61 protein-coding genes, 10 tRNA genes, 1 rRNA gene, 1 pseudogene and 2 riboswitches (1 of these 75 cut by a window edge) are annotated in these 55,882 nt (G+C 38.3%); of the genes and pseudogenes, 21 read left to right on the top strand and 52 right to left on the bottom strand.

Annotation, left to right across the window (positions count from 1 at the left end):
- The 4 genes from CVD27_RS15370 to CVD27_RS15350 form a co-directional block, all read right to left on the bottom strand.
- Nucleotides 1-899, bottom strand: the 5' portion of a protein-coding gene (locus CVD27_RS15370) for a cation:proton antiporter (RefSeq protein WP_101648778.1). Its footprint begins 673 nt before the window's first position; 899 of the gene's 1,572 nt are visible here — the first part of the coding sequence; the start codon lies at nt 897-899; its stop codon lies beyond the left edge, outside the window.
- 42 nt (nt 900-941) lie between these two features.
- Nucleotides 942-2,564 carry an ABC1 kinase family protein gene (locus CVD27_RS15365; RefSeq protein ID WP_101648777.1) on the bottom strand — a complete coding sequence of 541 codons (1,623 nt, stop codon included), beginning with the start codon at nt 2,562-2,564 and terminating at the stop codon, nt 942-944.
- Between the two features lie 204 nt (nt 2,565-2,768).
- The gene (locus CVD27_RS15355; protein WP_101648775.1) at nt 2,769-3,359 is read right to left on the bottom strand and encodes a DUF421 domain-containing protein; all 591 of its coding nucleotides are present in this window, start codon (nt 3,357-3,359) and stop codon (nt 2,769-2,771) included.
- Between the two features lie 114 nt (nt 3,360-3,473).
- The gene (locus CVD27_RS15350; RefSeq protein WP_101648774.1) at nt 3,474-4,277 is read right to left on the bottom strand and encodes a prohibitin family protein; all 804 of its coding nucleotides are present in this window, start codon (nt 4,275-4,277) and stop codon (nt 3,474-3,476) included.
- Nucleotides 4,278-4,505: 228 nt separating this feature from the next.
- Between CVD27_RS15350 and CVD27_RS15345 the strand changes: the two genes are divergently transcribed.
- A complete protein-coding gene (locus tag CVD27_RS15345; RefSeq protein WP_101648773.1) occupies nt 4,506-5,012 on the top strand; it encodes a hypothetical protein in 507 nt (168 codons plus the stop codon).
- A gap of 162 nt (nt 5,013-5,174) precedes the next feature.
- Here CVD27_RS15345 and CVD27_RS15340 read toward each other — a convergent pair whose 3' ends face one another.
- The 4 genes from CVD27_RS15340 to CVD27_RS15325 all read right to left on the bottom strand — a co-directional run bounded on the left by CVD27_RS15340 (nt 5,175) and on the right by CVD27_RS15325 (nt 8,470).
- Nucleotides 5,175-5,336, bottom strand: coding sequence for a DUF4083 family protein (locus CVD27_RS15340; RefSeq protein WP_257984375.1), 162 nt, complete (start codon nt 5,334-5,336; stop codon nt 5,175-5,177).
- A 198-nt stretch (nt 5,337-5,534) separates the two neighbouring features.
- Nucleotides 5,535-5,837, bottom strand: coding sequence for a Dabb family protein (locus CVD27_RS15335; protein ID WP_101648772.1), 303 nt, complete (start codon nt 5,835-5,837; stop codon nt 5,535-5,537).
- Between the two features lie 138 nt (nt 5,838-5,975).
- Nucleotides 5,976-7,331 (bottom strand): TrkH family potassium uptake protein, encoded by a 1,356-nt coding sequence (locus CVD27_RS15330; protein WP_101648771.1) that lies wholly within the window; start codon nt 7,329-7,331, stop codon nt 5,976-5,978.
- Nucleotides 7,332-7,690: 359 nt separating this feature from the next.
- Nucleotides 7,691-8,470: an REP-associated tyrosine transposase gene (locus tag CVD27_RS15325; protein ID WP_101648770.1), complete on the bottom strand. Its 780-nt coding sequence runs from the start codon at nt 8,468-8,470 to the stop codon at nt 7,691-7,693.
- A 302-nt stretch (nt 8,471-8,772) separates the two neighbouring features.
- Between CVD27_RS15325 and CVD27_RS15320 the strand changes: the two genes are divergently transcribed.
- Nucleotides 8,773-9,333 (top strand): LOG family protein, encoded by a 561-nt coding sequence (locus tag CVD27_RS15320; protein ID WP_101648769.1) that lies wholly within the window; start codon nt 8,773-8,775, stop codon nt 9,331-9,333.
- A 69-nt stretch (nt 9,334-9,402) separates the two neighbouring features.
- Here CVD27_RS15320 and iolE read toward each other — a convergent pair whose 3' ends face one another.
- From iolE to CVD27_RS15305, 3 genes are all read right to left on the bottom strand, one after another.
- A complete protein-coding gene (gene iolE, locus CVD27_RS15315) occupies nt 9,403-10,293 on the bottom strand; it encodes a myo-inosose-2 dehydratase (protein ID WP_101648768.1) in 891 nt (296 codons plus the stop codon).
- Between the two features lie 268 nt (nt 10,294-10,561).
- The gene (iolG, locus tag CVD27_RS15310) at nt 10,562-11,587 is read right to left on the bottom strand and encodes an inositol 2-dehydrogenase (RefSeq protein ID WP_101648767.1); all 1,026 of its coding nucleotides are present in this window, start codon (nt 11,585-11,587) and stop codon (nt 10,562-10,564) included.
- An 87-nt stretch (nt 11,588-11,674) separates the two neighbouring features.
- Nucleotides 11,675-12,685 (bottom strand): LacI family DNA-binding transcriptional regulator, encoded by a 1,011-nt coding sequence (locus CVD27_RS15305; RefSeq protein ID WP_101648766.1) that lies wholly within the window; start codon nt 12,683-12,685, stop codon nt 11,675-11,677.
- A gap of 324 nt (nt 12,686-13,009) precedes the next feature.
- Here CVD27_RS15305 and CVD27_RS15300 point away from each other — a divergent pair, with 324 nt between their 5' ends.
- Nucleotides 13,010-15,214, top strand: a complete 2,205-nt coding sequence (locus CVD27_RS15300) for a YhgE/Pip domain-containing protein (protein WP_257984377.1) — start codon at nt 13,010-13,012, stop codon at nt 15,212-15,214.
- A gap of 62 nt (nt 15,215-15,276) precedes the next feature.
- On the opposite strand, the gene CVD27_RS15295 is transcribed toward CVD27_RS15300, so the two are convergent.
- The 3 genes from CVD27_RS15295 to CVD27_RS15285 form a co-directional block, all read right to left on the bottom strand.
- Nucleotides 15,277-15,477, bottom strand: coding sequence for a hypothetical protein (locus CVD27_RS15295; protein ID WP_101648764.1), 201 nt, complete (start codon nt 15,475-15,477; stop codon nt 15,277-15,279).
- A 207-nt stretch (nt 15,478-15,684) separates the two neighbouring features.
- Entirely contained in the window at nt 15,685-16,209 is a 525-nt protein-coding gene (locus CVD27_RS15290; protein WP_101648763.1) for a type 1 glutamine amidotransferase domain-containing protein, read from the bottom strand.
- A 120-nt stretch (nt 16,210-16,329) separates the two neighbouring features.
- Nucleotides 16,330-16,941 (bottom strand): TetR/AcrR family transcriptional regulator, encoded by a 612-nt coding sequence (locus tag CVD27_RS15285; protein ID WP_101648762.1) that lies wholly within the window; start codon nt 16,939-16,941, stop codon nt 16,330-16,332.
- 272 nt (nt 16,942-17,213) lie between these two features.
- Here CVD27_RS15285 and CVD27_RS15280 point away from each other — a divergent pair, with 272 nt between their 5' ends.
- Entirely contained in the window at nt 17,214-18,659 is a 1,446-nt protein-coding gene (locus CVD27_RS15280; RefSeq protein ID WP_180960308.1) for a DHA2 family efflux MFS transporter permease subunit, read from the top strand.
- Nucleotides 18,660-18,975: 316 nt separating this feature from the next.
- Nucleotides 18,976-20,706 carry an S-4TM family putative pore-forming effector gene (locus CVD27_RS15275; protein ID WP_180960305.1) on the top strand — a complete coding sequence of 577 codons (1,731 nt, stop codon included), beginning with the start codon at nt 18,976-18,978 and terminating at the stop codon, nt 20,704-20,706.
- A gap of 138 nt (nt 20,707-20,844) precedes the next feature.
- Here CVD27_RS15275 and CVD27_RS15270 read toward each other — a convergent pair whose 3' ends face one another.
- The 4 genes from CVD27_RS15270 to CVD27_RS28195 all read right to left on the bottom strand — a co-directional run bounded on the left by CVD27_RS15270 (nt 20,845) and on the right by CVD27_RS28195 (nt 23,694).
- Nucleotides 20,845-21,405 carry an AAA family ATPase gene (locus CVD27_RS15270; protein WP_101648759.1) on the bottom strand — a complete coding sequence of 187 codons (561 nt, stop codon included), beginning with the start codon at nt 21,403-21,405 and terminating at the stop codon, nt 20,845-20,847.
- 226 nt (nt 21,406-21,631) lie between these two features.
- Nucleotides 21,632-23,044, bottom strand: coding sequence for a fibronectin type III domain-containing protein (locus CVD27_RS15265; RefSeq protein WP_101648758.1), 1,413 nt, complete (start codon nt 23,042-23,044; stop codon nt 21,632-21,634).
- Nucleotides 23,045-23,220: 176 nt separating this feature from the next.
- Nucleotides 23,221-23,364, bottom strand: a complete 144-nt coding sequence (locus CVD27_RS28200; protein WP_180960304.1) for a hypothetical protein — start codon at nt 23,362-23,364, stop codon at nt 23,221-23,223.
- A gap of 174 nt (nt 23,365-23,538) precedes the next feature.
- Nucleotides 23,539-23,694 carry a hypothetical protein gene (locus tag CVD27_RS28195; protein WP_180960303.1) on the bottom strand — a complete coding sequence of 52 codons (156 nt, stop codon included), beginning with the start codon at nt 23,692-23,694 and terminating at the stop codon, nt 23,539-23,541.
- Nucleotides 23,695-24,379: 685 nt separating this feature from the next.
- Nucleotides 24,380-24,463, top strand: a riboswitch (cyclic di-GMP riboswitch).
- Nucleotides 24,464-24,502: 39 nt separating this feature from the next.
- Here CVD27_RS28195 and CVD27_RS28190 point away from each other — a divergent pair.
- A complete protein-coding gene (locus tag CVD27_RS28190; protein WP_180960302.1) occupies nt 24,503-24,646 on the top strand; it encodes a hypothetical protein in 144 nt (47 codons plus the stop codon).
- 160 nt (nt 24,647-24,806) lie between these two features.
- On the opposite strand, the gene manA is transcribed toward CVD27_RS28190, so the two are convergent.
- The 3 genes from manA to CVD27_RS28775 form a co-directional block, all read right to left on the bottom strand.
- The gene (manA, locus tag CVD27_RS15260; protein WP_101648757.1) at nt 24,807-25,751 is read right to left on the bottom strand and encodes a mannose-6-phosphate isomerase, class I; all 945 of its coding nucleotides are present in this window, start codon (nt 25,749-25,751) and stop codon (nt 24,807-24,809) included.
- A 20-nt stretch (nt 25,752-25,771) separates the two neighbouring features.
- Entirely contained in the window at nt 25,772-26,299 is a 528-nt protein-coding gene (locus CVD27_RS15255; protein ID WP_101648756.1) for an NUDIX hydrolase, read from the bottom strand.
- A 210-nt stretch (nt 26,300-26,509) separates the two neighbouring features.
- On the bottom strand, nt 26,510-26,635 hold the full coding sequence (locus tag CVD27_RS28775) for a hypothetical protein (protein ID WP_257984374.1): 126 nt from the start codon (nt 26,633-26,635) through the stop codon (nt 26,510-26,512).
- A 47-nt stretch (nt 26,636-26,682) separates the two neighbouring features.
- Nucleotides 26,683-26,769: riboswitch (cyclic di-GMP riboswitch) on the bottom strand.
- A 410-nt stretch (nt 26,770-27,179) separates the two neighbouring features.
- Here CVD27_RS28775 and CVD27_RS15250 point away from each other — a divergent pair.
- Entirely contained in the window at nt 27,180-27,599 is a 420-nt protein-coding gene (locus CVD27_RS15250; protein WP_180960301.1) for a VanZ family protein, read from the top strand.
- A gap of 19 nt (nt 27,600-27,618) precedes the next feature.
- Here CVD27_RS15250 and CVD27_RS15245 read toward each other — a convergent pair whose 3' ends face one another.
- Nucleotides 27,619-30,645 (bottom strand): efflux RND transporter permease subunit, encoded by a 3,027-nt coding sequence (locus tag CVD27_RS15245; protein WP_101648754.1) that lies wholly within the window; start codon nt 30,643-30,645, stop codon nt 27,619-27,621.
- Nucleotides 30,646-31,333: 688 nt separating this feature from the next.
- Here CVD27_RS15245 and CVD27_RS15240 point away from each other — a divergent pair.
- On the top strand, nt 31,334-31,510 hold the full coding sequence (locus tag CVD27_RS15240) for a YkvS family protein (RefSeq protein WP_257984373.1): 177 nt from the start codon (nt 31,334-31,336) through the stop codon (nt 31,508-31,510).
- 133 nt (nt 31,511-31,643) lie between these two features.
- Here the strand turns inward: CVD27_RS15240 and CVD27_RS15235 are convergent, their stop codons facing one another.
- Nucleotides 31,644-31,829: a hypothetical protein gene (locus CVD27_RS15235; protein ID WP_101648753.1), complete on the bottom strand. Its 186-nt coding sequence runs from the start codon at nt 31,827-31,829 to the stop codon at nt 31,644-31,646.
- Between the two features lie 262 nt (nt 31,830-32,091).
- Here CVD27_RS15235 and CVD27_RS15230 point away from each other — a divergent pair, with 262 nt between their 5' ends.
- Nucleotides 32,092-32,574 carry a hypothetical protein gene (locus tag CVD27_RS15230; RefSeq protein ID WP_101648752.1) on the top strand — a complete coding sequence of 161 codons (483 nt, stop codon included), beginning with the start codon at nt 32,092-32,094 and terminating at the stop codon, nt 32,572-32,574.
- Nucleotides 32,575-32,644: 70 nt separating this feature from the next.
- On the opposite strand, the gene CVD27_RS15225 is transcribed toward CVD27_RS15230, so the two are convergent.
- The gene (locus CVD27_RS15225; protein WP_101648751.1) at nt 32,645-33,124 is read right to left on the bottom strand and encodes a YhcN/YlaJ family sporulation lipoprotein; all 480 of its coding nucleotides are present in this window, start codon (nt 33,122-33,124) and stop codon (nt 32,645-32,647) included.
- Nucleotides 33,125-33,268: 144 nt separating this feature from the next.
- Nucleotides 33,269-34,186, bottom strand: a complete 918-nt coding sequence (locus CVD27_RS15220; RefSeq protein WP_101648750.1) for an AraC family transcriptional regulator — start codon at nt 34,184-34,186, stop codon at nt 33,269-33,271.
- 205 nt (nt 34,187-34,391) lie between these two features.
- On the opposite strand from CVD27_RS15220, the gene CVD27_RS15215 reads away from it, so the two are divergent.
- Complete coding sequence (locus CVD27_RS15215; RefSeq protein WP_101648749.1) at nt 34,392-35,243, top strand: aldo/keto reductase; 852 nt, start codon at nt 34,392-34,394, stop codon at nt 35,241-35,243.
- 106 nt (nt 35,244-35,349) lie between these two features.
- Here CVD27_RS15215 and CVD27_RS28185 read toward each other — a convergent pair whose 3' ends face one another.
- Nucleotides 35,350-35,487 (bottom strand): hypothetical protein, encoded by a 138-nt coding sequence (locus CVD27_RS28185; protein ID WP_180960300.1) that lies wholly within the window; start codon nt 35,485-35,487, stop codon nt 35,350-35,352.
- A gap of 307 nt (nt 35,488-35,794) precedes the next feature.
- On the opposite strand from CVD27_RS28185, the gene CVD27_RS15210 reads away from it, so the two are divergent.
- Nucleotides 35,795-37,399 carry a spore germination protein gene (locus CVD27_RS15210; protein WP_101648748.1) on the top strand — a complete coding sequence of 535 codons (1,605 nt, stop codon included), beginning with the start codon at nt 35,795-35,797 and terminating at the stop codon, nt 37,397-37,399.
- A 35-nt stretch (nt 37,400-37,434) separates the two neighbouring features.
- Nucleotides 37,435-38,562, top strand: coding sequence for a Ger(x)C family spore germination protein (locus tag CVD27_RS15205; RefSeq protein WP_180960299.1), 1,128 nt, complete (start codon nt 37,435-37,437; stop codon nt 38,560-38,562).
- Between the two features lie 96 nt (nt 38,563-38,658).
- Here the strand turns inward: CVD27_RS15205 and CVD27_RS15200 are convergent, their stop codons facing one another.
- Complete coding sequence (locus CVD27_RS15200) at nt 38,659-39,792, bottom strand: GerAB/ArcD/ProY family transporter (protein WP_101648746.1); 1,134 nt, start codon at nt 39,790-39,792, stop codon at nt 38,659-38,661.
- 217 nt (nt 39,793-40,009) lie between these two features.
- Here CVD27_RS15200 and CVD27_RS15195 point away from each other — a divergent pair, with 217 nt between their 5' ends.
- Complete coding sequence (locus tag CVD27_RS15195) at nt 40,010-40,210, top strand: hypothetical protein (protein WP_101648745.1); 201 nt, start codon at nt 40,010-40,012, stop codon at nt 40,208-40,210.
- A 57-nt stretch (nt 40,211-40,267) separates the two neighbouring features.
- Here the strand turns inward: CVD27_RS15195 and CVD27_RS15190 are convergent, their stop codons facing one another.
- Together CVD27_RS15190 and CVD27_RS28180 are read right to left on the bottom strand one after the other, a co-directional pair.
- Nucleotides 40,268-40,450 carry a Fur-regulated basic protein FbpA gene (locus CVD27_RS15190; protein ID WP_101648744.1) on the bottom strand — a complete coding sequence of 61 codons (183 nt, stop codon included), beginning with the start codon at nt 40,448-40,450 and terminating at the stop codon, nt 40,268-40,270.
- Nucleotides 40,451-40,687: 237 nt separating this feature from the next.
- On the bottom strand, nt 40,688-40,858 hold the full coding sequence (locus tag CVD27_RS28180; protein ID WP_180960298.1) for a hypothetical protein: 171 nt from the start codon (nt 40,856-40,858) through the stop codon (nt 40,688-40,690).
- Nucleotides 40,859-41,143: 285 nt separating this feature from the next.
- Here CVD27_RS28180 and CVD27_RS15185 point away from each other — a divergent pair, with 285 nt between their 5' ends.
- Complete coding sequence (locus tag CVD27_RS15185; protein WP_101648743.1) at nt 41,144-41,563, top strand: hypothetical protein; 420 nt, start codon at nt 41,144-41,146, stop codon at nt 41,561-41,563.
- Nucleotides 41,564-41,664: 101 nt separating this feature from the next.
- On the opposite strand, the gene CVD27_RS15180 is transcribed toward CVD27_RS15185, so the two are convergent.
- On the bottom strand, nt 41,665-42,063 hold the full coding sequence (locus tag CVD27_RS15180) for a DoxX family protein (RefSeq protein WP_101648742.1): 399 nt from the start codon (nt 42,061-42,063) through the stop codon (nt 41,665-41,667).
- A 60-nt stretch (nt 42,064-42,123) separates the two neighbouring features.
- On the bottom strand, nt 42,124-42,507 hold the full coding sequence (locus tag CVD27_RS15175; RefSeq protein ID WP_257984372.1) for a MarR family winged helix-turn-helix transcriptional regulator: 384 nt from the start codon (nt 42,505-42,507) through the stop codon (nt 42,124-42,126).
- Between the two features lie 256 nt (nt 42,508-42,763).
- Here CVD27_RS15175 and CVD27_RS15170 point away from each other — a divergent pair, with 256 nt between their 5' ends.
- Nucleotides 42,764-43,099 (top strand): YciI family protein, encoded by a 336-nt coding sequence (locus tag CVD27_RS15170; RefSeq protein ID WP_101648741.1) that lies wholly within the window; start codon nt 42,764-42,766, stop codon nt 43,097-43,099.
- Nucleotides 43,100-43,195: 96 nt separating this feature from the next.
- Here CVD27_RS15170 and CVD27_RS15165 read toward each other — a convergent pair whose 3' ends face one another.
- From CVD27_RS15165 to CVD27_RS15155, 4 genes are all read right to left on the bottom strand, one after another.
- Nucleotides 43,196-43,666 carry a hypothetical protein gene (locus tag CVD27_RS15165; protein WP_101648740.1) on the bottom strand — a complete coding sequence of 157 codons (471 nt, stop codon included), beginning with the start codon at nt 43,664-43,666 and terminating at the stop codon, nt 43,196-43,198.
- A gap of 189 nt (nt 43,667-43,855) precedes the next feature.
- Complete coding sequence (locus tag CVD27_RS15160) at nt 43,856-44,059, bottom strand: hypothetical protein (protein ID WP_101648739.1); 204 nt, start codon at nt 44,057-44,059, stop codon at nt 43,856-43,858.
- Nucleotides 44,060-44,098: 39 nt separating this feature from the next.
- Complete coding sequence (locus CVD27_RS28175) at nt 44,099-44,260, bottom strand: hypothetical protein (protein ID WP_180960297.1); 162 nt, start codon at nt 44,258-44,260, stop codon at nt 44,099-44,101.
- Nucleotides 44,251-46,440, bottom strand: a complete 2,190-nt coding sequence (locus CVD27_RS15155; protein ID WP_101648738.1) for an MMPL family transporter — start codon at nt 46,438-46,440, stop codon at nt 44,251-44,253. The genes CVD27_RS28175 and CVD27_RS15155 overlap by 10 nt, the downstream gene beginning before the upstream one ends.
- Before the next feature lie 230 nt (nt 46,441-46,670).
- On the opposite strand from CVD27_RS15155, the gene CVD27_RS15150 reads away from it, so the two are divergent.
- Nucleotides 46,671-47,549: a processed acidic surface protein gene (locus tag CVD27_RS15150; protein WP_180960296.1), complete on the top strand. Its 879-nt coding sequence runs from the start codon at nt 46,671-46,673 to the stop codon at nt 47,547-47,549.
- 112 nt (nt 47,550-47,661) lie between these two features.
- Here the strand turns inward: CVD27_RS15150 and CVD27_RS28170 are convergent, their stop codons facing one another.
- The gene (locus CVD27_RS28170; RefSeq protein ID WP_180960295.1) at nt 47,662-48,051 is read right to left on the bottom strand and encodes a DUF5661 family protein; all 390 of its coding nucleotides are present in this window, start codon (nt 48,049-48,051) and stop codon (nt 47,662-47,664) included.
- 104 nt (nt 48,052-48,155) lie between these two features.
- Nucleotides 48,156-48,407 (bottom strand): hypothetical protein, encoded by a 252-nt coding sequence (locus CVD27_RS15140; protein ID WP_101648736.1) that lies wholly within the window; start codon nt 48,405-48,407, stop codon nt 48,156-48,158.
- A 540-nt stretch (nt 48,408-48,947) separates the two neighbouring features.
- Between CVD27_RS15140 and CVD27_RS28770 the strand changes: the two are divergent.
- The 4 genes and pseudogenes from CVD27_RS28770 to trmL all read left to right on the top strand — a co-directional run.
- Nucleotides 48,948-49,169 (top strand): annotated as a pseudogene (locus tag CVD27_RS28770) (aldo/keto reductase); the annotation flags it as partial.
- Nucleotides 49,149-49,529 carry an aldo/keto reductase gene (locus CVD27_RS28765; RefSeq protein WP_257984376.1) on the top strand — a complete coding sequence of 127 codons (381 nt, stop codon included), beginning with the start codon at nt 49,149-49,151 and terminating at the stop codon, nt 49,527-49,529. The pseudogene CVD27_RS28770 and the gene CVD27_RS28765, both read left to right, overlap by 21 nt.
- A gap of 64 nt (nt 49,530-49,593) precedes the next feature.
- Nucleotides 49,594-50,364 (top strand): hypothetical protein, encoded by a 771-nt coding sequence (locus CVD27_RS15130; RefSeq protein ID WP_101648735.1) that lies wholly within the window; start codon nt 49,594-49,596, stop codon nt 50,362-50,364.
- 88 nt (nt 50,365-50,452) lie between these two features.
- Complete coding sequence (gene trmL / locus CVD27_RS15125) at nt 50,453-50,923, top strand: tRNA (uridine(34)/cytosine(34)/5-carboxymethylaminomethyluridine(34)-2'-O)-methyltransferase TrmL (protein WP_101648734.1); 471 nt, start codon at nt 50,453-50,455, stop codon at nt 50,921-50,923.
- Between the two features lie 63 nt (nt 50,924-50,986).
- Here trmL and CVD27_RS28760 read toward each other — a convergent pair whose 3' ends face one another.
- From CVD27_RS28760 to CVD27_RS15110, 4 genes are all read right to left on the bottom strand, one after another.
- Complete coding sequence (locus CVD27_RS28760) at nt 50,987-51,112, bottom strand: hypothetical protein (RefSeq protein WP_257984371.1); 126 nt, start codon at nt 51,110-51,112, stop codon at nt 50,987-50,989.
- Nucleotides 51,109-51,567, bottom strand: coding sequence for a hypothetical protein (locus CVD27_RS15120; RefSeq protein WP_101648781.1), 459 nt, complete (start codon nt 51,565-51,567; stop codon nt 51,109-51,111). Before CVD27_RS15120 ends, CVD27_RS28760 begins: the two co-directional genes overlap by 4 nt.
- A gap of 5 nt (nt 51,568-51,572) precedes the next feature.
- Entirely contained in the window at nt 51,573-52,361 is a 789-nt protein-coding gene (locus CVD27_RS15115; protein ID WP_101648733.1) for a hypothetical protein, read from the bottom strand.
- Between the two features lie 116 nt (nt 52,362-52,477).
- The gene (locus CVD27_RS15110) at nt 52,478-53,044 is read right to left on the bottom strand and encodes a CBO0543 family protein (RefSeq protein ID WP_142384103.1); all 567 of its coding nucleotides are present in this window, start codon (nt 53,042-53,044) and stop codon (nt 52,478-52,480) included.
- Between the two features lie 155 nt (nt 53,045-53,199).
- Between CVD27_RS15110 and CVD27_RS15105 the strand changes: the two genes are divergently transcribed.
- Entirely contained in the window at nt 53,200-54,156 is a 957-nt protein-coding gene (locus CVD27_RS15105; protein WP_101648731.1) for a patatin-like phospholipase family protein, read from the top strand.
- 139 nt (nt 54,157-54,295) lie between these two features.
- On the opposite strand, the gene CVD27_RS15100 is transcribed toward CVD27_RS15105, so the two are convergent.
- The 11 genes from CVD27_RS15100 to rrf all read right to left on the bottom strand — a co-directional run bounded on the left by CVD27_RS15100 (nt 54,296) and on the right by rrf (nt 55,849).
- Nucleotides 54,296-54,371, bottom strand: a tRNA-His gene (locus CVD27_RS15100).
- Between the two features lie 16 nt (nt 54,372-54,387).
- A tRNA-Trp gene (locus CVD27_RS15095) sits at nt 54,388-54,461 on the bottom strand.
- A 5-nt stretch (nt 54,462-54,466) separates the two neighbouring features.
- A tRNA-Tyr gene (locus CVD27_RS15090) sits at nt 54,467-54,551 on the bottom strand.
- A gap of 11 nt (nt 54,552-54,562) precedes the next feature.
- Nucleotides 54,563-54,635: transfer RNA gene (locus tag CVD27_RS15085), tRNA-Phe, on the bottom strand.
- Between the two features lie 193 nt (nt 54,636-54,828).
- Nucleotides 54,829-54,902, bottom strand: a tRNA-Asp gene (locus tag CVD27_RS15080).
- Between the two features lie 2 nt (nt 54,903-54,904).
- A tRNA-Met gene (locus CVD27_RS15075) sits at nt 54,905-54,978 on the bottom strand.
- Between the two features lie 167 nt (nt 54,979-55,145).
- Nucleotides 55,146-55,222 (bottom strand) — tRNA-Arg (locus CVD27_RS15070).
- Between the two features lie 37 nt (nt 55,223-55,259).
- Nucleotides 55,260-55,335, bottom strand: a tRNA-Lys gene (locus tag CVD27_RS15065).
- Nucleotides 55,336-55,499: 164 nt separating this feature from the next.
- A tRNA-Val gene (locus CVD27_RS15060) sits at nt 55,500-55,575 on the bottom strand.
- 39 nt (nt 55,576-55,614) lie between these two features.
- Nucleotides 55,615-55,689: transfer RNA gene (locus CVD27_RS15055), tRNA-Glu, on the bottom strand.
- A 43-nt stretch (nt 55,690-55,732) separates the two neighbouring features.
- A 5S ribosomal RNA gene (gene rrf, locus CVD27_RS15050) occupies nt 55,733-55,849 on the bottom strand.
- Nucleotides 55,850-55,882: the final 33 nt, after the last annotated feature.

The raw sequence follows: 55,882 nt of genomic DNA, 5'->3' as shown, positions 1-55,882 counted from the left end.
ACCATTAAAAAAACAACGGAATTCGCCAGCAACGCAGTTACATCCCAGAAGTTATTGATGTTAAGCTTGGTTGTTGGGCTCATTCCAATTTTTGCCCCATAATTTCCAAAAATCAGGCCAGCTACAACCACAGCAATGACACCGGAAGCATGGACAGATTCAGCTAATAAAAAGGAACCATAAAAAAGAATAATACTAAAGATGATTTCCATAGGATAATCGTCAAATTGTTTGGTTAATTGTGAAAAACCAAAGCCAAGTGCTCCCCCTACGATAAGACCCAGTGAGATGACTTTGATAAATTCCCATAATCCATAACCTGCCCCTGCTGCTCCAAGGTCGAGATAGGTAAGTAAATAAAAGGCGGAAATTTTAAAAAGAACAACGGAGAGTCCGTCATTAAACAAGCTTTCACCTTCAATGACCGTTGCCAGTCTTTTGTTTACTCCGACGCTTTTAAAAATAGATAAAACACTTACAGGATCCGTGGCACTCATTAATGCAGCAAAAACAAAAGCCTTCGGGATGGAAAAATCCAACAGCCCTATCATTAAAAAGCCAATGATAAGAAATGATAACAGGGTTCCGCCAAATGCCAGAGCCAGAACGGGCCCTTTATTCTCTTTTAAATGGGAGAAGGGAAGTTTTAAGGATGCTTCTCCTAATAAGGCAGGCAAAAACAGGGTAATAATAACAAAGTTAAAAACTTCCCCTTCTGTAATAAAATCTTTTAAATGCTCTAATACCGGTATGTTTACAAGTCCAATAATCGTTCCAACAATCACTAAGGCAATGGGATAAGGCCGATTGAATTTTTTTGCAAGAGCAGTTACACCTGCTGCAATCATAACTAAAATTAGGGCAAGCTCAAACATATGATGTAAATCTAATTCAGTCACTTTATACAAACCCTCCTCAACTTATCAGGAAAATCCCTCTACTTATTCTCTGCGTTTTTCATGCATGTATTTCATCCATTTCTTAAGTTTCTGACTATAAATAAGATACCCTATCACAGAAGCAGCCATTACACCTGTGGACAAATATAAAATGAGGCTTTGCGATGTAACGTTTCCTGCTCCCATTCCGATCAAACCAAGAAGGGATAATTGAAAACAATTTTTCTTATTATTCTCATAGATTGTAAACTGTAATTGTCTTCTTTGCTCCTTCTCCTTAAATTGCTCTAATTTTTTCGGTGCATCTAAGAATTCCGCAACAGAATAAAAAAACTTAAAGATGGGCTGCGATTGAATCCACTGCCAAACAAATGACCATTTACTGTTTCCTTGTTTATTGATCCACTCCATGAAAACAGGTTTACCCAGGTCTATAAGCTCTGCCTCTGGTGCTAGCTGACGGATGATTCCTTCAACGGTTACAAAAGAGCGCCCTAGAAAAATAAACCTTGTTGGAACCTGAATCGGGAGGGCTTTAATCATATCGTTTAATTCCATTTTAAAAGCCAGGAGATTCATTTCTTTTAATTGAGCGGGGTTAAAGGAAATAAATTCTGCTAATAGCTTTTCAATGATTCTAGAGTCAGCCTCCGGAAGCAAAAATCCTAACTGATAAAGGCAATCCACGGCTTTGGAATAGTTTTTAGTTAGAAAGCTTTCAATTAAAGCTTGAAAGTTGGCAGCGTCTTTTTTGGTTATTTCCCCTGCCATTCCAAAGTCGAGTAAGATGATTTTTCCTTCTTTTGATACAAGAATGTTTCCTGGATGCGGGTCTGCATGGAAGGTACCAGGTTCCAGCCATTGCGGAAGGAAAACCTCTATAAGCCTTTGAGCGATCTCTTGACGACGAACGGTTAAGGGATTCAATTCTTCTAAATTGGTTAGACGTATTCCTTCTATCCATTCCATCACAAGGACACTGGAGGTGCTAAGCTCAGGAAAAACGGAAGGAATTTGCACAATATCCTTATCCTTGTATCGATTTTTAAAGTACATGATGGTCTCAAGCTCTTTCGAATAGTCAAGTTCTTGTTCAACCACTTGTCTTAGTTCCTTAAACAGAAGGCTAAGGTTGATAAAGCCTTTTGGAATCGGAACAAAGTGATCAGCAAACCAAATAATGATACCTAAGATTCGAAAATCTGTTTGTACAACGGAATCAATATGAGGTCGCTTCACTTTAATCGCCACTTCTGTTCCGTTTTTAAGAACGCCTTTATATACTTCACCAATAGAAGCTGAAGCCACTGCCATTTGTTCAATGGTAAGAAAGTGTTTTTCTAGTGAATCTCCCCATTCCTTTTCAAGTATTTTCTCAATTTCGCTCCAATTGGATGGAGGAACCTTATCTGTTAGGTCCTCGATTTGCCGAATAAAAGCAGGAGGCAACAAATCAGCGCGAGTACTTAGGATCTGTCCAATTTTGATGAGCAGGCCTTCTAATTCAAACAAGGTTTTTCGAAATCGTGTTCCTATTTCCTCCCAAAGCTTTTCCCACTCGGCTTTAGGTTTTTTACGGAACTTATACCAATAAATTTGAAGGAAAATAATAAAGGCCATCGATAACACTCTATACATTCGAGTCAGCTTATTTCTTCTTTTCATACCCATCCCCCACATCCCTTTTAAACTCAACAGCCCTTAAAGGAAAACAAAAAACCTGCCACCAACAGGCATAATCTTCCCTTGGTGACAGGCTCCTCCGAAAACACATATATTTATTTTTTAATATGGTAACACATTCCAAAAGCAGGAGCAAGGGGAGCATCGGGAGCATGGGGACGGTTCTCATGCTTCCAAGGAGGCATTTTAATGCAGCTGATTCGGGACATCTTTAGAATGTGAATTTGTCGTTACTTCTTTAAAAATGTTATTGTCGTTAACAGAGTGAGGCATATTATTGATTTGTGGGAAATTTTCTTTTATCATCTTTTCTAAATCCCCCATTGTAACTGGCCTTGCATGAGGCATTAAACTATAGCCAAATTCACCATTAGATTCGATTGTCCCAACTTGAACATCTTCTATCCGATTTATACCTTTCATACGTAAACGTTTTTCCAAATCATCTACTGTAACCCGAAGTCTTCTAAGATTATCTACTAGTAGTTTTCCATCGGAAATCACGGGAATCGCCTGTCCTTTTAAAGCTTTTTCTGCCCGATTCCAGTGCAAAGTTATCCACTCAGTTACTACAAGAAAACCAACAAAGGTTGCAGCCACCAAAATAGTTTTACCAATCCCCTTCCCACTGACCTGTCCGCCGAGAATCGTCCCTAATGAAATAATAATGGCCAATTGTGGGACACTCATTTGTGAAATGGATTTACGACCACCTAATCTAAGAATAATGGTCCCAACAGATGCAAATAAAAGAGATTGCCAAAAAACTGACCACATATCTCAATCCCTCCATCACTTTGATAATCTTATTTTCCATTAAATACAGAAAAAAATACTAAAACAAAGGGACGGTTCTCATGCTTCCGAAGCATGAGAACCGTCCCTTTGCGTCTATTTCTTCCCTGCCCCGCTCAAATCAATAAATGGGGTCGCTCCACCGGTTACTGTTGGAAGGTGTCCATCCCATTTTTCTAAGGCTTTTTCTTGTACCTCGATTTGTTTTAATTGGATCAACTCGGTTGTTACTTCCTGCTTTTTCAATCTTAATGATTCTGCTTCGGCACGGGCTTGGGTGACTTGCTGTTCCGCTTCAATCTTGATTCTTTCTAAATCCCTTTGGGCTTTTAACGCATTTTGTTCCGCCGTTTGCTTCAATTCTATCGCCTTATTAAATTCATCACTAAAGGCGAATTCTTTTATATTGATATCCTCAAGGATCATATAATACTTGGTTAATTTCTTAGCGAGCATCTCTTTCACTTGAGCAGAAACTTCTGGGCGTTTGGAGATTAATTCTTCTGCTGTATATTGAGCGGTAACGGCCTTTAATGACTCCGCTATCGCAGGATCGACGATACGGGTACGGTAATCCGGACCAATTTGTTGATATAACTTATTTACGGCACCCGGGTCTACCGAATAGTTAACAGCAACCTTTGCTGTGACCATCTGCAGGTCTTTTGAAGCAGCTGTTTGAGAACTTTCCTCTTTTTGAACACGGACCTCCACCTGTTCCACACTTTGAATGAACGGAATTCTAAAATGAAACCCCTCCGTTAAAATCGTTGGCTTAACTGCCCCTAATTGTAAAAGCACTCCCCTATGGCCAGATTGCACCGTAGTAGACGAAAAAATAAACAGCACAACCACCACAATCGCAATCACACCGCTCACAATTAATTTACCGTTTCTCATGATGCTTCCCCCCTCTCTTTAAATATATGAGCAAGGGGACGGTTCTCATGCTTCCAAAGAAGCATGAGAACCGTCCCCTTGCATCATTGAGTTTGATCACTCTTTAAAGGGGGTAACTACTATCTAAAGCTAAAAATATTTTACTAGTATCTCCTATATCGACAACGTTTTTAATATAAACCAATTATATTTTAACTGTATACAGGATATAAAGAGGGGGAATTACGCATGAAGGTACGAAGATTAATTAAACTATTTTTTCCGGTATTAATGATTTTTACTTTGTTATTATTGCCCTCATCGATTTCAAAAGCTTTTGCAACTACTAAAATTCCCAAAAAGCCCACAACGGAAAAAGCACCCACCTATATTACTTCCTTTAAAATGGATCATGGTAAATGGGTAGGGAAATTTGATTATATACAATGGTATTTCGGCAAGGCTGCTGATAGAGAATTTTTAAAGGACTGTAATTGTAGGAAGGAAATGGACCACGCACCGGATGGATACTGGATTCGGAACGTGAATCCGAAGATACGGACCTTTACCATTTCGAACAATGCCCAATATGTTCTACAGACACGAAATGCCTACGAAATAAAATGGAACGAAAAAGTAACTAGAAGCCAGTTTATCACCTTTTTGAAACAGCAAGACAAGCGCCATCAAATTCCTTTTCATATTGAAGTAAAAAATGGTGTGGTTACTAAAATTACACAACAGTATATACCTTAATATTGCGAATGGTATTATGCATGTTAAAAAGCAAGCCTATCCGTTAGATCGGATAGGCTTTAAATGTGCTGTCTGTAAACATATGAACTCCACCACATAGGGTACAATTAGAGAATCTGCATAAAAACCCGACTTACAAAGCCGAGCTTATAATCTATTTTTTTAAAGGTTGTTTCCAGATATTCTATCTAATTTTTCTTCAATTCTATCTAATTGTTCCTTTCGCTTCTTTGAAGAACGCACAAAAAATATAATTGCAACAATAAAAACAATAGGTACTAAAATAGCAAATAACTGAAAAATAATGTCACCAATGTTCAGCACTTTTTTACCCCTTTTTAGAATATTATACCATTTAATTTTATTTCAGGAAAAACCCTCATCACATATCAAAACATTGTCGATGTCAGTAACATGAGAAAGGGAGCAGGGGGACTGTTACAAACAAATACTAGTGTTTCGTTCTGTAAGAAGAAGCCAAAAAAGCGAATCCTTTTGTGCAAGGGATTTCGCTTTTTTATTTTAAACTATTGGGTAATCCACCACGACTACATTCTCAATGACATTATCTAAAGATTTTACAAAGTCTTGGTGAGCAGGATGTGGACCGTATTGATCAAGAGACTCTTTATTGTCAAAAGTCACCCGTAATCCTAATCCATATCCTTGTTTTCGTTCTTCCTCTGCTGTAACGTTAATGCCCGCAGAAAGTTCTACTATCCCAGGAATTACCCCTTTAAAACTTAGAAGTTTCTCTAAAAGTTCCTGCTCTTTTTCTGGAGTAATATTTTCCTTAAATTTAAAAAACACCATATGCTCGTACATAATTCCCATCCTCTCTATACCATTCTGTCTCTAAGAATTCGACATAGACTTATATTCTCCTTCATGAGCACGGGTGAGCACGGGTGAGCACGGGGACGGTTCCCATGCTTCCGAAGCATGAGAACCGTCCCCGTGATTCTATCCAATAATCACTCGTTCTTTTGGATATTGATAATCAGTTTTGATAGGTTTCCCTCCTAGTATTAATAAAAAGGCAAAGATCCCGATTCTCCCAATGAACATCAAGGTCATAATAATGATTTTCCCCATGACACCCAATTTATCCGTGATTCCCATCGAAAATCCAACAGTACCAAAAGCAGAAGATACTTCAAAGATGACTTCCATTAATGATAAAGTCGGTTCTAGGATCATAAGAAGAATCGTACAAACACCACAGAGCATCATCGCTGTAGCTATGACGATATAGGATTTGACGACGTCCTCCATGACAAGCTCTCTCTTAAAAATTTTAATGTTCTTATTTCCATTTGCAAAATAATAGATACTCAATAACACAATCGCAAACGAAGTCGTTCTTATTCCTCCCCCCGCACTACTTGGAGAGGTTCCGATAAACATAAGAATGCTTAAAATCAGAAGAGTCGGCATGGAATACTCATTCACATCCATGGTATTAAGCCCGCCATTCCTTGAAGACACCGAATAAAAAAGAGAATAGAAAAAAGATTCGTGCCAGTTTTTATCGGCAAAAAAATGATTATAGTCACATAAATAGATCAGAATCGTCCCTATAACAATCAAAGAAAAAAAGGTTAGCGTCGTGATTTTCGTAAACAGGGAAAATCGATAGGGTATCTTCCCCCTGTGTTTAAAGAACTGGATGACTTCCATAAGTACGGGGAAACCAATTGCACCAATAATTAACAACCCCATCGTCATGATCAACACAAAATAATCGTGGGCAAAGGGAATGAGTGATTCTCCCGTAATATCAAATCCAGCATTCGTTGCCGCACTAACAGATGCAAAGAAACCTTGTAAATAAGCCTCTTGCCAAGTAGGAAAGTATTTTAAAAAGTATGTCCCAAAAATAATCGCTCCTACCAGTTCAATGATCATAAATAAGAGAAGAATATTTCTGACGAGTTTAATGATTCCAGAAAAGGTCGGAAGGTTCTGGTCAGTCATAATAAGCATTCTTTCTCTGATCCCTATCCGTCTCCCAATTAAAAGCCAAATCGTGGTTCCAAGAAACATAATTCCGATGCCGCCAAATTGCAAAATGAGAGCAAAAATAAAAGTCCCAGGAACACTAAGCACCTCATTAATGGCAATGGTCGATAAACCTGTTACACTAACCGCACTCACAGCTGTAAATAAGGCATCAATAAACGATAATTCAGCATTCGGCTGTTGGGAGATGGGCAGCATTAATAATATAGTTGAAACAACTACAGCCATCAGGTAATAAATGACGATCATTTGGGCAGGTTTTAATGCGGTTCTTTTTTTCAGTTTTAAAATGTTCATGATTCCCCATTTCTATATATTTTCAGCAATATATATCTATTCTTTATTAATATTCCCAGAAATTTTGTTAAACTAACTGTTTAAAAATCCCCTTTTATTAGTTAAAACGATCATTTTCGACTATACTCGATTTATACTATACTACACAACAATAAAATGGATAAAATTGGTCTACCCACCAGCATTGAATATATAAACATAAATTTGTATAATTATACTGGGTTAGATGACAAATGTGGACATCATCGTATATAGCGTAGGCGGGGCTAATACAAAATCAAGGGAAAATCAAGGGGACGGTTCTCATGCTTCCATAAGCATGAGAACCGTCCCCCTTTTGCCTCTCGTCTTCCCTCCAATTACGCTTTAGAAACCAGACTAGCCGACACACCCAAGATTCTCGCTGCCTGCCGGTGTGACAAGCCTCTGATTTTTTTCACTTCCCGGAAGATTTCCATTCTTTGCTGCTTAGGTAGGCTTTTTACATGAACGATCTCAATCGCGCCTAAATGTTCCCTAATCTCAAGTCTTGCCTCTTCATCTGTTAACCTTCTTTTATAAAATGCCGGTTCTTCCAAACATTCATCGTTGTTATCACTCTCATTAAATTCGATAAATCGGGCATTGGCAATTGTTTGATTCCCTGAGAACAGCCCCAGTATGTAATCACAATCATGAAGCTCTTTGGAATAGGTTGGTCTCCCGTAGTACCCTCGGCAGCTGCTCCAGTGCCATTCATCCACTCGGTTTACCATTCCAGCTTTAACCGGATTTTGATGAATATACCTAACGACGGTTAATAAATACTGAATATCTTCCACCTTTTCACTTCTAAAGCGGTCCTGAAAAAGATGGCCATTTGTTTGGTACTTCCAGTTATAGTAGGATACAAAACTCACACCAATACGTTTCATGGTTGTAGAAAGTGCTTCACTTCCTTCTTTCACAAGGAGGTGAACATGATTTCCCATCAAACACCATGCATAGATACGTAAATCCGCTTTCACTTTATACTTCTCTAAGATACTCAAAAATTTAATACGGTCTTGTTCTTCATGGAAGATTTCCTGCCGATTCGCACCTCTCCACATGACATGGTAAATACCAGTGCGACTTTTTACGCGAGCAATTCTAGACATCCCTATCACCACTCTATATTTTTTGTAAATTTGAAAAAAGAACGAATTTCTAAAAGGAAAATGGGAGATTAATTCAGAAGTAGTAGTCTGTGGATGAGATTTTAATATAAAATGCGGGTAAAAAAAGTGAAGGAAGTTAGAAAAGAAGGATGAAGACTTTCTCAAAACGTAGATTTGGTCAAGAATAGGATACTTATATCATATAATATTCTATCAGACCTTGCATCATTAATTTAACATGGGTAAAAAAGAAGCAGGAGAACCGTCCCCATGCTTCCCCATGCTTCAAAAGGAGGCAGTTCATGAAACGATTAGCGGTTTATTGCGGTTCGAGTTTTGGTGCTTCTGATGTTTACAGATTAGGAGCGGTTGAATTAGGAAAAGAGTTGGCGAAACGGAATATTACACTCGTTTATGGCGGCTCTAGTAATGGTTTGATGGGTGTGGTGGCAGATACGGTATTGCAGGAAGGCGGGCAGGTCATTGGGGTAATTCCTAAAGTGCTGGTCAACCGCGAGATTTCTCATACAGGGCTAACCCAATTGTTTACCGTAGACACCATGCATGAGCGAAAAGCAAAAATGGCGGAATTATCCGATGGATTTATCGTCTTACCCGGAGGGACCGGAACATTAGAAGAGTATTTTGAAGTTTTCACCTGGGGCCAGATTGGATTACACAAAAAACCATGCGGACTCCTAAACATCCAGAACTACTATGACCCATTAATCGGCTTATTTGACCACATGTTTCAACAAAAATTCCTCCAAGAAAAATTCCGTTCAATGATCCTGATGGAAGAAAGACCAGATGCATTAATCGACCGATTCAACAACTACGTACCTCCCACAATAAAAGATTGAAAGGTGAAGCAAAGGGACGGTTCTCATGCTTCCGAAGCATGAGAACCGTCCCCTCGCTCCATACATTATTTATAACCCGCTTTGCTGACGGATATAGCTTCGCGCTTTTAAAGCATACTCCAACGGATTAGCAATAGCAGGGTCCTGCTCGGCCTCAACCACAAACCAGCCTTTATAGCCAGACGCTTCCAAAGCATCAAAAACTGGCTTAAAGTCAATCACTCCATCACCAGGAACGGTAAATACTCCTTGCTTAACTGCTTGAAGAAAGCTCATCTTCTCTTCACGGACCTTGTTGGCTATCTCCGAACGGACATCCTTTAAATGGACGTGAGCAATACGACTCATGTGTTTATTCAGTACCTGCAAATGATCTTCTCCGGAAAAAACAAGATGACCTGTATCATATAAAAGTGATACCTTGTCTGGATCAGTTTCTTCCATAAGCCTGTTAATCTCTTCAGCCGTTTGAATGCCTGTACCCATATGATGATGATAGACAATCTTCATCCCCTTTTCGGCTGCCAGGTCACCCAGAAGATGCAGTCCCTCAATTAAACGCCCCCACTCTTCATCCGTAAAGACAGGTTTCTGATCAAACAACGGGGTCTCCATCTGACCTTGAATGCTGTTGCCTTGTTCAGAGACGACGATGACCTTTGCGCCCATTTCATGTAAAAAGTCTCGGTGTTCCATAAAGGCTTTTGTGGTCTCCTCACATGGCTTCGATGTTAAAAAAGAACTAAACCAGGCACTGGCTATTTCAAGCCCCCTTAATCCTAAGGCCTTTTTTAATACCTCTGTATTTCGAGGGTATTTATTTCCTACCTCACTGCCAGAAAACCCTGCAAGCGCCATTTCACTCACACATTGCTCGAACGTGATTTCCCCGCCAAGCTCTGGCATATCATCATTGGTCCAACCGATTGGCGCTATCGCCAGCTTTACACCCTGAAACATGTTCGCTACCCTCCATTTTCGTTAGCACGTGCTTTTTCAAGATTCACTTGTTTATTTTTCTTCTTCTAAGCTTCCATCACTCCCACGGTCCATCAGGAATCATAGCCTTTGGAGGATAAGTCATAATCCCGCGGGTTCTTGAAAAATTCCCGCTAGATTCCTTGATATTCCCGTAGATTTTTTTATATTTCCGACAACTTTTAAAATAATTCCGCATAAATCCTATATCATTCCGCCCACTCATCCATTCGGCCGATGGATTCCTAGATTAATAGATAACTGCCGATGGGGTAGCAGATGGAAGTTGTACAGGGGCACCTGTTTCCAGCGATAGTTTAGCCGCTTTGGCAATCCGCTCTGCCTGCAATCCATCAAACCCGCTGCAGATGACCTCTTTATTTTTTAAAATGGCGGTTATAAATTCATTCACCTCATCAATATACGCTTGTGTATAACGCTCGAGGAAAAAGAATAATGGTTTTTCTTTTGAAACATGCTGAGCCGTGGAAATCTCGACTGTATTGGCACGATTGTTATCAGCTTGGGCCGCACCGATATTGCCAAACACCTCGAGGCGCTGGTCGTATCCATAAGCGGCCCGACGGCTGTTATCAATCACACCGAGTGCACCGTTGGCGAATTTTAAGGAAATGATAGCAGTATCAATATCGCCTGCCTCGCCAATGGCCGGGTCGACAAGCACTGCTCCATTAGCGAAGACTTCGACGACTTCACTTCCCATGATATAGCGCGCCATATCAAAATCGTGAATCGCCATGTCCATAAAGAGCCCGCCGGATGTTTTTATGTAATCAATTCCTGGTGGCTGTGGATCACGTGACGTAATTCGTAAGATATGTGGTGTGCCAATTTCTCCATTTTGTACGAGTTCACGAATTTTACGGAAATTTGGATCAAAGCGGCGGTTAAAGCCTACCTGCAGCTTGACCCCCGCCTTTTTAACAGCCGCCAGTGCTTCTTCTGTTTCTTCTACCGAAAAGCTCACAGGTTTTTCGCAAAAAATGTGTTTTCCCGCTGCAGCTGCTTCTTTAATAAGAGTGGCATGTGTAGTGGTTGGTGAACAGATAAACACAGCATTGATTTCAGGATCGGTTAATAAATCTTGGTAATTGGTAGTCAATACTTCGATTTGTTTTTCCTTTGCCCATTCTTCCAGATGGTCAACCGCCACATCCGATACACTTTTTACTCTTACTTGAGACATTCCTCTTAAATTATCCACATGGATTTTTCCAATCCTTCCCGCTCCAATTACGCCAACAGTTAATGTCATCTTAAACATCCTCCCTTAATCTAGATTAGTCATTTTTAGTTAAGCGCTTAACCAAATCCTTTAAATGAAAGCTGACAACAGAAACGGTCAGCTTTCTTGATTTATATCACTCACAGACTCCCGCTCCACCAGCGTGGGAGCAAGCATGATCCGATTTGCCGGCATACCAGGATTCTCAATTGACTCCAATAATTGTTCCATGGTATAGCTTGCTAGTTTAGCAATGGGCTGAGCAATCGTGGTTAAGCCTGGGTCTGATATTTCCGCATGAATCGTGTTATCAAAGCCGATAATGGAAATATCACGAGGAACCGATATTTTCGCCTTTCGTGCCTCATTAATAAAAACAGCAGCAATTAAATCCGTGGAAGCAAAGACCGCTGTTGGCCTTTTTTCCATTTTAAAAATTTGTCTCGCAGCCATTTTAGCTTCATCTATTTTGGATTTTGCTTCGATCACTTGGACGTTAGTAGGGTTTACGCCTTCATCGGCGAGAGCCTTTTTAAAGCCCTCCACACGCAGCCGTCCGCTCGCCCGCTGCGGCTCGGTTATGATGACAAAATCACGGTGACCTTTTTGACAAAGATATCTGCCTGCCAGATAACCTCCCCTAATATCATCTGTGGTGACAACGTTGGAATCCAGCGCCAGATGGTCGATGGAAAACAAAACGCAAGGGACGTTTTGGCTATTAAGGTTTTTTAATTTCTTTACATCCTTTGGCTCAGTTGCGATGATGAATCCATCGACTTGCTTTTTTATCAACAGATCCAGATAATCGTGCTCACGCTCGAGTTGATAATCGGTGCTGCACAAAATAATCGAATAACCCAATTCCCGTGCATTATTTTCGAGTGCCCGGGCTACTTCTGCAAAGAAGGGGTTCGCAATATCCGGAACCAGCACGCCAATCGTGAAGGTCTTTTTTCCCGTTAATGCGGCAGCTACACTGCTTGGCTGATATTCCAGCTCCTTCATGACCTGTAAGACTTTGTTTTTTGTTTGTTCACTGATACGACCAGTGTTATTTAGAACTTTAGATACCGTAGCAATCGACACATTGGCCTCTTTTGCTACATCATAAATCGTTGGTTTCATGGTCTTCTCCTCTTCGTTCCTTACCCATGAACAAGATATCAGGTTGTCACGCTCCAAAAAGAAGGAAAGCGCTTACCCTATATTTATTATATTTTAACTATACCTGAATTACAATTACATTTTTTAGAATCATGGTAGAATCATGGGGACGGTTCTCCTGCTTTCAAAAATCTGTCCCTTTACTTATCTTTAAAATAATTCCTAGAAATGTAAAAAAGTATTTAACATTCTATTAAATATTTTAGTAATATAAACCTATGACATATGGGTCCTACAAACAATAGATTTAGTACCCAGAAACAATGGGGGTTAATAGATTTGAATATGATAAGCGGCGAATGGAGACATATTTTCAGCCATCGCAAAACAGGATTTACATTACTAGCCATTCTTTTTGTACCATTGATCTATAGCAGCATATTTCTATCCGCTTTTCGAAATCCATATTCTAAAACCGGGGATCTTCCTATTGCCGTAGTGAATGAGGATGTAGGATCGTCATTTGCCGGACAGAATTTACAGCTAGGAAAAGATTTGGTAGATGATTTAAAACAGAACCACTCGTTTAAATGGACATTTACCAATAGCAGGGATGCATTCAAAGGATTGAAAAATGAAAAGTATTACATGATAGTGGAAATTCCAAAAGATTTCTCTCAAAATGGTTCCACATTGTTAGACCATCATCCAAGTAAGATGGGGTTAAAATATTACACAAACCCAGGCAAAAACTATATGGCATCAAAAATAGTAGTCTCTGGAATGAGTAAAATTAATGAGAAAATATCCAATACAATCACCAAACAATACGCCACGACATTGTACAATCGTTTAAATCAAGCAGGCAATCGTTTACAAGAAGCAACAGACGGAGCCAGCCAAATTGACAAGGCTGCGAATGAAATCACAAATAAATCGACTACTCTACATACCTATTTACAGAGCTTAGCTTCTGGTACCGCCTTATTTAATGACGGAACACAAAAGATATACAATGGAACTCAACAATTTCAAACGGAAATTGGTCAGCTCTCTAACGGTGTACAAAAACTAAATGGTGGTATGGATCAATTACAAAATGGCCTGGGTGTCCTAAACCAGACGGGTGAAAAGTTAGCCCATAGTTCTAAACAATTAGAACAAGGAACGGAGGAACTTAAAACAAGTTTGCAGCAATCGTATCAAAGTACACTGGCCTTTCAAGAAAAATTGGCCCCGCTATGGACCGCGTTGGAAAATTTAAAGAAAAAACAACCTGAATTAGTCAACCAACTGAACGCCTTACAACAAATTCTTGATGGTCAAATCGAATTAGTAAACGAACAAAAGGAGCTTATTCTTAAAAGCAAAAGCCTCACAGATCAAGAGAAACAACAGATGCTTGCGAATTTGGATCAGCTGTCTCCTGCCACTTCCGATGTAACGGTCGGCTTTACAGATATCCAGTCCATCATATCAACCGTCTTACAAGGCTCACAGAATGTTCAGAGTCAACTAGACCAGTTTGCAGAGGGACAACAATCGATGTATGAAGGTGCTGAAACATTGGCAAAAGGGCAACATACCTTCAGTTCAAGCTTGGAGACATTTACTCAAAGGCTGGCCAAAGCACATAACGGGGCTAACAAGTTATCGGATGGAGCAAGCACTGCTTCCAACAGTCTTTTAAAAATTGACCGAGCAAGCAATCAATATGCGAAAGGGATTGAAAAACTTCAATCTAGTGCTAATCAACTAAGTAACAGCTCTCAAAAACTTGCAGATGGTTCCACCGCCTTCCATGAGGGGGCTTCCCATTTATCTGAGGGAACAGGTCAATTGCTCTCTTCCTTACAATCCAGTTCTTTGGATTCGGGTGTACTGAAGTTGAATGATAAGAATTTTGACATGTTTTCGAATCCGACTAAGTTGGAATCCCACACAATCAGTGAAGTAAGTGACTATGGAGCTGGGTTAATCCCTTATATCTTGGCGATAGGATTGATGGCGAGTGCATTGTTTTTCTCAACCACCTATCAACTGAAGGAAACAACGATTGAACCATCATCTGCAGCTTCTTGGTTTCTAAGTAAACACAGTGTAGTAATTATGGTTGGAATGGTTCAATCCATCTTAGCTGTAACAATCCTAGTGCAAGGAATGGGGCTAGAAGTTAAGAATGTATGGGGCTTATATCTATTTACCATTTTGGCTAGTCTTACATTCCTATCCTTAGGTCAAATGCTCTGTACCCTTTTGGGGAAAATCGGGCAGATTATTGGATTTATTTTACTGCTATTGCAAATTGTCGGCAGTTCAGGAACATTCCCAATCGCCTTAGTGCCACCATTTTATCAACATTTAAACCCATACCTCCCAATGACGTATGCTATAAAAGGGTTTAGAGATCTAATCTCGATTGGAAATGGAATCCATGATATATGGATTCAGGTCCTAATGCTGGCCGTATTTGGATTAGTCTTTAATGCTGCAACTTTATTATATTTTGTTCTTCAATTGAAACAAAAGAAAAGTGTAACCACTGCTTAAGAATCAAAGGGACGGTTCTCATGCTTACGGAAGCATGAGAACCGTCCCTCTGTTTACTCTGTTTATCCTATATCTTCGAATATTTTTTCAAATACCTCGAACGCTTCTGTGTCGATTCCAGCCATCCAGTGAATATATTTAATTTCTTTTCCCGTTAAATCTCTGTTAACCCTCTTTGAAACTAAACGAACTAATCGTTTATATCGTTCCTCTTCTTCCGTGACAAACGTAATGGCTTCTAAATATTCTTTTCTAGTCATCATTTTGCATTCTCCTCCCTAGCCGCAATTTTGTCCAAAAGTCGATTAAAATAAACCCATGATGCCTGATAAATTAGGAAACTAGTAATGAATCTCAAATATTTGCTTCAAAAAAAGATGAAAAGGACATTGAATTTGCGCTAAGAGGAGTACAAATTAATAGGTAAAATTACTAGAGGAGCCTAACACAAGTTAAGCTCCTTCCAATAACTACTTCTGTTCCAATACTTTAATAAATTCCCGCAGATAGTCAGGCAGATCGGGGGGACGACGGCTTGAAACCAGGTGTCCATCGGTCACGACGGGCTCGTCATACCAAACAGCTCCTGCATTTTCCATATCATCGCGGATACCAGGCGTACTCGTAACCTTTTTCCCCTTTAGGATTTTAGCAGAAATCAACACCCAGCCGGCATGACAAATCTGGCCAATGGGCTTTTCGCTTGCGTCCATTTCCTGAATAAGAGAAAGAACTTCCGGAAAGCGCCGGATTTTATCCGGAGCCCATCCTCCTGGAACTAGAATGGCATCATAATCCACCGCATTCACATCGCTATAAGCACAATCAGATTCCGCCGGCACCCCATACTTGCCTACATATTTTTCATGTGCCCTCTCCCCTGCAAGATGGACCACAGCCCCCTCTTCCCGAAGCCTTAGAATCGGATACCAAAGTTCTAGATCTTCAAATTCATGATGAACTAAGCTAATAACTTTCTTTCCTTGCAATCGCATGTAATCAGATTCCTTTCAACTTATATTTCAAACCTAACCAAACTCTTGCACTAATAATATCAGGTTTCTATGCTTTTTCACATAACCAAGGGTATTCAAAGGTAATCAAAGGGACGGTTCTCATGCTTCGGAAGCATGAGAACCGTCCCCGTGATTCCCATTTATTTGAAAGAGCGTGTACATCTGTTTGGCTAGGTATTGGGGTGTGTATGGCATGTCTTTACGTAACCATGCGACGATGGTGCCGATTAGGGCTGAGGAGCTGTACCAGATGACGATTTCGTTTTGAATGCCCTTCTTAACAAGCTTGGGGTTATTTTCTATACTCTCTGTGATCCTTTTTGTAAGGATCGTTAACAAACGCTCCGTAAAGACTGGAGTTCGTCTCGTACCAAGTACAACTTTATAGAATTTGGCATTCTCAGCAATATATTCAAGCAGGGCGACAAGATTCAACCAAGCTATATCCTCACCGGAATCTTGGGTTGTTTTGGTCCTCGTGATGATCCCCTCAATATCCTCGGCCATTTCCTGTGCCATTTTCTCCATCATGTCTTGTATATCATCATAATGCAAATAAAATGTGACACGGTTAATGGTTGCACGTTCCGCAATCCGATTCACCGTGATTTTATTCATGTCCATCTCCTGCAGTAAATCGATTAAGGCATCCTTGATTAATTGGCGTGTCCGAAGGATCCGCGGATCTACACGTGATTTTGAATGGTCCATCCCTGCTACTCACCCTTCTATTTAATAAATTTACACTTTTTTTATTTCTGTCTATCATCTTCAACATTTAAGACAAAACACGTAAAAAATGATAACTAAATTACACTTTTAAAAAAATTGACGATTGCCAATATCCGTTTTCTAATGTAATTTATACATTGTTAATTATTAAACACTTTGTAAAAAAAGTCTATAATCAACTAAGAAAGGATAGGGTAAATTTGAATAATCATCATAAAGATGTCACAAATTCGATAAAAAAAGGACCTGTTATGTTCATTATGATTTTAGGTGCCTTTATTGCCACCTTAAACCAAACACTCATGAGCGTCGCTACTCCTGAGCTAATGGTTGAATTCAAAATCACAGCTGCAACCGCACAGTGGTTAACAACAGGCTACATGCTCGTAAACGGGGTCCTGATTCCGATCACTGCCTACTTAATGCAGCGATTTACCACACGTGAGCTCTTTCAAGCTTCCATGTTTATTTTTCTAGCAGGGACGATCGTTTCTGCGATGGCCACGGGCTTTCCTTTATTATTAACCGGACGCATGATTCAAGCCGCTGGTGCAGGAATTATTATGCCGCTGCTAACCCATGTCATTCTGACCATCTTTCCTCCTAATAAAAGAGGGGCGGCCATGGGGATGGTCGGACTTGCGATCATTTTCGCTCCAGCCATTGGGCCTACCATTGCCGGCTATATTATTGAAAACTACAAATGGGAAACGATGTTTTACGGGATGATTCCCTTTGCCGTCATTGTTATTATTCTAGGTTTTATTTATCTCCGAAATGTTAACGACCGAATCAAGTCAAAACTCGATATTCTTAGTGTGATCCTCTCTACCATTGGTTTCGGCACCTTACTTTATGGTTTCAGTCGGGCTGGAAGCCTTGGATGGTCAGATATGGAAGTAATAAGCACGATTACAGTGGGTGTCTTGGCTCTTGCACTCTTCTCATGGAGGGCGCTGAAGTCGCAAAATCCACTCCTTGACCTACGGGCATTCAAGTATAATATGTTCTCTCTAACGACCATTATCAATATCGCGGTGACCATGGTCATGTATGCAGATATGATGCTGCTTCCGCTTTACCTTCAGAATATCCGTGGGTATACAGCTATAGAGTCCGGTCTTCTCCTTCTACCGGGTGCGCTAATCATGGGATTCCTTATGCCAGTTACCGGCAAACTGTTCGATCGCTTTGGCGCGAAATGGCTGGCTGTAATCGGAATGATTATTACGATTGCCACAACGTTGGGCTTTACCAACCTGACGGACTCGACAAGTTATATGTATTTGGTTCTTATGTCAACAGGACGCCGGATTGGAATGGCCTTGATGATGATGCCACTACAGACAGCGGGTTTAAATCAACTGCCACAAAGTTTAAATGCACATGGAACCGCCATAAGCAATACCATCCGGCAAGTGGCTGGTGCCGTAGGAACTTCGCTTCTCGTCACCGTTATGTCGGACCGGACGAAATCACATGTAACCGATATGATTCCTTCCGCCGCTGCTAAGGGTTGGACCCAGGCACAGATGGTAAAAGAAGCTACCATACAAGGAATCAATGACGCTTACCTAGTCATTATTGGGATTGGCATCATTGGATTACTGCTTTCCCTGTTTATCAAGAAGGTAACACAAGCATCCGAAAAAGATTCCAAAGCAGTTAAGGTACAACAGAGAACAGCGGAAACGTAAGCATGGGTAAGCATGGGGACGGTTCTCGTGCTTCCGAGCGCGAGAACCGTCCCTTTGCTTTTCTATTTACTTACTTCTACTTCAGTAACGGAATTATAAGTAGTTGCTTAATCAGGATATCTCTCAGTTAACTAAATTTCGCTTCTTTTTACTAACTCATTCACAGGCTAATACTATGTAATAAATAAATATATAGCATTATAATATGTATTATTTTAACATTAAAATGAGTAAAAAGACTATAATCATAGGGACGGTTCTCATGCTTTAGAAGCATGAGAACCGTCCCCATGAATTCGACTAGAGAGGAATTATGATGGACATTTTAAAGCAAACGAGAAATTACGATAATATTAAACTACTCAGGGCCAGGGACTATAGTTATCATCAAGCAAGAAAATTTAATTGGTTTAATATTTACCTAGCGGTTGTTCCTATTATTTATTCTATTATTTCAAACATAACCGGCTTTAACTTAACCCAGTTAATCCACTTGGATAAATACATCAGTGAAAAAATGAGCAGTGTTATCCTTTCAGGGCTTGTGTATCTTTTAACCTTAATCATATCGGAAAAAATTAAACGATTAAAAGAGGTTTCAAATTATCTCCGTGAACAATATGATTGTAACGTTTTTAATCTGCCACCCAACAAATATATGTCAAATTTGCCGGGACCAGAGGAAATTGAAAGGTATGCCAAAAAACAAAGGGATTCAGAATTATATCCTGTATGGTATGGGGAAAAATTCACATCCGATCACTTAATTAATACCGTTGTTTGCCAAGCCGATAACATATCCTATGCTGCTTTTTTATACAAAAAGTTAAATCGTCTTTTATTGATTTTTAGTTGTGCGCTGTTCTTACTTATTTTTATCATTATTTTTGTAATGAATAATCTCGAGGAGGTTTTCTTTGATGTGCTGATCCCTTCCTTTACGATTTTCTCCATTATTTTTAAGGTTACATACAAATCAACAACGATTCAAAGGGAATATCAGCATTTATTAAACCTGATAAAAGAAGATGCATTTACAGCAGCGATTGATGACATTCATCTGAGAATGTTACAGGATAAGATTTTCCAAACTCGTTTAAATGACATTATTACTCCCATCATTATTCGAAAAAACCTGTTAAGGGAAAACAACGAATATAAGGAGTTTTTTTACAAATTTAAAGAAAGCATTTGCAAAGGCATGATAAAGCAGCCGCAACTTCCTAGTGAAATCCCTGTTTATAATTTAAACTTTCAGGACACTTATACGATGGAGGATTTACATCGACCTTTACTAAAGATGCTGAAAGAAGTAGATAAAATATGTAAAGAAAAAGGCTTACCCTACATTATGGATGGAGGCACCTTGTTAGGAAGCGTCCGCAGCCAAGGCTTTATACCATGGGATGATGACATAGATATTGGAATAAAATACGGAGACCGGGGGAATTTTTATCGTATTCTCCAAGAGTGCCTGTCTAGCGATTACAGCATTGAATGCTTTGAACATGACCCATATTACTCACCAGTACTTCCAAAATTCAGGATAAGACTAAATCAAACAGAGGTAATTGAAAAATTACCAAATGCAAGCAGTAATTTTCAACACAAAGGCCTTTTCATTGATGTTTATACATTTGATTTTGCACTACGATCTTTGTGGGTGGACAAACTCTATAGGCTTCTAATCATGTTTCCTGCATATAAGCTGCTTACTCAGTTAGATATTCTTGGAAAAGGGAAATTCAAATTATACTTTTTAAAAAAGTTTTATTTACACTTAGAATCGTTTTATAGCAAACTCCCAAAAAATAAGGAATGGATCTCCTATTCACCTAGTTATCTTTATAGACCACTGAGTCCCGGTCCTTATTATCAATCTAATAAAGTCTTTAACGGAATAAATGAATTGCCCTTTGAAGACACACACTTTCAAGGCCCTGCTGAACCTCACCATATCTTACAACAATGTTATGGAGACAACTATATGCTACCGAACAAGACCTATGTCACCATTCTTCAGCATTTAAAAGCAGTAAAACTATAGAAGCATGGGGACGGTTCTCGTGCTTCCCCCCTAACTTTTGATGATTTAAATGAGGACTTGACGTTTGTGGAATTGACAATAGAAATAAGCAGAGAGACATAACTCTCTGCTTATTCTTTTAGCAATAGGAAGGTTCATCTATAACTCAAATCTTTCTTTAATCCTGTTCGCCACTTCCACTGCACTTAAATTGGTATTATTTATTTTCAAATAATTTCCCTTCGTGATTTCTTCAGGCAATGAATTTAATCGATACTTTTCCATTGATTTTTTCAAGTTTGCCTCGGACCACTCCACATTCCTCTTGGTGGGCTTATGCTCAAGCCGATGAGGGCTGCGATTCCGCTCAATCCGTTCACCCAAATCCGCCTCAAGTTCAACAAAATAAACGGTGCCGCCCCTTGATTCAAAAATCTCACAAACTTGTTCAATATAATCCCAATCTTCTTGAAGGTCGAATGCCCAAACATAAGTGAATATTAAACCGTACAAATCGCTTTTCGCCACGGACTCAAATATTTCTTGGCGAAATAAACTTACTAGTCTTTGTCCCTCTTTCGTACCGTAATCAAAAAAGGGGGTTACTAATTCAATGGTCATGTGATTATGGAATAATTTCAACTCAGTAATTTTCGCTAATTCCTGCCCTACTGTCATCTTACCAACAGCCTGTGGTCCAAATATCAAGACAAACTTCATGGCCCTTCCCCCCCTAATACCCTTCCATTTCTTCCTATATCACCCATAATATCATTATTTCTTTCAACCTGACCAAAGAAAGAATATTATTTTGTTTTTAAGGGAAAGATATAAATCACCATGAACGCTTTCCCTGATACACAACAAAAAGCCCTTCTCCATGGAGAGGGGCTTTAGTTAATTTTCAAAAAAGAAGCATGAGAACCGTCCCCATGCTTCCTTCATTTTATGGTCTTACACTAATAATCGTGCTCCAACCGCTATATACTTTAGTTGTGCCCACAGTTGTATAGGCTCTTAGTTTATAATAATAGGTTTTCCCCATGATTAATCCAGTATTGGTGTAATAAAGGGATGTTGTGTTTTTTAATAGAGTGTAAGTTCCACTATAAGATGTGGCTCTATAAAGTTCATAACCATTTACCCCTGCTACAAAACTCCAGGTCAACTTAAAGCTGGTTGTAGTTAGTCTAGTTGCTTTAAAGTTTGCTGGAACAGATGGTATCGGTTTTGCAGATGCTACTGCTGAAAAATTACTATAAACCTCCTTAGTTCCAATCATTCGGTAAGCTCTGATTTTATAATAATATGGTTTATTGGTTGTAAGCCCCGAGTTATTCAGACTGGTAGCAGTGGTAGAACCTACAAGTGAATAAGAACCTGTACTGGATGTTGCCCGATAGACCTCATAACCACTTGCACCACTGACTGCTCCCCAGCTTGTCTTGATGCTATTATATGCCGATGAAACGGCCTTAGCTGAAGATGGAATAGCAAGTGTTGGTTTCACCGCAACGACTGGAGTAAAACTACTATAAACGGTCGATGTCCCGGTTTGATAAGATCTAACTTTATAGAAATAAGTGGTGCCTGTAGTTAAACCTGTATTGTTATAGGAAGTACTTGTGGTAGAAGTTACTTTTGTAAAAGGTCCAGTGCTGGATGTTGATCGATAGATCTCATATCCTGAAACCCCACTTCCTGCTGTCCAACTTAAATTAACATTAGTGTATGAAGTGGCAGCCGCCTTTAAATTGGTTGGCTGCATGTAGTAAGTTGGGTTGGTGTTAAGCCATTTGTAGATGGTTTCATAAGTAGAGCTGCTATAACCATTTGCTACTCTTATATAAGGGTAACCTACTGTCTTTTTAACCAATATTCCGTACCAAACTTCAGATTGACCACCAGGATATAACTCCACATCATATTCTCCCAAACCACTGAGTTGATCTGAGAATGAGGCTGAAGAAATAGGGGAAATCTTCTGTCCGCTAGCTGTAAAAAAACTATCTTCGCTCCACATGACATCGCTCGCGTATAAAGACTCTGTTGCTGGTCCCGATACATATTTTAAGTTAAACTTCATTAAAAGCCATTCTTCATCCGCGGCTGGTTCATCATTAAACATATTTTCTCTGGCAACTATCGAATTGGCTTCTTCACCTTTATACATTTGTAATAATTTCAATTCTACAACCTTGGAGGTATCACCATAATATTGCTGGAATGTAAATCTATGATTCTCCCAAGCATTATATGGCGTACCACGATCTCCTGCTGCCGCAAAAACGGTGTCCATCTTAGTGGATAAAATCAAAATAAATAAAATTAAAAAGGACAAAATTCTATATTTTTTCACATAAATCCCCTTTCTATGTATCCCTCAAAATAGGTACTAAGCACCAGTAACATCTTACCAAACAACTTCTAAAAATTAACATGATATTTTTCGACAAATTCAGCCAAAAAAAAATCACGGGGACGGTTCTCATGCTTCCGAAGCATGAGAACCGTCCCCGTGATTCCCCCGTTATTCTAGATAACTAGTTGTTTTAAGTCAGCTTTTAAATCTTCAATTAATTTTTCAAGTGTCATCTCAGTTTCATTTTCGCCATTTTCGTATGCCTTTTTGACAATTTGTGAAAAGTCTACAAGGCTTTGCTTTGCGTCATGATTCATTTCTTAATCTCCTCCTCTAAATATATTAAGTTTATGCTTTACAATCAATCCCACATGGAAAATTGTATTATTTTGTAGAAATAGTACGTATTTTAATTATTTTGAAGTTTAATATACCCATTTAGCCCCAAACACAAACCACCGCTTTTTCAACATAAAGCGGTGGTTTGTATTTTAAATGTTTTTATTTAGAAAATTTGAGCCAACAAGCCAAGCAGCAGCCATTTTCAAATCCCGGATTGAAAGTCCCCAACTATCATTTACCATCCGATGAGCATCCGGTAACTCCTCAAAGGTACATAGGAAACCTATATTTATATGTAATTCCAAGCTTTATTGAGTTATTTCTCTCCTGCTTTTCCTCCCACACCGTATACAGGTACCGGTATAGTAGTTATACTTATGTCTTTTACGAAAAAAACAAATAATCGATTTTATTTTCATCGGCTCCTCCTCAATAGGTTTATTTTACCATTAACATACCAAATATTCCTAAACTTTTAAACAATAAGCATGAAAATAGTTTGTTTAAATGAGTGAATGAGAATAAAGGCGGGAAAGAAATCCCAACCATTCTCTAAAAAACGCAGGAGAACCGTCCCCTTGCGTCAAAATTCATGCATTTATCCTATTGATTTTGTAAGCGTTTCCATATATATTTAATTAAACACAATTGAAAAACATAATAGGTATCTACAACTATCAATAGGAGTGGATGATCATGGACAGACAAGGGAATCTATTAGTAGGGTTATTTTGGGGTACATCTCTTAGTGTTCCGTTATGGATTGCGTTTTTCGGTTGGATGAAACTACTTTTACGTATAGTCATGTAGCAGGTACTAAAAAATTAACTATAATATAAAAATATAAGAGTAAAGATCCACAAACAATAAGGATCCTTACTCTTTTTACTTTTGGACAGAAATATAAATATGATTCGACAAAAATCGATAAAAGCAGACAAAATTCTTCCCAAAGTAACCGATATCATTTATACTATTGTTAAATTCAATCGTACGAAAGGGCAGCACCATTGAAAGATGGTTACGCAAAACTATAGGGGCTAAGGTCTTGGACTATGCTTGCCAGTTACCGAAACAATATTTGACCTCCGTACGATCACTTTGGAGGAAAAAATGAACAAGAGAAACATGAGAAAAAATGCACCTAGAGTGAAGTCAGGGTACTTGACTGCAAAAGAGCGAAAAATCGTAGAATGGTATGAAAGTAAAAGATTAGAGGCAAAGTTAAGGGAGTTTGAACCCAATGCTGTTAAATGACAAAGAAGGCTCCTTTGCCAAAGGATGTTTCTGGGGGCTATTGTTTTCAATCCTTTTATGGGGATTGGTCATATACTTTCTAAGTAAATATTCTTAACATATTGAAAAGAGTAAGGACCACCAACCATAATGGAACCTTACTCTTTTTATCATTCAGCAATTAAGTATGTGACACAATCATCTCACAATTCCCGTCTACTTCAAACTCTCCAAATCCGACAGGAAGAATAAAATGACTCCCCTTCTTCAAATCATATCGCCGGCCGTTATGAATGAGGCTTCCCTCACCATGGATCACACTAAACAGCAAATACTGATCATTAAAAGAAAAACTAGACTTACCAGCAACTTCCCACTTATAAACCGAGAAAAATGCTGATTCTACATATGTTGTCATTCTTGTTTTATCATTCTCTCGAACTACTCTCTCGCTAACCGCATCCTGGTGAGGAACAGTGGTAACCTCCATAGCTTTTTCTAAATGAAGCTCTCGTAAGTTCCCATCACTATCCCGACGATCATAATCATAGACGCGATAGGTAGTATCTGAGCTCTGCTGCGTTTCTAATACAAGTGTTCCCTCACATAAAGCATGAATGGTTCCGCTTGGCACATAGAAAAAGTCGCCTGGCTTGATTTTCACGCGGCGAAGCAGGTCACTCCACTTCCCCTCCCTAATTTGCTGCTGTAATTCTTCCTTCGTTTTGGCATTATGGCCAAAAATCATATCAGCATCTTCTTTACAATCAATAATATACCAGCATTCTGTTTTTCCCAGTTCCCCATTTTCATGAACCATCGCATATGTATCATCGGGATGCACTTGAACTGATAAATCCATATTGGCATCCAAAATCTTCGTCAATAAAGGAAAAACCTTCCCCTTCGGATTCCCAAAAAGCCCAGGCTGTTCTTTCCATAATTTATCTAAAGTCATCCCCTGATAAGGTCCATTTTCTATCATCGATGGACCATTCGGATGAGCAGAAATGGCCCAGTACTCTCCGGTATGTTCATACGGGATTTCATATCCGAACACATCCCGTAAGGCCCTCCCGCCCCAAATTCTCTCTTTAAAAACAGATTGTAAAAATAATGGTTCCAATCGAAGTCCTCCTCCTGATGTTAATCTGTCATAAACTTATATCTTAAAATAGCGGCAAGCCCCGCACCGTGCTTGAAATCTCCATTAGCCACTGACTCCTTCAGCTCTTCCATAGAAAGATAATGCAGTTCAATTTGCTCACTATTCTCCAACTTTTGCTCGGTAGGAGTTAAGCCGGCTGCGGCAAACAAGAAGATTTCCTCTGTCGTTGAACCTGGAGAAGGATAAAAACTTCCTAATTCAAGCCAATGCTCCGCGACATATCCTGTTTCTTCTTCTAATTCCCGTTTCGCAACCTCAAGGGGGGCATCTCCTTCTGTATCAATCATTCCAGCAGGCAATTCCCATTGCCAGCTTTTCATCGCATGGCGGTATTGTTTTAGACAGATCACTTCATGATCTTTCGTAATCGGCAGAATGCAAACGCCCTTTGCAAAGTCTAAATAGGAAAAAGTCTTTTCTTCCCCGTTTGGAAGAAGGACTTGATCTATGGTTATTCCAAATCGGTCAATCTTTTCCTTGCGAGAATGGTTAACTTTCCAAGTCATATTGTCCACCTTCACTTTCCCACCCTACATTAGAATTGTCTCCAGATATTAGGATACTACATATCTTTTCCTATGTGGAGAACTTATTCTTTATCACTATGAGTTTAAATTTCTATCTTTCAGGGAAAAATATACATGATATCTATCAAAAAAAGTTTAATTAAATCTAAAAAAATAAAAAACAATCCTACATGTAGGATTGTTTACTGCTCATTTAAATTCAATTTGTGCCTGTTCATTTAACATTTGGTCTCCTCTTTTGGCGGCAGCCGCTAAACTCATAACAAACAGCATGGAGGACGAACCAACAATCAAACCAGCAATAAAAATTAACATAGTAACCCCCTAGAATAGACTAATAATTCGTCGTAAGGTGATACATATTCGGTAACTGGCTGGCATAATTTATAAAAATCTTAGCCCCTCTAGTTTTGCGACACCACTTTTCAATGGCTTTGCCCTTTCGTACGAACTATGTCGTTTTTGTAATTGTAACATCTTTCACTACTATTCAATAGTATATAGCTATTAAATATACATGATTGAGCGAAGAGCAGTACCTATGGCCCTCATGGAGAGAGCCTGATTTATTATACATTTGGAGTGGATAAACCATGCAAGAAAACGTTGATGGTAGAAATTTTGGGCATGGCTGTTTATGGGGGATCTTTTTATCCCTGCATTTATGGATTACGTCATATTTCTTTTTTCGTCTAGTATTACAATTAATATTTTAAAAGTCTTTTCTCTAAAAGTTCGGTAACTCCACAAAAATAAACGGGCTTATAGTATGAATAAAACTACCAAACCAAGTAGTTTTTATGTCATAATAGAAGACAAAAACTTCCAAAGTCTCGAGACATTCTTATTAGGAGCCCTTATGAAAAAAAAGATACTGATTCGTTTACTTTTTATTTTGTCACTTGTGTTTATTTTCCGCTATACGATGCTGCCCGAACCTTCCTTAGGCATAGGAATGAGTAAAGGAGAAATCAACCTCATACCGTTCAAAGGATTAGGAGATCCCCTATCCACCGGATTCATGGTTAACGTTGGGGGGAATATTGCCTTATTTATTCCTTTTGGCTTCATCCTGCCCATTATGTATCCTAAACTGAGATCCACCCTAACAGTCACTTTGATTGGATTATCTCTATCCATCATGATTGAATGCATCCAATTAACCATGCCTAACAGGTGGACCGATATTAATGATGTTATTTTAAATACGTTTGGTACCTATATAGGTTTTCGCCTATTCAGGAAACAGGGGGACGGTTCTCATGCTTCGGAAGCATGAGAACCGTCCCCCTGATTTTTTACTGACTCAATGTAACCTGGTTATCTTGCAGCCTTTGCTTTTTGGCTTTCCGGAAATGGAATAATTCGTAGAAGGTTGGAATCACAATCAGCGTCAAAAGGGTGGATACGATGAGACCAAAAATGACTACCACCGCAAGTCCCTTTGAAACCAGGTTTAAACTCATGGCCGATTCATGGGCAACAAGCAGCGGAAGCATGGCAAACACCGTGGCAAGGGCTGTCATCAGAATCGGACGCAGACGCACAGCTCCAGCCTCCATAATCGCTTCGCGAATACTCATACTCTCCTCATTATGACGAATTCGGTCCACCAGCACGATCGCATTGGTGACAACAATCCCAACCAGCATCAGCATCCCGATCCCCGAAGAGATATTAATACTCGAGTGAGTAATCACCAATCCTAATAGGGAACCAATCGCTGCAAGCGGCAGAGAAATCAGAATAGCAATGCTTGCACGGAACGACTTTAAGGTAACAAGCAGGATCATAAACACAATTCCAATCGAGAGCATGGCCAGTTTGCCCAGTTCAGCTAAATCATCCGATGACTGCATCGCAGAACCGGTGATCTCTGCGCTTGTTCCCTTTCCAAATTTATTATTTTTATCCCACACGGCGATCTGTTTTTGAATCTCACCCGCCACGTCCACCATTTTATCTGAATCCACAAAAGCACTGACTTGCAGATAATGATGGCCGTCTTTGGAATAGATGGTCCCTTGCTCCTTACTTTCTTCAATCTTGGCGATGCTTGATAAAGCCACTGGTCCATTGGGTGTCATTAGCTGCAAATCGTTTAGATCATTCGCCGTTTGAACTTCTTTTAAAGCGCCCAATTTAACGGTTGTGGTTCGCCCATCTATTTTGATGCTTCCAATCGCAGCAGGCTGAATCATCGCATAAATAGACTGAGAGATTTCCTGTGCGTTGGCTAATTTTGAATCCACCGTAATCGTAACGGTTGGCTTTGTATTTTGATCGTTACTTTCTACTTTTTGTACACCATCAATGGTGCTGATATCTTTCTTAACGATAGCAGCTGCTCTTTTAATATCGTCTTCATTGTTGCCAATGACATCCACTGAAACTGACGTTTTATTCACTCCCAACAAACCAGCAGTGTCTGCCGTCAGCTCCGCACCAGGAAATTGATCTTTTGTTTTTCGGATGTCTTTTACAAACTTGGCAGAATCGGTCCCTTCTTTAGGGAAAACCATAAATTGAACAACGTTTGCATCTTGCAGATTGCCGTATTTTGCAGCATCCTCATTGACTCCTGCGATGGCAATATGGTTTTTTACCCCTTTTTTATCGGCAAGAATGCTCTCCATTTTCGAAACACCGTCATTTATTTCGCTGATTGGGGTTCCGTTATGATAGCGAAGACTGATGGCTATGTAGGCGGAATCCTTCTGATCGACAGACCCTTTAGGCATACTCACAAATAACCCAACGGACCCAACCACAACAAGAATCACTAGGATAATTGGAAGCCATTTATGGTTAAGCGACCATTTCAACACAGATGGGTAGAACGTATTGGTCTTGTGTTCTTTCACCTTTATCTTTTTCATCATCCGGCCGCTGAGTACTGGTACCACTGTGAGCGAAACAATCAGTGAAGCGAGCAGTGAACAAGTGATCGTAATCGCAAACGGGGCCACAAGATCTCTTAAACCTCCCGAAACAATCATCATTGGAAGGAATACGGCCACTGTTGTAAGGGTGGATGATGTAATAGCTGCTCCCACTTCTTTTACCGCTTCTACGAGAAACGCAGGCGTTAATTCATTGTCTTTCTTCCTTCGGTAAATATTTTCGACTACTACGATACTGTCATCCACTAAACGTCCGACCGATACTGCAATTCCTCCGAGCGTGAGAATGTTTAAGGTCACGCCAAAGAAGGAAAGTAAAATCATCGTAATACACAGAGACAGTGGAATGCTGACAATCGTGATCAAGGTCATTCGGAAACTGCGCAGGAATAACCAGATAATAAGAGTTGCAAATAAGGCTCCGGTCAATACTTCTCTTGTCATCGAATTAATGGAATCAAGAACGGTATTCCCTAAATTCATAAAAATCGTTGCTTGCAATGTTCCTTTGAAGTCTTTGTTGATTTTATTAACCACGTCTTCTACCTGTTTTCCAAGGGTAACGGCATTGGAGGTAGAATCCTTCTGAATAACGATGTCGATAAAGTTTTTCCCATTCAAATGGGTGATGCTTTCGGTATCCTTTTGCAGGGTAACATCAGCCACATCCTGCAGTTTGGTGTTACTGGTTAACTGGATATTTTTAAGGTCCTCCAGTGATTCCATTTTTCCTGTGACGATAATACTTGTTGCTTCATGGTTTAACGTTTGTTCGCCCACGGCAACAGAAGCATTTTTTCCTTGAAGAAGGGTATAAAGTTTTTCAAGCGGGAATTTTGCTGCGGCTAATTTGGCTGGGTCCACTTGGATCATGACTTGCTGATTTTTTCCGCCGTTGGTGATGACATTGCCGATACCTTTTAGGTCTTGGAACATTGGCATAATCTCTTTTTCTACTAAGGTTAGCTCCTTATTGCCAATTTCCTTATCAAAAGTAAGACCTAGTTCTACAATCGGAATTTCAGAGGTGTTGAGGTTGACAACGTATGGTTTCATGACCCCATTGGGGAGATTGACCATGGAAATTCTTTCTTGAATTTGCTGTTTTGCTTCTTTTACATTGATGTCAGATTCAAAGGTGACGGTCATCTGAGTAAAGTTATTTCCAGTTTGTGCGGCTACATCTTTTTTTCCTCTGACGCCGGCCAATGCCTGTTCAATTGGCTGCGTGACCTGTTCATCCATGCTTACCGCATCGATACCATTTCCAACCACTGAAATGGTCACGTACGGTTGATCTGCAGCTGGCATCAGCTCCATTGGAATCGTGGTGTAACTAAAAATCCCAAAAATCATTGAGGCAAATACGGCAAAAGCCAATGCGGCTTTGTTCCGTAATGCCCATTTGGTAAACCACGTCATATAGGTCCTCCCTAGTCCTAAAGTATTAAAAACAGGTAAATTATACCATTCAACCGACGTTCTGAATAGAGAATTTTTATATTTTTACAAAAAAATTACTTTTCATAAAAGGAAGGCACAAGGGTCTTTAGTGGCAAAAGTAAACCCTATGTAATAGCTTTTAAATGGGAATGTTTTTGTATATAATGGATATATAATAAAAAAGAGAAGTGCTGCTAACACTTCTCTTGCAACCTCTTCCGTCAGGGCGGTGGTTGTCTTAGTAATTATTTTTGCGAACCACCCTTTTGCTTGCGACGGCGTAGGGTGGTTTTCCTGTTTTCTAACACGTTCTTCCGAAAGAAATAAGCGCTAACCTCACGCAAAATTCCTTTTAGAACCTCTAGCAGAAGCTCAAGAAAAGTTTCCAGTTAATCACCCCCTTTCTCAATAAGAGAAAAGAAGACCGACAACGGCCACCCTCACAATATTCAGTTGCAATCCATTCTATCATTTTCTTTCCATTTAAAAACCTATCAATCCTCGACAAAAATCGAAGCGTGGAAGCAGAGGGACGGTTCCCATGCTTCGGAAGCATGAGAACCGTCCCTCTGCTTTTCTATGGAAGATCATCTGACAGTTTCTATGACTTACTGCCTTTTTCCATGTAAAATGCCTAGTAAATAAATAATTTGTAAGGAGTGGTATCATGTTTTTGAAAAAGGCAATGGTAGGAGACAATATTGTTTCGATTAATGGCATTAAAGGGAAGGTGGAGAAAGTCGGTGAGAACTCGGTCGTAATTGAAATTCTAGAAAATTTCTCAGGTAAATACTTTGAAAACAATAGGACAATTGTTTCTCATAAAAATTATGTAGTCCTTTAAGAGAATAAGGAATTCCCCTCACCTCCTTTTCTTCATAGACAATCTACGTTTATTTTGCTTCCCTCCTATTCTGGACTTGCCGTAAAAATAAAAAAGAGAAAAGCACCGATAGAGTGCTTTCCTCAATCCTTATTTACTTACTAAACAAGCCTTTTACACCCTTATAAATTAAGACTAGTGAAAAGACTAAAACGGTTAAAATGCCAAGGATATCTGTAACGGGTGAAACGCTTTCGAGAAAAGAATCAGCTAAAGGAACTTTTATAAGTGCAAAACCAGATAAAATGGTAGCAAGGAATAAGAAAATCCGGTTATCCATGGGTCTCTCCTCCTTCCTATGTGATTGATAAATTATATGACACCATCATTACGAATATGTCATTTGTGTAACAAAAATTCATTTGCTATCAAAAAGGAAAATATCCAAAAATTGTTTTAGAGAATGGCTGTTATTTGGGCAGCCATTTTTTCATTTTCAACGAAGGGTGCTTAGTTCAAGAGAATTGAGAATATTTTAGAACCAATTTACAAAGGATAAATTTGGTGCTTAATTGGGCAAAAGAGGGTTAGGTGATTTTTTTATGGAATTTATGAAGTACAAAGGTGAATGGTACGTTTGGATATTATTCCTTATTTTAATATTTATTGTGATATGGATGCCTAAAAAAAATCTAACATGGGCAGGAATATTAGTTACTTTGGGAGTAGCTGGACATTTAACCTGGATTTCCGATTCTATTGCAGGGTCGATATTTGATTTATTTGACCTTGCAAAGAGTAATACTACTGAGCTTAGCGATGCCGTTCTACTTAGCTTTGTTCCTGCTTGTATAGCTGTCATTTATGTTAATTTTTATAGCTCTTCAAAAAGATGGATTTTTGCCATTAGCTTTACATTAGTATCTTTTATATTAGAATTAGGCTTAGTGAAAGTCGGATACATGAAAAATAAAAACTGGGAAACATGGTATGGGGTACCTGTTTATTTTATAACCTATAAGTTCTTCTTTCCATGGTTCTTAAAATTAATTACAAATAAAAAACTAGTAAAAATAACTTCTTGAATAAACTGGGTGAAAGAGGAATTTTACCTATAAAAAAAAATGCTTAGCCTATGCCAAGCATTTTTCCATTTTATTTAGCCTTTGGGAATACTCTGCGAATGGTTTCAGTAAATTCATTAAAGAAACCTGAAACTGGTTTACCGTTACGAATATCTGACGCGTATGTGTTCATTCGATCATAAAAATCAGGGTTTTCCGATACATAAACATGATCAATATCACGATCAGTAGATTTAACTCTTTGTGAAATCTTATGCTCAATATTCTTAGTCCCCTTATTTCGGGATTCAGAGGAAAGCTTTACAGCTACATACGCATTATTTTCTGTCACAATCACATTTGCCGTGTCCACCTCTGGCAAGTCTGCTATTTTTTCAGCTGCATCATCGGCCACTCTCATCTTAGAACGATTATCAATAACATTATTGTTCCTGTTGGTGGTGATGTTGTTCTTTGTCACATCATTTTTATTGACGTTATTTCTGGTACATCCAGCCAAATCAAGGCTAAATATAAGGATTGCAAATAAGATTAAGCCCTTCTTCATCATCTAGTCCCTCCGTTAGTTATGTTAGTCAACAATCTTATTATTGAATACCTTATACTTTTTATACTTATTACCTGGTTTTAGGGGGGGATGATGTAATGTGGCACTATCCTCCACAAAAAAAGCCCCAGCCATTTTGGAGGGGATTCACGCGTTTATCGTTTTGTCATAGTCCTCCCTTAGGCGCTTGATATCTTCTTTTGGCGGCAACCCAAACATACGGGAATATTCACGGCTGAATTGTGATGGACTTTCATAGCCAACCCGGAATGCCGCATCTGTTGCATCAGCTGATTCAGAAAGTAACAGGCTCCGAGCTTCTTGAAGTCTCAGTTGTTTTTGGAATTGAATGGGGCTCATCGCGGTTACCTCTTTAAAGTGCCGATGAAGGGAAGAAACACTCATATTTGCTATTCCCGCAAGTTCCTCAATCTTGAAAGACTTTTCATAATGATTCATGATATGTTCAATCACGTCACTGATTTGAAAGGTAGAGCTTCCTTCTATTGCTATTTGTTTTAGCACACCCCCATTTTCTCCTTGAAGCACCCGATAGATGATTTCTTTCCTAATTAAAGGAGCAAGTACCTTAATGTCTTCGGGATTATCTAGCAAACGGGCTAATCTTGTTACCGCGTCTAACAAAGATGGCTCTATTTTGCTGACATACATCCCTCGTTTAGCATTTTCCTTCTTTTCAGCTTCCATTTGGAATTCACGAAGCACCTCCAATATTTCATTCGGAGTAAATTCAAGTTTTAGAGCCAGGTAAGGGACTTCAGAAGAGGCTTCTGTAACTTGTCCGGTTATTGGAAGGTTAACGGATGCAACAAGGTAATCGGCAGGACCGTACCTAAAGAGCTCTTGTGATAGAAATACCTCCTTCATCCCTTGAACCACAATGCATAAGGAAGGCTTATATACACCGTAAAATGGTCCGGCTGCATCAGAGTAACGAGAGAAAAATAAAGATGGAATAGCAGTCATGTGAGAACCATCCCGTTCTGTGTAACGCTCAATAAGTTGGGCAAGTTCTACCTGCTGTGTATAGATTTCCTTAGACATAAGACCCTCCTTGTTTTTTAATACTTGTTAGTTTCAGTTTAATTTATATTCGTCTGTTTCGTAAGTGCTTTAAGAGAATTAGGCAATGATTTGGTAGGAATGGGTTAAGGGTTTCTTTTTCACTTATTGCATAATAAGGGAGTCGAAGTTCTTTTTAAAATTTAATTATATCATCAGAAAATAAAGGAAAATAGGAGGATTTCATATGCAAAAAGTAATTTTAAACAATGGTGTTGAAATGCCGATACTCGGCTTTGGAGTTTTTCAAATCCGAGATGAAAACGAATGTGAACAAGCTGTTTACGACGCGATTATGTCAGGTTATCGATTGATTGATACCGCCGCCTCTTATCTAAATGAAGAAGCCGTAGGCAGAGCGATCAAACGGAGCGGTGTGCCAAGAGAGGAATTGTTTATTACTACGAAATTATGGGTTCAGGATACAGGCTATGAACGCACAAAGAAAGCATTTGAAAACTCGCTGGAAAGACTGCAATTGGATTATTTGGATTTATATTTAATTCATCAGCCATATGGCGATGTATATGGTTCTTGGCGTGCGATGGAAGAATTGTACCGCGAGGGGAAAATCAGGGCAATCGGGGTGAGTAACTTCCATAGTGACCGTCTAGTGGATTTGATCATTCATAATGAAGTAGTTCCTGCCGTAAACCAGGTGGAGACACATCCTTTCTGTCAGCAAATGGAAAGTGCTAAATTTATGAAAGACAACAATGTTCAGATCGAATCCTGGGGTCCATTTGCTGAAGGAAGAAACAACATGTTCCAGAACGAAACCTTATTAGCAATAGCCGCTAAATATAATAAATCCGTTGCCCAGGTGGTTTTACGCTGGTTAACGCAAAGAGGAGTCGTTGTGATTCCAAAATCTGTTCGCAAAGAAAGAATGGTTGAAAACTTCAATATCTTTGACTTTGAATTACATCAAGAGGATATGGAAAGAATGGCGACGTTAGACACGAAGGAAAGCCTGTTCTTTTCACATAGAGATCCTGAAATGGTGAAAGCGCTGGGTACACGTAAACTAGATATTTAATACCTATTTAGCAAATAAAAAACATTGAGGTACGACCTCAATGTTTTTTATTTTTATTGTTCTCCACGCCAGATCAGACCTGAGTCTTACCTACAGGATTATGTTCTTAAAACGGTTCGATCGCTTTCTCATTTTTACCAGTTTGAGGCTGATTTTCAATACTTCTTGCTTCGACTTCCTTCGGAATATCCTTAAGGCGTTTATTTACTTCTTCTACTTGATTAGTATTTCTTATTTCATCCATTTTCAAAAAACCCCAATTCATTAAGATATTTTAATAAATATAGTATGCATCCATAGGGAGGATTTTATGTCCACTGAGTCATACCTGCATACTTTGTCATAGGGTGTCTTTATATGGCATAGTTATTTCTGTTATCATCCAGTTCTTTGGTTTTCTTAACATACAAGGGGTTTACAGCCACAAACTTAATCTCATTTTCTTTTGTAAATTAATAAGGAAAAAATCCGCCAGTGGAAAAAAGAATGATTCCTAACCATTTACAAATAATAACAGAAAACCATTCATTAAAATTGAAAGAGGAAACTAAATGCGAAGTTTATTTCAATCTTTAAAGAAAATCCTTCCTCAAAACCTATCTTCTAAACAAAATGAGCAGATTGTCATAACTTACGAATATATTGATAAAAACTTGGCTGAAAACCTTTCTTTATTAAAAAATATTTTTGGAAAAACGGATGATATCCTTTATAGAGAGTTTGAGTTTCTGAACCAAAAAACATATAAGGTTTTTATTTGTTATTTAGATGGAATAGTGAATGAAGATTATATCAATGTAAATATATTAAAGCCGTTAATGGAGCCCAACTCTTCACCTCAACACTTGGATCAAAGCAATTTACTTACCCTGATAAGAAATAGGATTATTCACACGGCAGATATGCAAGAGCTAAATATGATAGATCAAGTTATTGACAGTGTCTTGACCGGAAAGACGATCCTTTTTATAGATGGATTTGATTCGGCTCTCGCTATGAGTACTCAAGGTTTTGAAACAAGGAATGTAAGCGAGCCTGATACTGAATCAAGTGTAAGAGGATCACGTGAAGGTTTTAATGAAGTGTTAAAGGTCAATACTGCGTTAATTCGCAGAAAAATTAACAACCACCATTTAAAGTTTGAAAATATTAAGCTCGGCAAACAGACCAAGACAAGTATTCGTATAGGCTACATTGAAGGGATTGCCAATGAAAAGGTTGTGGAAGAGGTACGTACCCGGCTGCAGCGTATCAATGTGGATTCCATATTGGAATCAGGATATGTAGAACAATTTATCGAGGACAACCCCTATTCGATTTTCCCTTCTGTGGGAAATAGCGAGAAACCTGATAAAGTTGCTTCTAAATTACTAGAAGGAAGAGTGGCAATACTCTGTGATGGGACACCCTTTGTCTTGACCGTTCCCTTCCTATTTATCGAGGGGTTACAAGTAGGAGAGGACTATTACTCCCGGCCTTATTTATCCTCAGTCATTCGATTATTAAGATTATTAGCCCTATTCATTGCTGTTGCGGCCACGCCCTTTTATATCGCCCTTACCACCTATCATCAAGAGATGGTTCCTTCACTCTTGTTGGCAACAATGGCTGCTGGGGAAGAACGTGTTCCCTTCCCTATTTTTATTGAAACCTTGTTAATGGAAATCACCTTTCAACTTCTGAGAGAGGCAGGAGTAAGGATGCCAAGACCTGTAGGTTCGGCGATTAGCATTGTTGGTGCCCTAGTTATTGGAGAAGGAGCCGTTCAAGCAGGTTTGGTCAGCTCGGCCATGGTCATTGGGATTGCGATTACAGGGATTGCCGGGTTTGTGGTACCTGCATTTAATGATGCCATTATTTTATCGAGAATTCTTTTGTTGATATTAGGAGGCTCATTGGGTTTATATGGAATATTAATGGGTTTTATGATTATTCTGGGCCATTTATGCTCTCTTAGGTCTTTTGGCACCCCCTATTTAACACCTCAGGCGCCAATTATTTGGAGTGAATGGAAGGATTCGATTATTCGCTTGCCGATTTGGCTTTTTCATTCCCGGCCGCAATCGATCACTTGGAAGAACTCGAAAAGATCGGGTTATGGAAACAAACCCAATACTCCCAAAAAGGATGAAGATGAAGGTGAAGGTCAGGTATGAAAAAGGCGGTTTTCTGTTGTATTTGCTTATTGCTATTGACAGGTTGCTGGGACAGGACTGAATTAAAGCAGCTGGGAATCGTAATGGGAGTTGCCATTGATAAAGATCCGGATTCCGGGGAATTTATTGTTTCCACACAAATGCTAAGACCAGGGGCAATCAGTACCCAAATGCCCAGTTCCGAAAAGCCCGTTGAAAAAGCGGTTACAACGGGAAAAACCATTTTTGAAGCCATACGGAACTCCAATCTAGAATTCGACCGTAAAGGATTTTATGCCCATACCAAAGTGATTGTGATTGGGGAAACCTTGGCAAAAGAAGGACTGTTGCCAGTACTTGACTTTTTTCAGCGCGGGAAAGAAGTACGGGGGTATGTGTTCGTGTGTATTGCAAAGAATACACCAGCAAGTGAGATTTTGGGAATAGAAACAGGAGGAATCGAATCCATCCCTGCATTCCGAATAAGAGATATGATTGAGGATACGAAATTTCATTTAAAAGGAACCCAAATCAATCTTCTTAATTTTTATAAAGAGTCGATTGGAAGCGGAATTGAACCCGTGGTTGGGGTATTAAAAATTGAGAAAGACAAATTTTCAAAAAAACATGTAAAACTGTCCGGCGGAGCTGTTTTTAATAAGGATAAATTAGTTGGATACTTAAATGAACATCAAACAATCGGCTATCGATGGTGCAAAAGTGAAGTACAATCGGGAGCAGTATCCCTCCCCTCCCCTGTAAATGAAAACCGATATGAATCGGTTGAAGTGAAAAAAGCCGACACATCCATTAAGCCAACGGTGAAAGGAAAAGAAATCTCTTTTACCATTAACGTGAAAGCTGAAGGGATTATCACCGAACAGGAAGTGACGACATCTCTTGAAGACAATACAAAAAGACTTGAACATATGAAGAAGACGGAAGAAAAAATGAATAAGCAAATCGAAAAAGATATCAAATTAGCGATAGAAAAAGCGCAAAAAGAATTCCATGCTGATATTTTTGGATTTGGAAGAGCTTTAAACAAAGAAGAACCAAAAGTATGGAATGCAGTAAAAGAAGATTGGAATGATCGGTTTGCTGAAGTTCCCTATACAGTCAATGTTCATTTTAAAATTAAATCGACCGGATTAATGCGAGGACCATCCCAAGCCAAAAATTAACGCTTAAACATTAATGTGAACAAATGGACAGCAATCAACAGGAGAAAGACTAAAATAAACATGGAACTTCCGAATAATATGATGTTACTTAGTAGATCAGCTTTCCTGATTACTTGTAGAATTAGCATCACTCTTTCTCCTCTTTTTTAAGATCATCACTTTTTTCTTTAGAAAAATAACGATTAATAATAATATGGTCATAAGGTTGATCATGGCCATTACATACGGGTGAACCTCAAAACCGAGCCAGCGGTGATAAGCAATATTTTCAAATCGCAGGTTATTCCAAATCGGGAAGATCAATCCTATAGCAAGAATCACCCATCTAATATTTTTAATTTTAAATATCCAGGTAAGTGCAAGGACACCGCCGTAAAAATGCAAACTCATTTTGTAAAAACCGCCGATAAACATGATTAAAACGGCTAATAAGTCTAAATTCGTGAAAAAGTTAGCGATATTAATAGATAGGATCGTTTGTAATAATGGAATTTCCGTATTGGCTGTAAGATCTGGCCCCATAATAGAAAGCATGATAATGAGTGAAAAGATAATTAAAAATGTTGAAAGCGCCACTGCTATAAAAGTAATTTTTCGAATGCCTTCCTGCTTACTTACAAAATGCCAAAACATGATAAAAACGACAAGCTCACCAAAAGGGAAAAGCACAACGTCAAATAATGTTTTCCCTAAAAGCGGTTTTATTCCATTGCCTAAAATAGGCAGTATCTCATTGATATCAAATTGACCTGAAAACATGGTAAAAACATAAATCGTAATCATAAAAATAATAAAAACTGGCAATAAAATTTCTCCGGTTCTTGCTAAAACTTCAAAACCTAACGATAGAATGTAAATCGATACGAGCATAAAAAAGTAAAGGATAACGAGAATAGGTGTCATCGGCAATGCAGACATTTTAATCAGTGCCCCAAATTCAAAAAAATTGTAACTGGCGCTGTCGAAAAAATAGGCCCCGTATATGAACAACAATGGAATGGCTAATTTTCTTCCTACTGCTTCATTAAGTATTTCGGAAAAATCTTGTTCAGGACAAATTCTTGGGAATTGTGTATAGGCCCAAATTAGACCTGTGCTGATAAAGAATGCTAGTAAAACCAACAGCCAAGCATCCTGTTTAGCACCGATTCCTAATGCAAAGAGGGTTGTGCTTCCCACTTCAAATAACATAACGAGCATAAATAATTGAATTTTAGTGATTTGAATCATTCTTTTATTGCCACCTCGAGTTTGATAAGAAATGATTCTAAAAGGGTAATATAATGGAACATTCAATAAACTATTTTAGACAAAGAGTTTTTTGATTAAACGTAGGGTATAAAAAATGAAAAACACTTTATTACCCGCTTAAATTTAGTAAATTAAGTGTTTATTCCTTTTCTTATTAGGGTAAATAATATTTAATTCCTTTAAATGGGGTGATTTAATGAAAAAAGAAGAATTATTAAGTCACATCTACGACAGTAATGGGAACGTAAGGATATCGGATATTTCATCTAAAGAAGAAGCAGAGGACCTCATATTTACGGCACATCATCTAGAACAAGAAGGAAAAATCGTATTGCTTGAATATTGTTTGGAAAATGACCCCCTTGCTGTCACCTTGAAGACAAAACAAATAAAGTGATTTTCTTTTCCCACTAAAACCTTTTATTTTAGTGGGATTTTTAATACAGCTGTACTGTTATCTTTCTTTTATATTAGACACAAGGCCATTCGTGTTCATGTATATATACTCATTTTCAAGTTCACTTAAAGTCAATTCATAAAGATGTTTGTTATTTTTTTTATAAATTCCAAGTTTAATTAGCTTATTAATTAAATTTTTCTTTTTTAGCTGAACCGCATCTCGTAGTAAATTTCTCATTTTTTACACACCTCTATTTTTATAAAAAGCTAGCCACAACCATTAGGTTTAAGACACAGTATTTTATGTACCCTATAAATTTATTTTCTAAACCATTCGATCAAACCACATATGAAAAACTTCCTGGTCTTATTGAGGCCTTAAAAATAATATTAGACAGCAAAAAAACGGAGAATGAACCGATTCTCCGTTTTTTATGATCTACTATGTAATAGTAAATTTGTAACAGTAAAAACCTTATCCTGCTTTCTCTATTAAACAGTTTTTTTCCCATTTTTCATATTCTTCAAATGCCGTCCAGCTCAACCATGATACAAGGATTCGTAAATCATTTGGTCCAACATACCAGTATTCCCAACGTTTCTTTTCTGAATTCTGATAAATTCCTGTTTTGTAGACATAATACATGTGAAAACACTCCTTGTTTCATACTGTATTTTAATAATTTTCAGAAAATTAACTATTAAAATAATAATTCTCCAATAATCAAAAAATCTCCTGCTAAAGCGTTATCATTTTTTAAAATAGCAAAATATTATTAAGTGGGTTATTGCACAATTAATTTGTTTTGTGACCTTAAATCCGAACCCGATAACTTCTTGGGGCACAATTGACTTGGATCATGTATAGACGAAACCATATTGGGAAGCCTTCTAGTAATTAAGTCATATTAATGGAGGAACGTGTTTTCATATGTTTTCATTTCGAGGGGATGCTCATAAAATTTATCTCAAACTAAAAAGGGCATTAAAAAATGAACAATCATTTGAATCAGTGAAGGAAATGAATCAAATTGAACAAATTCAGGACTTTTACCTTACAATTGATAGCCCTACATTAAAAAAAATATATCTTTGCATGATAAAAGAGAAAAATGGCTCCGGAATGATTCCTCTTCTTGTTTCTTCTGGCCCATGGCTCTTGCTCCTATTTTCAGAGCAATTACACAAATTTCTGTTTAAAGAAGGAAGCTTCCTTTGGATTTTTTTTGTTTTCGCCTATATATCCATCCTGACCCTAAGTGTGATTCTTCACTTCCATGAAAAATCTTGGGCTTCCGTTCATATCGAAATTATCCAAGAAATTTTACAGGATCGAAAACAATCTATATAAAAAAGCTAACCGACCGCTATCGATTAGCTCTTCTACTTTAGAGATTCCCTTCCTTCACCTATCAAAAAACTATAATCCGAGAATCTTTAAATTGAGATATTTTAAAATAAAAATGCATCTAAAGCGTATTGACCAGGACCGATTAATGCAATCCCAATAACTGCTGCTAACAAAGTTAAGTTATATTCATATCCATTAGATGTTGCCCATAATCCATTAGCACCGTGAACTTTGATAATGGCCATTACCATCGTCCCTGCGATTAAAATGGCTGCAAGTGGTGTTAATAATCCCAGAGCAAACAAGATGCCGCCTACAAGCTCAGCCAATCCTGCAAAAAGAGCCATTGTTATACCTGGTTTCATTCCAATAGACTCAAACCAGCCTCCTGTACCTTTTAATCCATAACCACCGAACCAACCAAACAATTTTTGAGCACCGTGGCCCACAAATAATAAACCAACTACTAAACGAATGATTAATAAACCAATATTTATCATTTTAAAATCCTCCTAATTATTTTATCTCGAATCCGAGATATTGTTTTTAAAAAAATGAAGTTAAACCTTGTTCTTTACTTTTTTCAAAAGCTGCACCAAAGTTTCTGCTTCATCAGTGTTTAATGAATCAAACATCTGATGAACGACCTCATGATATTTGGGCATAATTTCGTCCATCAATCCGTTTCCATCATCGGTTAATGCAACATGTATCGCTCGGCGATCATCTCGACAGGCATTTCGGCTTAATAAACCTCTTCGTTCCAGCTTATCTAAACAATAGGTCATTGTTCCACTTGAGATTAATATACTTTTTCCAACCTGTTGAATCGTTTGTTTCCCTTTTTGGTAAAGAACCTCTAATACAGAAAACTCCGTTATATTTAATTTGTTTTTTGCCATTTCATCCTTTATTCTTTCATGAATGGCTTTAGATGTTTGCATTAATAGTAGATAGGGCAGATTATTGCATTTCCTCTCTATTTCATTCACCCCCCCAAAAACCTCGAATTAAAGTATTTTGAATCTGAGATAATAATACTACTTATAATTTTTTATGTCAATCATCTTTTAGAATTTAGATCAGTTATGGAACATAAAAGGTGGTTCATTGTATTCGAAAGGGAGTTATGGAATAATAGTCGATATCTTAGAGTTGTAACTAAGAAAAAGAACTATAAAATGATGGAGGTAAATTAGGATGTCGAACAGTACCGCAAGTAAAGCTACAGCTAAAATGCACTTTATGCTGAAGTCTACTCCGCCAAGAACAACTTTTCATCAGGATATGACAGGAGAAGAACGGGACGTTATGTTAAAACATATTGCCTATTGGACGGAGAAGCAAAACCAGGGGATTGCTCTGGTCTTTGGTCCTGTGTTAAATCCTTCAGCACCACACGGACTTGCCATCATTGAAGTTGAAAATGAAGCCCAAGTCCCAAAACTTGTGGAAGAAGACCCAGCCGTAATGGCTGGTATAATGATCACTGAATTTTATCCGATGAAAGCTGTGCTACCGAAACAACACGCTTGAGCCTGAGGAGGCGTTAGTGGAAAAAGCAGTTTGAATAGATAAAAGTAAATGGCTCAGTATCGTACTGGGCCATTACTTTGAATTTTGGCAGCTAATTCATTTGGACACGAACTTTAACTTTTCAAGCAAATACTGTATTCCATACAAGATATAAGCTTTATAATGTATATATATAAAGAATTGAAAGTAGTTTAACCGATTTAAACGAATAATTTTAAATGCCTTAAGAATAGGCATGATCCCAAAAGCAAATACTCCGTTCGCAATCGCATTAATCAATACAAATTTTTTAAAGTTTCCATATGAAAGTTTAAGAAACCACAAAGACATAGGCAGGTAAGGACCAATATCAAATGGAAGTTCATCCCTTATAAATGAACGTGGCTTATCGTAAAACTCCCACCATTTCCTTTTATGTCCATACAAATGATTCATAATTTCAAAAATAGCTATAAAAACACTTGCTAAAGAATAACGTTTGATACTACGCTTACCTATAAATAATAACGATAACCAAGGTAACAGTATTAAAAATATATTAAAAACTTTGTGCCTTTTTGAAGTCATATGTAAATGCCACCTCAGCAGAATTATTTCATTCCTTTTTAATGTATCCAATGATAGTAAAAAATCTCTTATTAAAGTAGACACTTTTCAAAAAACCTTAACATATCAATTTGGTTAAATACCTCCGAAAAAAGATCTTTGTTATTTCCATGAGCTTATGAATAGGGCAAAAAAAAGACACAGTCTATTTTATAATAGTTCTGATGTCTCGAATAAAATTTCTCCTGAAGGTAACCCCTTTTCATCAATAATTATATGTTTATACAGTTTCCGTACTAAGCTTTTCATTTCCTCAGCAGAATACGCTATGATGACGGCCTGTTCTTCCTGATTATTCCCAATGATTATTACATTGTACCTCTTTCTTCTTCTCTCGATTTGTAAATATTCCATTTATTATCACTCTCGCCTTGATGAAAATTACAATTTTATTTACCCAGTCGCAAGACTTTTAAACAAAAAGAATTTAGCAAAATCCGTTGTTGCGCCACCATTATTAACATAAGCTTTTATCGAATAATCCCCATTTGGGGGAAAAAGACCGCTGCCGCGATCTATATCTTTATTATTTATTTCCCTTCCATTTAGAGCCATTTTGGAGCCCACCAATTCGCACGACCTAGTAACTTCATTAAGGCAGGTACTACGATAATACGAATAAATGTTGCATCAATGAAAATGGCACAAAATAACCCTACACCCAATGCTTTCGTTATTTCAATGTCCGTAAAAATAAACGATCCAACTACAACGATTAATATCAAAGCGGCACTGCTGATTAGAGTGCCCGTTTTCTGTAATCCAATTGCAGTACTTTTATTGTTATCACCTGTCCTGTCAAATTCCTCTTTAATTCTTGAAATTAGAAAAACTTCATAATCCATCGAAATGCCAAACACGATGCAAAAGATTGTCACTGGCATAATGATACTAACATACCCAGTTGAGGTAATTCTCAATGTGTCCGCAAGCCACCCATCCTGGAAAACAATCACCACAATACCGAGGCTTGCCCCGAGACTCATTACATTCATCAAGACAGCTTTAAGAGGGATAAGAATCGACTTAAATGCTAATAGGAGAACAAGATATGTAACTGTCATTATGAAGAGCATTAATAAGGGCAGCCCCGAAAAAATCCGATCAAGCATATCCACACGCATAGCCGTTTGCCCAGTTATTAATGTGTTGAGATTATCTGTTTGCACCTTTCTCAGCCTTGTTACTAGCTCAGAAGCTCTGGCGGACTCGGGATCAGAATGCGGTACCACTGTAAGTAGTACATACCTCCCCCGCGCTAACTTCTTCTTTTCCATTTGATCCATTGTCCTTGTTGATCTAAGGATCAAAGCTGTTTCCTTTGATGTTTTTTGACCAAGGATATCTATATAACTCCGAACATCCTTTACTCCGGCAATATGCCGAATCTTTTTTTCATACGATTGAATGGTTTGGATAGCAGATTCTTCCGTGAAATTCTTCTGTGACTTCACAACAATTAGGATTGGACTTGATTCTCTGCTGTCATAATACTTTTTTAATAATTCGGCCCCCATTCTTGATTCATATGTGGGCGGGAGTACTTCTGCCGTAGGTACACCTAATTTCATACCAGCGATAGGTACCATAAGTAATATTAATAGAGTACTTATCAGAATGGCTAAGAAAGCCGGCCTTTTCATTACCGCATTTGCAATCCGCTCCCAGATGGTGGAGTTTGCCATTCTCTTTTGAATTCCGGGAAAAACTTTGAGGGAATTAATTTTGTGTCCAAAAATCCCCAAAAGTGCAGGCAGGAGCGTGCAAGAAAGTGTCATTGCTGAGAAAACGACCAGGACCCCTCCTAAACATAGTGAATAAATAATAGGCAATTTAATAAATAACATCCCAAACATTCCAATTAGCACAGCAAAACCTGAAAAATAGACGGACTGTCCGGCCGTTGCTGCCGCCATTGCCACAGCTTCTTCCACTGAACTCTGATGCCTCAATTCTTCTCGAAAGCGGCTGACAAAAAACAATGCATAATCCACTCCGATTGCCAGCCCCAGCATCATCACGATATTCGGTAAAAAGTTGGAAATCGAATAATAACCAGTAATAAAGTATGTAATACCGAGTGTTAGAGAAACGCTGACAATACCAATAACAAGAGGCAAAAGGGCTGCCCATACGGTCCCGAAAATAAACAAAAGGACGCTCAACGCAATTGGCAGACCAATCATTTCTGACTTTGCAAGATCGTGTTTGGTAGCTTTTTGTACATCATAGAGCGTGGCTGTACTTCCATCAATAAAAATATCCATTTCTCTAGGCTTTGGGATTAGTTTCCTCATCTCTGGAAACCGATCAAGTGCCTCTGGTCCATTCAGTTTTAACTTAACGATGACGGACTGAATACCCTTGTCCTTCTTTAGTCGAGCATTCTGATTTATATTTATACTCTCTACATAATTCTTCTTTTTCAGTGCATTTAATGAATTCAAAATGGTCTTTATTTCATCTTCACTCGTTAAATCCAAATGACGGCTCGTATAAACAATCGTTAACGTCGAAGGGGCAGTTCCAATTTCCATTTTCATTTGGTTTAAACCGCGATCAGATTCACTGCCTGTAGGATTAAATCCGCTGTCCTTTAACTGTTCAGGTAGTTTTTCTGCGAAAAAAGCCGAGAAGACAAACAGAGATATCCACAAAAGTGTAACTAACCAACGGTATCGATACATCGTTCGACCCCAGTGCCAGAACATTCCCTTACTTCCTGTCTCACGCATGTGGACCCCCCTTTTTAGTATTTTTTCAGCAACTTATCATTAGCTTTTGTCAATTTATCCTTTCTATGTTCAAAAAATCATTACATCTATTCGAACCATATAGGATTAGCGTTTTAGTTGGGAGGGCAATTATTTTTAAGATCATAACCGGTTTAGGAAATTTTTTTCATTCGTAACAGGAACTCAAAATGGAGAAATTAATTATGCACCAAATAAAAAGGGGGTTTCCGATGGTCAAGATAAAAGTTATACTCCTATGCTTGCTTACAATTCCAATCCTGATGAATGTTTCTTCTGCTGATGCAGCCCCGCCAGAAAATGAATTAAACCAATATTTGGCGGAAATAGGATGGACTAGACAGGATTTACAGGATTATCTTGATTACTATGAAATTCCATTAGATGACTATAATACAGTGGAAGATCTAAAAGAAGTCATGGGTACCCCTATTAACTCAAAAAATTTTCAGGAGTTACTAACCAAATATGGTCTGACAGAGAAAGAATTTAATGACCTAATGGATCATTTTGGCGATAACAAGAGTGAATATAAATTTATTGAGGATTTGGATGCAGCGGTTGATTTTTACGTTAACAATGATGAATATATGGCAGAAGTTGAAAGTGGATTAGGGGAATTTGGCATAACAGAAGAAGAAGCTGAGAGATTTTTCAATTATTTAGCAGAGGTTGAAGAAAAAAATAAAAACCAGCTTGACCAAATCATGACAAACGATACACTTTGGGAAAAATTCGCGAATGTAGAAGATCCTTCTCAATTAAGCGATGCAGACTTGGATGAAGTGGCTAGAATATTAGAGCAAACCATAGCACTGTATGAAGTTAAAATGAGCTTTAAGGTTAACGGCCAAGCTGTAACATTAAAGGATTTATTAAAAATGGAAGAACCTCCGGCAGGTAATCTGTCTGGAAGTATCTACAGTAGTACTTCAGGAGAACTTCTAATCGATTTTAATATCCCTAAAGAGTATTTTGAATCACTTGAAGCTGTTGTTGAAGGTGAAGACATGCTTCATTTAGGCGAGATATCGGATGATTATGTCGATCATATGCATGAAGAGAAATATGAAGATGTCCAATTAAAATAAACCAATTGGTCATTTCCCATAATAGGCCCTTCTCACTTGAGAAGGGCCTATTTATAAACGTAAAAACATTACTTGAATAAGACTATTCTTATCATTCAGGCATTCTATTAAATCATTTGTTCCAATAGGCTTTTGCTTCTTCCTCAAGCACCTTTAATCTTTTGTAGTAATCAGGAAACTCATTAAGATGAGCGAGGGCAATTTTCCCCGTTATAATAGGATCATCACCAGTTACATTGGTTTGGCTGGATATTTTTCCATGTTCAAGCTCTGTATTTACTCCCATCCAAAACTCATCTAAATTAAATTTACTTTTATTAAAATCAATCCCTAAAAGTAAAGCGATTGCTGCGGCTTCCTCTTTAGAATAAGATTTAACCCAATTGGCAGAACGATCATTCCTATACCTATTTGGACTTCCGGTGGTTGGATATGGATATGGAGTACCATAGTTATAACCGTTAATGAAGTGGTTTAAATACGGATGATTAAAGTAGGACAAAACACATCTCTCCTAAAAAGGTAGTTATCACACTATACGTTAGTTACCTATTTATGAGCATGTCTTCTAGAAGTTAATGAATCTGTTCGGTGAATAGTCCACCATTACCAAAAAATATCGTCCATTGGTGGAATAGGTTTGTTCGCTATTTCCCTTACTTCTTCTGTTATGTCTTCTGCTCCGTTCACAATGACCATCTCAATGAACGTTTTACGATACCCGGTTTCTCGTTTTATACTTTGTATGTACTGGTGGGCAACGCTTGAAATTTCTCCTTTATGCCTTGCTGAAAAGCGCCCTCTAGAAGCTATCCCTGTTCCTTCAATAATTAGATGCACTTCTAGGTTAAACTGCATAAAATTATCACCTTCTTAATTATTGTTTTATATTTATTATAGAACATATGTTTGTTTTTTAGTATACAAAAAAGACTGAAGTATTCTCTAACGGATTCTGTTTATATCGCAAAACGTCAATTTGTACAGGAAAATGCAAACCAAAATGTAATCCTTTTTGCCTTATAAAATGTAGGACAATTTCTAATTCTTCGGAATGCGAATACGAAGTTTGCAAACCATTTCCGCCTTCTCCGTATCGATTTCGTGTAGATATGAGCATTCATAGGCGGAGAATTTCCTGCTAATGCGTATAGGGAAGCTTAAGAAGCGGATATAAGAGGATATATTCCGATTAACTGCTTTAAATAAGACAAAATCCAAAGATTTGGACAATATAATCGGAAAAGCTCCCCTTATTTTTAAGGAAATATGCGTATTTCCCAATTTAGCCGGAATTTTACCGTTTATTTTTTATACACAGTGAACTCAAACATTCAGTTATAACAGTGCCTAACCTAACCTCAAATTGGTGAAGCACTTTAGGGCCACAAAAGAGACAAGGCTTTTCTATCAGTCAAGTTTGGGGCATTAGTTTCACCTAATGGAGCAATGTATGGTCTGGATGTCAGACCACATCATATAAAGAATTACCTCACATACTCACTTAAAAGGTTGGGTGTAGACTATATTGACCTTTATATGCCAGCAAGAATTGACTTAGCCATTCCAGTTGAGGAGACGATTGGAGCGATTTCCGATATGGTTAAAGCTGGTTACGTCAAACAGATCTCAAAAGACAAATTGGATCACAGCAACAGTCATATTCCATTGTTTTCCCAAGATAATATAGGCAAAAATCTTTCTCTCGTCGAATCCCTGCGTGAAATAGCTGCAGAAAAGCAAATCACTTTAGCCCAGCTTGCCGTTGGGTGGATTTTAACCAAAGGGGAGGATATTATTCCGTTAATTGGTGCGAGACGAGTATCTCAGCTTCAAGAATCATTAATATCTCTAGATGTGAATCTAAGTGTAAGTAATGTTAAGAGAATTGAACAAGCTATTCCAGAAAAGGAAATAGCCGGTGGAAGTTTTCCTAATATGAAATTCAGAAATGGTGTCGTTAGTAAGGAGAGTCTGTAAAAATTTATGTCCTCATAAAAATAAGTTATAATAATAATAAAATATTTTTTGAGGTGAAAAGGCATTGGATTCTTATTCAAATACAGACCAAGAAGTACAAAAAGTTGATGCTGAAGAATTTAAAGATAGAGACTACCCTACTAGATATAAAGAAGAAAAGGAACCAGAAGAACGAGGATATAAACAATGGATTATGGGAAGGAAAAAGAAAAAAGTAGATAAAGAGGGCGAAGCGGAAGTCTTTTCGCCATCCAAATCCAGGTCCAAATCGTCAAATAAGAAAAAGAAAGGGAACATGATCCCATTAAAACTAGTCTTTAAGCTATTAGTAGTAGCAGTAGTTTGTTACAACTTCTATTTCATTTGGAACTTTATGAATGATCCTATTGGCAATTTTACGTTTTACCATACCTTATCTGTCCTTGGAATATGTGCAGGTATTAATTTTATTGCTGCTTGGATCCTATTTTATAAAAGTTCGTTTATGAGATTTTATCTTTCCTTAGTTGCCATTTTAGGATCGTTTGGGTATTACTTCTACGTAAATTACACGAATCACTCCTTTATGGGGAATAATCTCAAGACATCGGTGCTTGTTATCATATCAGTTTTGATGATCATTAGTCCTAAAGTAAATTATTATCTAAAAAGCATCGTACTTCTGTTGATACCTACTATAGGAATATATTTAAATAGTAATAAATTCGCACTTGTATGGGCTTTAATGTTGAGTGCGGGATTTATATTATTATTTAGAGTGTCTAAATCAAGAGCAAAATCAAAAGCAAAGAAAAAGGAAGATCGAGAAAGAAGAAAACAAAAGCAATCAGCTTAATTATCGCAGTATATTGATTGTATGAAAATAAACCTAAAATCTGTATGCTATAATTTGGAGGGTAAAATAAAGATAGAGGTGATCTTTCTTGGCAATACATGTTGTACTATATCAACCAGAAATCCCTGCTAATACAGCAAATATTGCACGTACTTGTGCCGCAACGGGAACAGCCTTGCATTTAATCCGGCCACTCGGCTTTTCAACAGATGAAAAGATGATAAAACAAGCTGGTTTAGATTTCTGGCAGCATGTAAACATAACGTATTATGACTCATTAGACGAATTTTTCGCCAAAAATCAAGGTGAGTTTTACTATATTGAGACGTTTGGTGAAAAACCACATTCATCCTTTGATTTCAGTGATGAATCAAAGGAACATTATTTTATGTTTGGAAAAGAAACAACTGGTTTACCAAAGGATTTACTTAAAAAAAATGAAGATCACTTTTTGAGAATACCAATGAATGATAATATTCGATCACTCAATCTTTCGAATACTGCTGCTATTTTGGTATATGAAGCTCTGCGCCAGCAAGGATTTCCCAATTTAAAATAAAACATCTTCCAAACATACTATATAGACCCCGTTAGGGTTGATAGTAAAAGCCTGTATCTTTAATTACCAAGTAATTGTTGATACAGGCTCTTTTTTTACTTTTCCACCCGAAAGTTTAAGCACAAACCATTCAATCTTTAGTTTTATTAAGAAATGTATGTAGTGTTCAACAAATTTTCCTTCAATCATTTTACTTTAGCTACTCCTAGTGCAAAATGGCTCCAAAGTATATCTTCTACTAATTCAGCTTTTAATTCTTCACAATCAATAATTAAGATGACCTCAGAATGTTTTCCTCTTAAAACTCTTTTCTTTTTCTTTATAACCAATTCCATAAAAAGCCGAATAGCAAATCCAAGAACAAATCCAACAAATGCACCTATCAGTCCCCAATAAATTGGTCCCAGAGCTAACTTAAACCCAATACTAGCTCCAATAACTGAAAAGGCAGTGGCAAGACCCATTCCAATATCAATCAGGCTTGTTCCGTCTGAGCGATGAAGGGTATCTAAAATTTTACGTTCTTCTGCTCTATTATCCAGAGGGACAGCAAATATACTATCTTTTTTAATCCCCTTTTTCTCTAATGTTGAAATGGCCATTTCTAAAAATCCAGTGGTTTCAAATGTTGAAAATAGCTGCACATCTATCACTTCACTTTTTGTCCTTTTAGTATTTGGAAACTCTTCGATTGATAATTCTTGGTTAAATGATTCCTTAAGTCTTTTTCGAAAAGTTTATTATTCTCAATCGTATTAATATATGAATCATAAACTGCAAACCCATAGTGTGAAGGGATAAAAAGAAGCCATGCTGGCTTTATAACCGAAGTCGCTTCCTTTACTTTTCCTAAAAATAAAAGTACAACAGCTTCTTGAACATGAGAATAATAATAAAATACCACTAACCATATGATGACAAAGAAAGCAGTTAAAATCCTATGTATATAAAGCTGCCCTAGCCCAGGGATAAACAACGACCACATAACGGAAAGAAAGGGATTTCGCTTATCTAAGTAGTTTATCTCTAATGCTCCTAATGAAAATGAATTAAACTGGTGTTCCTCTCGCTCGGCTAAAAGATAGACCTTATTCAAATCTACTGTTGTCCGGTAACTATCCCAAATACCGAAAATGTAAACAGGGATATACATAAGAAGCCATCTTGTGTCTAATACCTCTTTTGCCATGTCAATATTCCCCTGAAAGGAATAAATCATAGAAGAATTAACATGTGCTTTAACATTAACAACAACTTCCCAAATAAATAATACATATCCTCTAAGATATTTAGATAATAGCATATGCCCGAATCCAGGAAACGCAGCAGACCACCATGCAATGATATAAGGATTTTTTAAATGCAATTGGGTTGTTCCATAAATACTAACATGGGCTTTATACCGTCTGGCAGTATTATCATTTGTATAGTTGTTCATTTAAACCACCTTTAGGAACAATTTATAATATATTTCCTAATGTGGGATCAATTTATACCTGTCTTTATTATGCTAGCCTTCCCGTAAGTTGAATAAGAAAAAGGCTGTCGCCAGCCTCACTTTCTTGAACTCAAGCACCCAATAAAGTTACTTTTTTCATGTTCCGGTAAGGGAACATGAAAGTAAATTATATAAAATGCCGTCATTAAAAAAGAAACAATCCAAGCGGGAATGGGTTTGACGTCATTAAAGCGAATCATCGGATACATAGTAAGGTCAAATGCCATTGACCACCAGTAATTCCACCCATTATGATAGGTGACTCTCTCAATTAAAAACATCACTGTTTCGATAATTACTGATAATCCTCCCCATCCAGCCAAATATAAAATTTGTTTTATCCACGGTTTTGGGTAGTGGGACAAAAATAGAATGACAGAACATGGAAAAATCACAAATGTGATAATTAAAAAAGAAAAGGTTTGGTTTAATAAAAAAACGTCATCCTCTAATTTCCAAAGAAAATAATCCCCTTCAACAAAAAATCTATATAACAATTGCAAAACAACAGAATATAAAATTGTCGGGTAGTATTGTTTCCAGTTTTTTATATTCCCCCAACGCCAACATGCAAATATAAAAACTCCAGCCAAAATAATACGCAATATTAACACCCAATTCATGAATAATCCTAACTATATTCTTTCTGTTTTATGAGTATTTATGCGAAATGAATCTTTTAGCTTTTTCAAAAGAGATATCTTTGTCCATACAAATGATACGAGACAAACATATACTGAATGATACCTTTGATTATAATAGAGAGGAGAAATCAGCTTTGGCAAGATATCGGATCATCTCCTTTGATGGCGGCGGTACATTAGGTGCATTAAGTTTACAACTTTTGAACAGATTGGCTCGACAAAAACCACAATTAATTCGTCAAACCAATGTTTTCGCGGGGAATTCAATCGGTTCATTCACTGCCCTTGCGTTAGCAAGTGGAAGGTCACCGAAGGAGACACTTCAGTATTTTAGGGATAAAATCCTACCGGCCTACAGCGTCTCCCGGCCAGGTGGACCTGTTTTTAATCAACAATTACCATATTCCGGTTTTATCGAAGCGGTAGAATCATTTTTTCCACCAGATCTTCGTCTCAAAAACTTAAAAAAACGAATTGTTGTCCCTTCATTTCAATTATTCTCACCGGAGCTGAATCGTTGGACTCCTGTGTTATTCCACAACTATCCTGGCTCTCCCTATTTAAATGAAAAAGTAAGTGATGTGATACTACGGAGCAGTGCTGCTCCCGCTACGCAACGAGCCTATCAAAATTACGTGGATGGGTTTGTCATAACCACTAACCCTAGTACAGCTAGTATCTCGTTTGCAGTGGATAAAGCCAAACAGCCGTTAGATCAAATTGCGGTCTTATCCATTGGAACAGGTGAAGCCCCGCTTCAGTTAAGAAGAGATACGAAAGGGTGGGGGATGGTGAGTGCAGATAACATACGCCCCGAAAATCTGAACAACCTCCCTCCAAATTGGGGAGTCCTTTTCGACCGATCTCCCAATGAACCCTTACTACCATTTCTTCAGCTTGTCAGTAATGGAACTAGTTACTATGAATCCATGGTCAGTTCTCAACTTTTAGGAGATCGTTTTTTTCGGTTAAATCCACGAATCCCTAACTTCTCCAAAACAGATCCTTCCGTGTATCCCGCTCTGATTGAAATTGCTAACAATACCAATTTATTACCTGCTATTCAATTCATTGGGGAAAATTGGAACTAACATACAAATCAGATTCATTTTTGGCTTTAAAATAAGATTATGAAAATAATAGCTAAATTAGGGATGGCTATGTTAAAAAAGTACAAAAAAAAAACGCTTTATAAGCGTTTTTATACCTTTTAATAATTTATAAAATAAATGGGGCGGCTGATGGGAATCGAACCCACGAATGTCGGAACCACAATCCGATGCGTTAACCACTTCGCCACAGCCGCCATTATAAAAATGATTTGGCAGGGGTAGTAGGAATTGAACCCACACCAAAGGTTTTGGAGACCTTCGTTCTACCTTTAAACTATACCCCTATACATGGTGGAGGGGGACGGATTCGAACCGCCGAACCCTGAGGGAGCGGATTTACAGTCCGCCGCGTTTAGCCACTTCGCTACCCCTCCATATAAAAAGGTGGCTCAGGACGGAATCGAACCGCCGACACAAGGATTTTCAGTCCTTTGCTCTACCGACTGAGCTACTGAGCCATATAAAAATGAGTTCCTACAACTAATTTCAGGTAAGTCCTTCGTCTCCATCTCAGAAAGCTTATTCAAGAAGCAGTTCGATGGATACGCTGATGTTAATTCCCTGCAGCTTATTCATCGTGCTCTACCGACTGAGCTACTGAGCCACACAAAATCTATATCCCCAGTAGTTATCCTACTGGGGATAAAGGTACGGTCTGGACGGGACTCGAACCCGCGACCTCCTGCGTGACAGGCAGGCATTCTAACCAACTGAACTACCAGACCAATTGCGGGGACAGGATTTGAACCTGCGACCTTCGGGTTATGAGCCCGACGAGCTACCGGACTGCTCCACCCCGCGATAATAAAAATGATAAAGTTTGGAGTATGCTCCATGTTTTGTTACTGACTGTCCCCATCTCAGTATGCCTATTCAAGCAGCTGCTCGATGGTTACAACTCGCAGATTAGTCATTGAAGCAACGCTCGTTGCTCCACCCCGCGATAATAAAAATTATAATAAATTTTATGGCGCGCCCGAAAGGAGTCGAACCCATAACCTTCTGATCCGTAGTCAGACGCTCTATCCAATTGAGCTACGGGCGCATGAAATTAAATGTTATTTTGCTATCACAAAAAACTTTGGTGAGCCATGAAGGACTTGAACCTTCGACCCTCTGATTAAAAGTCAGATGCTCTACCGACTGAGCTAATGGCTCGTATGAATGTAATTTCCTAAACTTTGATTTTCGCCGGATGCCCACACCTCAGAAAGCTTATTCAAGCAGCAGCTCGGCGTGTGCCCTGATGCTCTTTCAATGAAGCTTATTCGATCGTGCTCTACCGACTGAGCTAATGGTTCAAAAAAAGAAAAAAAAATAAATGGTGGAGGATGACGGGATCGAACCGCCGACCCTCTGCTTGTAAGGCAGATGCTCTCCCAGCTGAGCTAATCCTCCAAAATAATGAAAGTTATTTTCGTTATCACGAAAAAACATTGGTGACCCCTACGGGATTCGAACCCGTGTTACCGCCGTGAAAGGGCGGTGTCTTAACCGCTTGACCAAGGGGCCTAACCTGTATTTTTGACAAAAATAATAGCCCCTACTGGGGCTGGCCTGGCAACGTCCTACTCTCACAGGGGCGCTTGCCCCAACTACCATCGGCGCTGAGAAGCTTAACTTCCGTGTTCGGTATGGGAACGGGTGTGACCTTCTCGCCATAATTGCCAGACTTATTAAATTAGAGAGTTCGTTCTCTCAAAAC

The sequence above is a fragment of the Neobacillus cucumis genome (assembly GCF_002860255.1).
Lineage (GTDB): Bacteria > Bacillota > Bacilli > Bacillales > Cytobacillaceae > Neobacillus > Neobacillus cucumis_A.
This window is presented reverse-complemented; position numbering and strand designations above follow the sequence as displayed.

Excerpts from the sequence above, each read along its gene's own strand:
- CVD27_RS15365 (WP_101648777.1), bottom strand. The coding sequence starts at position 2,564 with ATGAAAAGAAGAAATAAGCTGACTCGAATGTATAGAGTGTTATCGATG.
- CVD27_RS15355 (WP_101648775.1), bottom strand. The coding sequence starts at position 3,359 with ATGTGGTCAGTTTTTTGGCAATCTCTTTTATTTGCATCTGTTGGGACC.
- CVD27_RS15350 (WP_101648774.1), bottom strand. The coding sequence starts at position 4,277 with ATGAGAAACGGTAAATTAATTGTGAGCGGTGTGATTGCGATTGTGGTG.
- CVD27_RS15345 (WP_101648773.1), top strand. The coding sequence starts at position 4,506 with ATGAAGGTACGAAGATTAATTAAACTATTTTTTCCGGTATTAATGATT.
- CVD27_RS15335 (WP_101648772.1), bottom strand. The coding sequence starts at position 5,837 with ATGTACGAGCATATGGTGTTTTTTAAATTTAAGGAAAATATTACTCCA.
- CVD27_RS15330 (WP_101648771.1), bottom strand. The coding sequence starts at position 7,331 with ATGAACATTTTAAAACTGAAAAAAAGAACCGCATTAAAACCTGCCCAA.
- CVD27_RS15325 (WP_101648770.1), bottom strand. The coding sequence starts at position 8,470 with ATGTCTAGAATTGCTCGCGTAAAAAGTCGCACTGGTATTTACCATGTC.
- CVD27_RS15320 (WP_101648769.1), top strand. The coding sequence starts at position 8,773 with ATGAAACGATTAGCGGTTTATTGCGGTTCGAGTTTTGGTGCTTCTGAT.
- iolE (WP_101648768.1), bottom strand. The coding sequence starts at position 10,293 with ATGTTTCAGGGTGTAAAGCTGGCGATAGCGCCAATCGGTTGGACCAAT.
- iolG (WP_101648767.1), bottom strand. The coding sequence starts at position 11,587 with ATGACATTAACTGTTGGCGTAATTGGAGCGGGAAGGATTGGAAAAATC.
- CVD27_RS15305 (WP_101648766.1), bottom strand. The coding sequence starts at position 12,685 with ATGAAACCAACGATTTATGATGTAGCAAAAGAGGCCAATGTGTCGATT.
- CVD27_RS15300 (WP_257984377.1), top strand. The coding sequence starts at position 13,010 with ATGATAAGCGGCGAATGGAGACATATTTTCAGCCATCGCAAAACAGGA.
- CVD27_RS15295 (WP_101648764.1), bottom strand. The coding sequence starts at position 15,477 with ATGATGACTAGAAAAGAATATTTAGAAGCCATTACGTTTGTCACGGAA.
- CVD27_RS15290 (WP_101648763.1), bottom strand. The coding sequence starts at position 16,209 with ATGCGATTGCAAGGAAAGAAAGTTATTAGCTTAGTTCATCATGAATTT.
- CVD27_RS15285 (WP_101648762.1), bottom strand. The coding sequence starts at position 16,941 with ATGGACCATTCAAAATCACGTGTAGATCCGCGGATCCTTCGGACACGC.
- CVD27_RS15280 (WP_180960308.1), top strand. The coding sequence starts at position 17,214 with ATGTTCATTATGATTTTAGGTGCCTTTATTGCCACCTTAAACCAAACA.
- CVD27_RS15275 (WP_180960305.1), top strand. The coding sequence starts at position 18,976 with ATGGACATTTTAAAGCAAACGAGAAATTACGATAATATTAAACTACTC.
- CVD27_RS15270 (WP_101648759.1), bottom strand. The coding sequence starts at position 21,405 with ATGAAGTTTGTCTTGATATTTGGACCACAGGCTGTTGGTAAGATGACA.
- CVD27_RS28200 (WP_180960304.1), bottom strand. The coding sequence starts at position 23,364 with ATGAATCATGACGCAAAGCAAAGCCTTGTAGACTTTTCACAAATTGTC.
- CVD27_RS28190 (WP_180960302.1), top strand. The coding sequence starts at position 24,503 with ATGAACAAGAGAAACATGAGAAAAAATGCACCTAGAGTGAAGTCAGGG.
- CVD27_RS15255 (WP_101648756.1), bottom strand. The coding sequence starts at position 26,299 with ATGACTTGGAAAGTTAACCATTCTCGCAAGGAAAAGATTGACCGATTT.
- CVD27_RS28775 (WP_257984374.1), bottom strand. The coding sequence starts at position 26,635 with ATGTTAATTTTTATTGCTGGTTTGATTGTTGGTTCGTCCTCCATGCTG.
- CVD27_RS15250 (WP_180960301.1), top strand. The coding sequence starts at position 27,180 with ATGAAAAAAAAGATACTGATTCGTTTACTTTTTATTTTGTCACTTGTG.
- CVD27_RS15245 (WP_101648754.1), bottom strand. The coding sequence starts at position 30,645 with ATGACGTGGTTTACCAAATGGGCATTACGGAACAAAGCCGCATTGGCT.
- CVD27_RS15240 (WP_257984373.1), top strand. The coding sequence starts at position 31,334 with ATGTTTTTGAAAAAGGCAATGGTAGGAGACAATATTGTTTCGATTAAT.
- CVD27_RS15235 (WP_101648753.1), bottom strand. The coding sequence starts at position 31,829 with ATGGATAACCGGATTTTCTTATTCCTTGCTACCATTTTATCTGGTTTT.
- CVD27_RS15230 (WP_101648752.1), top strand. The coding sequence starts at position 32,092 with ATGGAATTTATGAAGTACAAAGGTGAATGGTACGTTTGGATATTATTC.
- CVD27_RS15225 (WP_101648751.1), bottom strand. The coding sequence starts at position 33,124 with ATGATGAAGAAGGGCTTAATCTTATTTGCAATCCTTATATTTAGCCTT.
- CVD27_RS15220 (WP_101648750.1), bottom strand. The coding sequence starts at position 34,186 with ATGTCTAAGGAAATCTATACACAGCAGGTAGAACTTGCCCAACTTATT.
- CVD27_RS15215 (WP_101648749.1), top strand. The coding sequence starts at position 34,392 with ATGCAAAAAGTAATTTTAAACAATGGTGTTGAAATGCCGATACTCGGC.
- CVD27_RS28185 (WP_180960300.1), bottom strand. The coding sequence starts at position 35,487 with ATGGATGAAATAAGAAATACTAATCAAGTAGAAGAAGTAAATAAACGC.
- CVD27_RS15210 (WP_101648748.1), top strand. The coding sequence starts at position 35,795 with ATGCGAAGTTTATTTCAATCTTTAAAGAAAATCCTTCCTCAAAACCTA.
- CVD27_RS15200 (WP_101648746.1), bottom strand. The coding sequence starts at position 39,792 with ATGATTCAAATCACTAAAATTCAATTATTTATGCTCGTTATGTTATTT.
- CVD27_RS15195 (WP_101648745.1), top strand. The coding sequence starts at position 40,010 with ATGAAAAAAGAAGAATTATTAAGTCACATCTACGACAGTAATGGGAAC.
- CVD27_RS15190 (WP_101648744.1), bottom strand. The coding sequence starts at position 40,450 with ATGAGAAATTTACTACGAGATGCGGTTCAGCTAAAAAAGAAAAATTTA.
- CVD27_RS28180 (WP_180960298.1), bottom strand. The coding sequence starts at position 40,858 with ATGTATTATGTCTACAAAACAGGAATTTATCAGAATTCAGAAAAGAAA.
- CVD27_RS15185 (WP_101648743.1), top strand. The coding sequence starts at position 41,144 with ATGTTTTCATTTCGAGGGGATGCTCATAAAATTTATCTCAAACTAAAA.
- CVD27_RS15180 (WP_101648742.1), bottom strand. The coding sequence starts at position 42,063 with ATGATAAATATTGGTTTATTAATCATTCGTTTAGTAGTTGGTTTATTA.
- CVD27_RS15175 (WP_257984372.1), bottom strand. The coding sequence starts at position 42,507 with ATGCAAACATCTAAAGCCATTCATGAAAGAATAAAGGATGAAATGGCA.
- CVD27_RS15170 (WP_101648741.1), top strand. The coding sequence starts at position 42,764 with ATGTCGAACAGTACCGCAAGTAAAGCTACAGCTAAAATGCACTTTATG.
- CVD27_RS15165 (WP_101648740.1), bottom strand. The coding sequence starts at position 43,666 with ATGACTTCAAAAAGGCACAAAGTTTTTAATATATTTTTAATACTGTTA.
- CVD27_RS15160 (WP_101648739.1), bottom strand. The coding sequence starts at position 44,059 with ATGGAATATTTACAAATCGAGAGAAGAAGAAAGAGGTACAATGTAATA.
- CVD27_RS28175 (WP_180960297.1), bottom strand. The coding sequence starts at position 44,260 with ATGGCTCTAAATGGAAGGGAAATAAATAATAAAGATATAGATCGCGGC.
- CVD27_RS15155 (WP_101648738.1), bottom strand. The coding sequence starts at position 46,440 with ATGCGTGAGACAGGAAGTAAGGGAATGTTCTGGCACTGGGGTCGAACG.
- CVD27_RS15150 (WP_180960296.1), top strand. The coding sequence starts at position 46,671 with ATGGTCAAGATAAAAGTTATACTCCTATGCTTGCTTACAATTCCAATC.
- CVD27_RS15140 (WP_101648736.1), bottom strand. The coding sequence starts at position 48,407 with ATGCAGTTTAACCTAGAAGTGCATCTAATTATTGAAGGAACAGGGATA.
- CVD27_RS28765 (WP_257984376.1), top strand. The coding sequence starts at position 49,149 with ATGGTTAAAGCTGGTTACGTCAAACAGATCTCAAAAGACAAATTGGAT.
- CVD27_RS28760 (WP_257984371.1), bottom strand. The coding sequence starts at position 51,112 with ATGATTGAAGGAAAATTTGTTGAACACTACATACATTTCTTAATAAAA.
- CVD27_RS15115 (WP_101648733.1), bottom strand. The coding sequence starts at position 52,361 with ATGAACAACTATACAAATGATAATACTGCCAGACGGTATAAAGCCCAT.
- CVD27_RS15110 (WP_142384103.1), bottom strand. The coding sequence starts at position 53,044 with ATGAATTGGGTGTTAATATTGCGTATTATTTTGGCTGGAGTTTTTATA.